The following is a 56,006-nucleotide window of genomic DNA, read 5'->3' on the forward strand; positions in this document are numbered from 1 at the left end:
GCGGCATTACGGTGAAATCCGCGTCGCCGATCTGGCCTCGGCCGCCAGCGTCTCGCCCTCCAACTTCTACACCTATTTCAAGACGGTCGAAGAACCTGTTCTGGCGTTGTGCGAAGTCGCCGCAGCGGATTTTCAGGGGCTGGCGGCGCATTTCCAGGCCGACTGGCCGGGCGATAAGGCCTTCGTCATCGCGCGCGCCTTCATTCTGGATGTGATGGCCATCTGGCGCAGCCACGGTCAGGTGCTGCGTGTCGAACATATGCTGGCCGACAATGGCGACGCCGCCTTCGTCGAAAGCCGGGTGCGCCGTTTGCGCCGGCTGCACCTGTCCATCGAACGTCGCGTGGCGCAAGCCCACGCCAGCGGCCTGCATCCCAAGGACTATAGTCCGCGGCTGGCCTCGTATCAGATCGCCTCGATCGCCGAATCGACGGCGGCCAGTTTCGATCTTCTGCGACGGGCCGATACGCCCGAAGCCATTCTGGATACGGCGGCCATTATTATCGTCAAGCTGACGACCGGACGTTAGAGGCCCAACGGCCCATACAGCCAGGTCATCCAGATCCCGATGGCCAGGAAGACGCCGAACGGCAGCTTCTCCGATCCGCTGACGGCCCGTTGAATCATCAAAATGAAGAAGACGAGGCTCAGGCTCACGGCGCATGCCCAGAGCAGCACGCTTGGCAGGCCCATCCAGCCGACCCAGGCCCCTGCCCCCGCTAACAGGAATGGGTCGCCGCCACCCAGGCCGTCGCGCTTGCGAACAATTCGATAGACACGCCCCAGCGCCCACAGCCCGCCAAAGCCGATCGCCGCCCCGATGAGATGCGAGAAGGCGACACTCGAATCCATGACCGCCGCCACGCCCAAGCCCGTGGCGATCAGGGGCCAGGTCAGGATGTCCGGCAGCCAGAGGTTCTCGCCGTCGACAACCGCAATCAGCAGCAACTGCCAGCCCAGGATCGCCGTCGCCGCCATCATCAGCCACGTTTGGCCACAGAGCCCCGCCCAAACACCCAACAGGCCTCCGCCGCGCACGATCAGAGGATCGCGCCAGCGTGGCGCCGCTCGAGAATCTTCGCCTCGAAGGCGAACGCTGACGACCGCGACGAGACGGCCGACGAGCAGGCCCAGCCCGCCCATGACGGCGGCGGCGAGTACAGGATTCATCAGGGCGTCCAGACGGCGGCGAACCGCTCAGGCTTAACCGCCTCCGAGCGCCACCGCCACATGATAGGTCACCAGCGACGCCAGATAGGCCAGACCGAACATGTAGCCGATCATGATCCAGGTCCACTTCAGTGAGTTGGTCTCGCGCCGCACGACGCCCAAGGTCGCCACGCACTGGGGCGCAAAGATGTACCAGGCCAGGAAGGACAAGGCCGTCGCCAACGACCAGTGCGACGCCAGGGTCGACGCCAGAAGGCCCGTCGCATTTTCGGCGTCAGCGATGGCGTAGGTCGTGCCCAGCGCCGCCACCGCGACCTCACGCGCCGCCATGCCGGGGATCAGGGCGATGACCATCTGCCAGTTGAAGCCGATAGGGGCGAATATCGGCTCAAGCGCCCGGCCGATCATGCCCGCGAACGAATAGTCGATGGCCGGCAGGGTTGCGTTCTCGGGCGGATAGGGGAAGGTCGCCAGCACCCACAGAATGATCACGAGCGGCAGGATGATGCGGCCCGCCCGGTTCAGGAAGATCTTGGCCCGGAGCCACAGATTGAAGCCCACGCTGCGCAGGTCCGGCGTCTTGTAGGCCGGAAGCTCCATCATGAAGGGCTCGACCGCGCCGCGCCAGAACACCTTGCGGATCAGCAGGGACACGATCAGGGCGCTGACGATGCCGGCGGCGTAGAGGCCGAACATCACAAGGCCCTGCAGGTTGGCGAAGCCCCAGACCGTCTCATTGGGAATAAAGGCGGCGATGATCAGCGTATAGACCGGGATGCGCGCCGAGCAGGTCATCAGCGGCGCGACCAGGATGGTGGTCAGGCGGTCGCGCCGGGAATCGATCACCCGCGCCGCCATCACGCCGGGAATGGCGCAGGCGAAACTGGACAGCAGCGGGATGAAGGCCCGGCCGTGCAGCCCTGCGCCGCCCATGATCTTGTCCATCAGGAAGGCCGCGCGGGCCATATAGCCGAAATCTTCCAGCGCGATGATGAACAGGAACAGGATCAAAATCTGCGGCAGGAACACCAGCACACTGCCGACGCCGGAAATGATCCCGTCAACGATCAGGCTTTGCAGCAGGCCGTCCGGCAGCACATTGGCAACCAGGCCGCCCAACCAGGCGATGCTGGCCTCGATGCCGTCCATCACGGGCGCGGCCCAGCTGAACACGGCCTGGAACATCACGAACAGCAGGGCGAACAGGAGCAGCAGCCCGCCGACCGGATGCAGGAGCACCGAATCGATCCTGCCGGTCAGGGTGTCGGGCCGCTCAGGCGGGCGGACGCAGGCCTTCATGATCCGCTCGGCCTCGCGGGCGGCGGTTCGTAACTCGGCGGCGTCCGGACTGCGCCATTGGCTTTCGGTCACGGCGGCGACGGCGGCTTGGTCCTCAATGGCGGCGACCAGATCGTCGATGCCGCGCTTGCGCGTGGCCACGGTGGTGATGATCGGCACGCCCAGTTCGGCGCGCAGTCGTTCCAGATCGATGCGCAGGCCCTGGCGCTGGGCGATGTCATACATGTTCAACGCCAGAACCATCGGCCGACCGACGGCCTTCAGCTCCAGAATAAGGCGCAGGACTAGACGCAGATTGGTCGCGTCCGCGACGCAGACCACCACGTCGGGCGTCGTCTCGCCGGCCAATCGCCCCAGAACGGCGTCGCGCGTGACCTCCTCATCAGGGCTGCGGGCGCGCAGGGAATAGGTGCCGGGCAGGTCCAGCACCGACATCGTGCGGCCCGAGGCGGCGCGGATCAGGCCTTCCTTGCGCTCCACCGTCACGCCGGCGTAGTTGGCGACCTTCTGGTGAGCGCCAGTCAGGGCGTTGAACAGGGCCGTCTTGCCGCTGTTGGGATTGCCGACCAGCGCGACACGAGCAGTCTTCAGCGCAATGTCCATCAGGCGGCGCCCAGCCGGATCGAGAGGCTTTCCGCCTCGTGGCGACGCAGGGCCACGCGCATGTCGTCCACCTTCATGGCGATCGGGTCGCGTCCGAACAGACCTTCGTGCAGCAGTTCGATCTGCGCGCCTTCGACAAAGCCCAGTTCAAGCAGACGGCGTTCCAGCTCGACCGCCTCGCCCTGATGGTGACAATGGGCGCCCACCTGAACGATGACGCCGCGATCGCCGCGTCGGGCTTGGCTCAACTTGATGGTGTCGGTCAATTCTACGCTCGCACGGGCGAGGCCGCTCCCCAACGGCTCCGCGTTTCTTTGACACTGATTATCAGGTGCGAGGGGGCTACGTCCAGCAGGACAGCTTGACCAATTGCCGCGCCGGCGCGTTGCGGTATCACAAGGCAAACAGGAAGCCGCCATGACACGCCATGCCCTCGTCGCCCCCCTTCTTCTGGCCCCGCTTTTGACCTTGGCCGCCTGTGGTCAGGGCGAGCCGTCCACAACTACGCCTGCCGCGCCGGTTCACGTGCTGACGGATGCAGAAAAGGCGACCCTGCTGGCCTCCCTGCCCGCCCCCTACAATGCGGGCGATCTCGAGAACGGGCGTCGGGCGTTTGCGCGCTGTCGCGCCTGCCACACCATAGGCGAAGGCGGCCCGGACATGGCGGGGCCAAACCTATACGGTGTGTTCGGCCGCAAGGCGGGAGATCGTCCGCGCTATAACTATTCCAACGCCATGCGCACGGCGAACTTCACCTGGGACGCCGAGAAGCTGGATCACTGGCTGGAAAATCCGCGCACCTTCCTGCCCGGCAACAAGATGACCTTCCCCGGTCTGCCCGACGCCACGGATCGCCGCGACGTCATCGCCTTCCTGAAGGTGGAGACGGGCTACAAGCCGGAGCCTGCGCCCGCCGCTTGATCCGTCAGGCCTCGGGCAGTTCCTTGGGGCCGCCTTCGCGCAGTTCCTTGGCTTCCCACTCCTCGATCTTGCGGGCGGTCCATTCCGGCGACTTGGTGAAGCGCGCCAGGACGCCATAGATCACCGGCACCACGAACAGGGTCAGGACGGTGGCGAAGATGGCGCCGGTGAAGATCACCACGCCGATCGTCTGACGGCTGCCGGCGCCTGCGCCTTGCCACAGCACCAGCGGCAGAGCGCCGAAGGCGGTTGCGATCGAGGTCATGATGATCGGACGCAGACGCAAGGACGACGACTCGATGATCGCCTCCCTGATGGAGCGTCCCTGGTCGCGCAGTTGGTTGGCGAACTCGACGATCAGAATGCCGTTTTTAGCCGCCACCCCGATCAGGATGATCAGGCCGATCTGGCTGTAGATGTTCAGGCTGGAGCCCGCCATCAGCAGGCCGAACAGACCGCCCGCCGCCGCCAGCGGCACCGTCAGCATGATGACCGCAGGCGTGATCCAGCTTTCGAACTGGGCCGCCAGAACCAGGAAGACGAGCAACAGCGCCAGACCGAACGCCGCGAACACCGCCCCGCCCGCCTCCTGCTGATCGCGCGCCGCCCCACCCCACTGGGTGACGACGGCGCCTTGCGGCTGCTTCGCCGCCTCGGCGTTCAGAAACTGTATCGCGTCGTCGATCGTGGTGCCGGGATTGAGGTCGGCCTGCAGGGAGATCGCGCGCTGCCGATCCAGACGGCGACGGTCCGGCGTGTCCCCGCTGGTCTTGGTCGTGACTACGGCCGACAGCGGCACGAGTTGGCCGCCTCCGGTTGCAACATACAGGGCTTCCAGGTCGGCGACCTCGCGACGATTGTCGCGCTCGGTCTGCAGGATGACGTCGTATTCCTGACCGCCCTTGATGTAGGTCGTGGCTCGGCGAGAGCCGAACATGGTCTCGAGCGTGCGGCCGATCGACTGGGACGAAACGCCCAGCGCGGCGGCCTTCTGCGGATCGACATCGACCAGCAGACGCGGCGAGTTCGGCTCATAGTTCAAGCGTGGACGCGAGAAGCCGGGATTGGCCTGGGCCGCAGCCAGCATGGGCTGCAGCCAGGCGTAGATCTGCTGATAGTCGCTTCCGGTCGCGATCAGCTCGATGGAATTGGAGTTGCCGCCGCCGCGCTGGAAGGCGCCGGGGGTCGAGGCGTTGACCTGGGCGCCCGTCTGGCCGCGCAGTTTGCCGTTCAATTCCTGAGCGATCTCAGCCGCTGAGCGGTCGCGCTTGGACCAGTCGGCGAGCGTAAGGACCGCATTGCCCGAGTTGAAGCTGCCGCCGCCGAAGCCAGGCGCGGACACCAGATAGCTGTCGGCCTCGCCGCTGGTCTTGTATTCGGCCAGCAGAGGCTCCAGCCCCAGCATGATCTTGCGGGTATAGTCGAAGCCCGCGCCCTCGGGACCGGCGACGCGCACCGTGACCCGGCCGCGATCCTCGTCCGGCACCAGTTCGTTGGGCAGGGTCAGGAAGATGCCGCCCGCCCCCGCTGCGACCAGCAGGATCAGGGCGCCGACGCCGATCACCGCGATGCGACGGCCCAACAGCATATCAAGCGACCGGCCATAGGACGACTTCAGCCGGTCCATGCCCCAGTCGACCTTGCGCGCCACCCAGCCGCCGCCATGGGCGGGTCGCAAAATCTTGGAGGCCAGCATCGGCGACAGGCTGAGCGCAAGGAAGGCGGAGAAGGCCACGGCCGCCGCGATCGCCGCCGCCAGCTCTACGAACAGACGCCCGACATATCCGGGCAAGAACAGCAGGGGCGCGAAGACCGATAGCAGCACGATGGTCGTGGCCACGACCGCGAAGAAGACCTGGCGCGCGCCGCGTTCGGCCGCGACCAGAGGCGGTTCGCCCAGGTCCAGGCGACGCTGAATATTCTCGACCACGACGATGGCGTCATCCACAACCAGGCCGATCGCCAGCACCAGAGCCAGCAGCGTCAGCAGATTCAGCGAAAAGCCCAGCGGCGCCAGGACGATGAAGGTCGCCAGCAGACAGATCGGCGCCACGATGGACGGGATCAGCGCCGCCCGCAGGCTGCCCAAGAAGATGAAGTTCACCAGGGCCACCAGGGCCATGGAGATGCCGATGGTGATCCAGACCTCGTCGATCGCGTGCGAGGTGAAGACCGAGTTGTCGGATCCGACCTCGATGGTCACGCCCGGCGGCAGGGTCGGCCGAATTTCCTCGATCATCTTGTGGACGCCGTCCGAGATGGCGAGGTCGTTCGACTGCGCCTGACGGGTCACGGCCAGGCCGATCTGATCCATCCCGTTGCCGCGGAACAGACGCCGGTCTTCCTCTGGCGCCTCCTCGACGCGGGCGATGTCGCCAAGGCGCGTCACATAGGTGGGCTGCCCCTGGATGATAGCCGACGATCCGCTGCCCGTCCCCGTGGCGACGGTCGCCGAGGTCGAGGCCGCGCCGCGCGTGCCGATGGGCAGTTGGCGGAAATCCTCCGGCAGGGCGTAGGTGCGCGCCACGCGGACGGTGTAGTCCTTGTCCGTCGATTCCAGCGAGCCGGCGGGCAGTTCGACGTTCTGGTTCGTCAGAGCCGTCTCGACATCATTGACCGTCAGGCCCCGAGCCGCCATGGCGGCGGAATCCAGCCATATCCGCATCGAATAGCGCTGCTCGCCATAGATGTTGACCTGGGCCACGCCGGGCACCGTCGCCATCCGGTCGATCAGATAGCGGTCCGCGTAATCGGTCAGCTGAAGCCGGTTCATGCTGGTCGAGCGCAGGAAGACGATGATGATCGGCTGGCTATCGGAATCGGCCTTGGCCACCTCGGGCGGATCGGCCTGATCGGGCAAGCGGCCGACCACGCGGCTGACGCGGTCGCGCACATCGTTGGCGGCGTCGTCGATATTGCGGTCCAGCGAGAATTCGATGTTCACGCTGGAGCGACCGTCGCGGCTGGTCGAGTTGATGCGTTCGACGCCCTGGATGCCGGCGATCTGCTGCTCAACCGGCTCGGTGATGCGGCTCTCGATCACCTCGGCCGAGGCGCCGGCATAGCTGGTGTTGACCGAGACGATGGGCGGATCGACGTCCGGCAGTTCGCGTACGGGCAGGAAGAAGAAGGCCGCCGCGCCGATGACGCACAGCACGATGGCCGCGACGGCCGCGAAGACGGGCCGCCGAACCGAGACATCGGACAGCATCATTTGGCGGCGCCCGACTTGCGACCCTGGCCGCCCACGCTGACCGGCGCGCCCGGCTGAATACGGTTCAGGCCCGACCCGACGATTCGGTCGCCGACCTCGATGCCGGACAGGATTTCAACAAAGCCGTTCTCGACGGCCCCGGCTTCGACCTCGACCCGCTGAGCGGTGGAGCCGTTCTGGCCGGGCGCGATGCGATAGACGAAGGCGCCGGCGCCTTCATACTGCACGGCCGACTCGGGCACGGCCGCGCTCTGACGCTGGCCCTGCTGGACCGCCACACGCATCAGCATGCCGGGACGGATGCGACCGCCGGGGTTGGGGAACTCCGCGCGCGCGGTTGCGGCGCGGGTCGTTTCGTTGACGCGTGTGTCGATCAGGGCGATCCGGCCCGTAAAGGGCTCGTCGCCATAGGCGTCTGCCGTCGCGGTCAGCTGGGCGCCGGGACGCAGCAGGTTCAGATAGCGCTCCGGCAGGGGGAAATCGACGCGGATCGTCGAGGTGTCGTCCAGCGTCGTGATCACCGCGCCCGGGTTGATCAGCGTGCCGGGCGTCACCGTGGTCAGACCGACACGACCGGAGAAGGGCGCCCGGATCACCCGGTCGCCGCGACGCGCCTGGGCCGCCTGCAGCGATGCCTGGGCGGCTTCGAGCGCGGTCTCGGCCTGTTCCAGCATGACCTGGGGCGCGACGCCCCGGTCGGCCAGGGCCTTGTAGCGATCATATTCGCGCTGAGCCTGATTTACGTTGGCGCGGGCCTCGATAATGGCCGCGTCTTCCTCGCGCGCCTGAAGCTCGACCAAAGGCGCACCGGCCGAGACATACTGGCCGTCCGCGAACAGGACGCGGGTGATCAGTTCGGTGGTCGAGGAGGTGACGTTCACCGAGCGCTCGCCGCGCGCCACGCCCAGAACGCGGATCTGGTCCGAGAAGGGTCGCTGCGCCACCACGGCCTCGGACACCTGCTGCGCTCCGCGTCCGCGACCGCCGCCCGGCCCTGCCGCCTTCTTTTCATCTCCCGCGGAGACTTTCACGATGGCGGCGACGACCATCAACGCAAGCAGGACAGCGGCGGCGACGAGGAAGAAGTGACGTTTGATCACGCGGGGGTCTCTCGGTCAGGGGGACGCCGCATGCATTACCGGGTAATGAAGTGCGCGCAATGTTACGTATCAGTAACGTGCCGGATCACATTTTCCGTCGCAGAAATCTTCCCTAAAATCGTCGCCAGATCGCAAGAACGGGCCCGCGACTGATGGGAATCTCCTGGCCTGCGACGGTTTGTCTCCACCCGGCCTGCACGCTCCACACACCGAAATCGCGCACGACCGAGGCTTCCAGGGACAGCCAGCGCGCGCCGCCGTCGGCCGCGCCGCCGAACGCCTGACCCAGCACCATCCAATCCTCGCCGATCCGGGCGCCCGCCGTGGCGTCGATGCGGGTTTCATCCGGCAGGCCGTCACGCAGACGGCGTGCGGCCTGAAACTCGACGAATGCGCCGCCCATTCCCCAGCGCTCGCCCATGTCGCCGAGGGACCGGCCGACCGAAACTCGCGCCTCCCAATCGTGATCGCCGACGCCTGGCGCGGCATAGCCGGCGTTGCGCCCCTCCCCGGCCTGGGTATAGCCGCCGTAAAGGCTGACGGCGTTGCGGTCGTCGCGCCAGACCTGCCAGGTCGCACCGATCTCGATGGGGCCGCGCCCACTGTAATCGACGAAGGCGTCCTCGCCGTCCTGCCAATCCGCCTTGACCTGAAGCGTCAGGCGATCCGCCACGCCGTATTCGGCGAACAGTCCCAAGGTCGCGTCGCGCCGCCGGCCAGGCAAATCACGCTCCTCGCCAGCAGCGTCGAAGCCTTCGTCGGCGCTCAGCCGCTCGTATTTGACGATGGCCTGGCCCTTGCCCTTCGGCTGGACCCAGGCGCCGGCGAGAGCTTGGGTCGGCGTCAGCGCCGCGAGGACCAGCGCCCCCGCGACAACGGGACCTACGCGTCGTAGCCCGGCGACTTGCGATCCAGCTGGCGCAGCGCGCCCGGCCAGGCCAGCGAAGAGATGAAGCTGATGCCGCGCCCCTGCTCCTTGGTCTCGGCCTGCGCCTCGTCCGGCGCCAACAAAATGTGCTCGCGTCCGCCGGACAGTGCCGCAACCTGCTGCGCGCAGGCCCGCTCCAGGAAGAAGATGCCGATCCATGCCTGAGCCGCCGTTTCCCCGACCGCCAGCGTGCCGTGGTTTCGCAGCAGCATCAGCGGTTTGTCCCCCAGGTCGGCAACCAGACGTTCGCGTTCGTCATGGTTCAGGGCCAACCCCTCGTACCCATGATACGCAACCTGATGCTGTAGTAAACACGCGTTCTGGCTGACAGGAAGCAAACCTTCGGCCTGGGCGGCGACGCCCACGCCGTTCACGGTGTGCAGATGGATGACGAACTTGGCGTCTTCGCGTGCGGCATGGACAGCCGAGTGGATGGTGAAGCCCGCCGGATTGATGAAATAAGGCGTGTCCTGGACGATGTTCCCCTCCAGATCGACCTTCACCAACGAAGAGGCCGTGATCTCGTCGAAGTAGAAGCCGTAGGGATTGATCAGGAAATGATGCTCCGGCCCCGGCACGCGCGCCGAGATATGGGTGAAAATCATGTCGTCCCAACCGTTCAAGGCGACCAGCCGATAGAGGGCCGCCAGCTCCACACGGACCTGCCATTCGGCTTCGGACACGCGCGACTTGATCGAGGGACTGGTTCCGTCCGCCATGATTTCCTCCTGCCTCTGGATGGGCTTTTACAAACCGTCACCCCGCGCGGTCGCGTCGTCAAGCCGACAAGGCCGCCGTTGACGTGACGTCACTCCCCGCAGCGGCCTTGCTTAACCCGGTCTTCATCACGCAAGCATATGGTTAAGCATCGTCGCCGGTTCGGGGAGCCGCCTTGTCTGTCGTTCAACTGGAGCCGCCCCGCGACGCCTGGGACGACCGGACTGTGTCTGAGCTTCTGGCGCTGGCCAGCAGCCGTTCGGCCGACGACCGTCAGCGCCTGCTGCTGAAGGTCACCTCGCTGTGTGAATCCAATCCGCCGCCGCCCAAGGTCGCGCCGCTGCTCAGCGACATTTTCCTCGCTCTGACAGCCCAGGCCGAGCGGGATATTCGACTGGCCCTGTCCGAACGGATCGCGGGCGTCGACTGGGCGCCGCCTGCGCTGGTCAATATGCTGGCGCTGGATGAGATCGAGATCGCCCGCCCGGTCATCACCTCCAGCCCGCTTCTTCAAAACGCCGACCTGATACGCCTGCTGATCGAGGCGACGCTGGAGCATCAAATCGCCGTCGCCCGGCGCCCGCAGCTGGCGCGGCCGGTCGTGGACACGATCGTCGATCGCGCCGAACCCGTCACCATGACGGCGCTGGCGTCCAACCGTACGGCCGACATTGGCGAAGACGCCATGCGCAAGCTGGTCGATCATTCGCGCCGCATCGCGGGCCTGCGGGCGCCGTTGACGCGTCACCCCAGGCTGAACGAACAACTGGCTCAGCAGCTTTATCAATGGGTCGGCCAGGCTCTGCGTCAGTCGATCGGCGAACGCTTCCGCATCGACGACGCCCAGTTGAATGCGGCGGTTCAAGACGCGGCGGCGAAGGCTGCCGGCAGCCCGGAATGGCGCGCCATGTCCGCCCGGATGACCGAGGATCGCGTACGCATCGACGCGGAACGACGACTGGTGGAAAAACTTCAAGCCGCCGGCCAGCTGCGCCCCGGTCTGCTGGTCCGCGCGCTGCGAGAACAGCGTTTCGAACTGTTCGAACAGACGCTGGCGGTCCTGGGCGGCTTCAGCGAGGCCCAGGTGCATCACGCCATCCGTGCGCCGACTGCCGAGCCGCTTTACCTGGCCTGCATCGCCGTGGGCGTGGACAAGGCCGTCTTCGCCTCCCTCTTGGTCGAGGTGCGAAAGCTTTCGGGCGGAATGCCTGCCGACGGCGGCTGGAAGGCGACGCCGATGAGCGCGCACGCCGCCTCTCGCGCCTTCCATCAGATGATGCACAAGCCCGCGACCGTTTGACTCTAGGCCCAAGCTCGGGCCACGTCGCCAAGTGACACAGTCAAGCCCCTCTCCCATGCCGTCATCGCCCCGATTGGCCTTCGTCGCCAGCGACCGGCCCGAAGCCCAGGCGGCGCGCAAGGCCCTGATCGCCCGCTATGGCGCCGTGCCTGAAGACGAGGCCGATGTGATCGTGGCCCTGGGCGGCGACGGGCAGATGCTGGAAACCCTGCACGGCAACCTGCGCCAGCGCACACCCGTGTATGGAATGAACCGGGGGTCCGTCGGCTTTCTGATGAACGACTACGACGAAAACGGTCTTCTGGAGCGGATCGCGACGGCCGAAAGGACGGTCATCCACCCTCTGCAGATGGACGCCTGGACCGAAAGCGGCGAAGTGCACACCGGCCTGGCCATCAACGAGGTGTCGCTGCTGCGCCAGACGCGCCAGTCAGCCAAGCTGCGGATCACCGTCGATGAGCGCGTTCGACTGGAAGAACTGTCCTGCGACGGCTGCCTCGTGGCGACGCCTGCGGGATCGACCGCCTATAACCTGTCGGCGCACGGCCCGATCATCCCATTGGACGCCCGCATCCTGGCCCTGACGCCGATCAGCGCCTTCCGACCTCGTCGCTGGCGCGGTGCCCTGTTGTCGCACGGCGCCAAGGTGCGGTTCGAGGTTCTGGAGGCCGACAAACGCCCAGTCTCGGCGACCGCCGACAACTTCGAGGTCCGACGCGTCGCCCGCGTCGAGGTGCGCGAGCGTCGTGACGTCACCCTGACCATGCTCTTCGATGCGGGCCGGTCGTTCGACGAGCGGGTGATGGCCGAACAGTTCGCCAACTGATCGGTCACGGCTTCTTAAGCCCGCTACCGTATCTTGGCGTGAACGTCCTATGGAGCCCGCCATGAGCAATCCGGCGCAGATCACCCCTCCGACCAACTCGCTGCGGCTCAAGGTCCGCGGCGGCTTCGGCATCAACGCCGACGCCATCGCTCGTGCAGAGGAGGCGCTGAAAGCGATGTCAGCCCAGTTCGGCCAGTGGCTGAACGACGAGATCGTCAAGCTGGACAAGGCCCAGGCCGACATCCGTGAGCAGGGCTACACGCCCGCCACCGCTGAGGCTCTATATTTCCGGGCCCACGATCTAAAGGGTCTGGGCACGACCTATGAATATCCGCTGGTCACCCGCATCGCCGGTTCGCTGTGCAAAATGCTGGACGATGCTGATCGCCGCATGACAGCGCCCATCGCCATCCTGGACGCCCACATCGACGCCATCCGCGCCGTCGTCCGCGACCAGATCAAGACCGAAGAACATCCGACCGGCCGCGCCCTGGCCGAGACCCTGGAAGCCCGCGTCGCCGATCACCTCGCAGGCTGATCGTCCCTCCAGCCATTTGCGGAAGGCCCGTCGTCTCCGGCGGGCCTTTTTCTTTAAGCCTGATCGGTTCAGACGAATCGCTTCGCGATCTCCTCGATGCCGAGGGTCAGGCTCTCAGGATCAGGCCGCGTTGGCGGCGGTCAGGCTAAGCGACGGCGACTGATCCAGTCGCTCCATCAGATAGGCTAGATCGTCGCGCAGCACGGCCGGACGCTGGGTCAGGAACCGCTCCAGCATCTGATCGCGGAAATAGGCGCTCGACGTATCGATCCCCTCCGCCGCCAGCGCACGCCAGGTGTCGACCCCCGCGCTGAAGGCCTGGAACAGGCGCGGCGGCAAACCCGCGCGATCATAGATGGCCTTCAGCCCCAGCGGACCGGCGTCATGCACCATCAGCCAGGCGCGGTGATGCGGCGTGTTGGCCAGTTCGGCCAGCCCGTATTCGAACATCGCCATCTGCCCCCGCGCCAGTCCGCGCAGCAGCAGCGAAGCGTTCAGGACGCGACGGGCGTTCAGCTGAGCCATGAAGGCCGCCAGATCGTTGCTGACGCTGGCCTGATCGACCAGATCGACCGTCATCCGCTCACGAGAGTATTGGGCCAGACGGATCGCGGTTTCCGGCGCCACAGCGTGATGGCTGATCAGATGTTCGCGCACCGCCTCGCTGGCCAGCTGGATCAACCGTTCGGTCACATGCAGCGGCAGGACCTGGCGATAGGCCACGGCGGTCAGGACTTCGGGCGCTTCGGCGAAACGGTCGACGACCGTCGCCAGCGCGCCTTCGGACAGGTCGGCGTTGTCGTTCGCCGCCAAGGTGCGAACCGACTGCTCGCATCCTTCGGCCGCCAGCACCGTCGCGACATCGCGCGACACCCGCGCTCGCCCCGCCACGGCGACTTGACGCACGACCGATCCGGCGCGCACGATCTCGACCAGGTCCTCGTCGCTGAACGCCGGCGACGAGGCGATGATCGGCAGGGCGATGCTGTCCAGATCGCCGGCCAGTTTGCGCGCCACGTCATTGGGAATCAGATCGGACGCCTTCAGCGTGATGGCCATGGCGCGACGCACCAGTTCGGCGGCGTCGTTGGCCAGCAGACGCAGGATTTTTTGAGCCGCCGCCCGGTCATCCTCATTCAGTTCCGCGCGCTCCATGTTGCGGCACAGCTTGTGCGCCGCCTCGGCCCGCTCATCGTCGTCCGTCGCCTTGATCAGGCGTCGAATGTCCACTTCGGTCAGGCGGGCGCGGAAGGCAGTCATGGACGGCTCACGATGGAATCGGACGTTGATCCCAGAATGAGACTGCCATGCTTAACGGGCGGTTTACCATCGGTTGCAATGCAACGACTCAGGTTGTTTCCTTGCCATTTGGCGAGAAAGCGCCGCCGAAGCCGCTGCTGGACGATCCGTCCTGACCGAGCAGTAGCGCAAGCAGGCCTTGATCCTGCTTCAACCGGTCCAGGCGCGCGGCCAGCATCTGGTCCTTGTCGCTCAGATTCGGCACGGCGTATTTCGTCTCGCCGGCTCCGGCAGCGGGTGCGCCCTCGCCGGCCGTGCGCTGCAGATTGGCGTGAACCTCGGCGACCGTGGCGGCGCGTCCATTGCGATAGAAGATGCTGCGATTGGCCCGCGCAGCATCGGGAAACAGAGCTGCGGCGCTGCCGCCCGGATTGCGATCCATCGCCTCCATCAAACCGGCGGCCCCAGCGGGTCCCAGGAAATGAGCCGCATACAGATCGCCCGCGCCCGGTTCCTTGCCCGTGCGGCCGCGCAGATAGGCGGCGTTGGACGCCGTCAACTCAGCCGCCATGGTCGAGGCCGCATGAGGATCGAACCGCAAATCCAGCACCACATTGCGCGCAGAACCCTCGACGCGCCAGCGTCCGTCTGAACCGCGATGGATCAGGTCGGCGTATTGACCATAGCCGTGCTGGGCGCCGTGCTGCTTGACCGTGCCCAGCCAGGTCTGTTCGATGAACTGAAACAGACCGGCGGCCGACGAGGTCGGGGCCTTGGCCGACGGGTTCATCGCGCTCTCGCGCCGCGCGGTCTTGACCAGGAAGTCATAGTCCACGCCAACGGCATTCGACGCGCGCCGGATGGCCGCCTCTACTCCGCCTGTCGATGGAATCGCTCCGATACCCATGTGCGAAGGGTCGGCGAACGTAGTTAACCAACTCTTAATTCTTAACGGCCGCGTTAACGCCTCGACCTTCGTCGAACGGGAAAACTTCGCCGTAAAGCCGCCACAACCTGCGCGCTCAACTTCCAGTTACGGGCGCTGCGGGGGCGGTGAACGAGGGAGTGACGTTATGATGATCCGTGCTGCCGGTGGTCCCGGCTTGATCAGCCCGATCGACTTCGGGGAACGCAAGAAACCCATCCCGCGCTGGATGCTGGGCGCCATCGGCGTCTCGGTCGTCCTGCACGTTGCGGCAGGGGTGGCGCTTTATAATCAAAGGTTCGAGTTGAGTGCGGCGCCCATCGACGACATCCTCGACCCGCCGGTCTCGGTGATGATGGCGCCGCCCAAACCCAAGCCCTTGCCCACGCCTGAAAAGGCGGCGCCGCCAACGCCCATTCACAAGTCGGCGATCCCCGTGCCCTCGACAGTGCAGACCATCCCGCTGACGCCGCCCGAGCCCGGCGTCGTGACCGCTCAACCCGGTCTGCCGACCATCAGCGTCGCTCCCACCGGCGTCGAGGGCGGCACGGCAACCGTCGAGACGCCACCGCGCCCGCCGTCGGTGATCAACAATCCAACTTGGGCCAGCCGGCCTTCGGCGGCGCAGATGGCGCGGGCTTATCCGACCCGCGCCGCAGAGAACGGCACGCCGGGTTCGGCGACGCTCAGTTGCGTGGTCAATGCGGACGGCGGCCTGAACGGCTGCCGGGTCGTGGGCGAGACACCGAGCGGCCAGGGCTTCGGCCGCGCCGCACAGAGCCTGACACGGTCGTTCCGCATGAACCCGCGCACCGTGGACGGCCGGCCGGTCGACGGCGCGACCGTCAACTTCACCGTCCGGTTCGCGATGGAGGGCTAGAACCGACCAGGGTCGAGGGCGCGGGCGTGCGGCGACGCCGTCCGCCCCTCGATCGCATCGGCGACCACGGCGCCGACCAAGGGCCCCAGCAGCCAGCCGTTTCGACGCGGCGCCAAGGCCAGAAACAGACCCTCTTCACCAGGCGCCGCGCCCGCGAGCGGCAGACCATCCGCCGTCGCGCCGCGGATGCCGACGCGCCATTCGATAGACAGCGGCTCAGGCGACCGACCCAGCGCCGCCCACGCCGCCTGGGTCAGGCGTTCGGACGCCTCGGCATCCGGCGCCGTATCCCGCCGCCCAGGCTCCATCGTCGCTCCGATGACCGCGCCAGACGCCATTGGCGCGACATAGGCGCCCGGCCCGCGCACGACATGATCGACAAGATGTTCGGCTGCGACGCCGATCTGTCCGCGGATCGGCTGGATTTCCTCGATCAATCGGCGCGCGACATCGGGCAGACCCGCAATGGCGTCACAGGCGCCGGTGGCCAGCACGACCGCCTCCGCATCCAGCCACTGATCGCCGATTTCGAGTCGCCAGCCGCCATCGGCGCGGGCGATCGTCGTCACCGTCCCCGCTACGACAGCCTCGCCCAGCGCCTGCCTTAGCGCGGCCAAAGCCTGTGTTGGCTCGACCTGATAATCGTCATCGGTCGTGACGCTGGCGCCATCGCGCCGCGCGTCGAAGCCCAGCGCGCGCAACCGCGCCTCCATCGCCCCCACGTCGCCGCCTCTCCATTCGGCGGGTCGACGCGCCAGAGCTATGCCGGCGGCGCTCGCGAACTCGGACCACAGGTCGCGTCCCGCCCGAAACAGTTGGGCGCGATCCAGCGACACGTCATCGATGGCTGATTCCATCGCCGGGGCGATCATCCCCGCAGCCACCAAGGAGGCGTTCACCTCGCCGGGATCGACCACCAACACCGCCCGGCCGCGCCGATGAAGTTCAAACGCCGTGCAAAGCCCCAGCACGCCGGAGCCGACAATCACGATGGGAGAGGAAGACGTCACGGGCCGTCTGATCGACCCGCAACGTCCCTATTGCAAGATGGCTTTCGCCTATTCCGCCGCCATCGAGGCTGCGCCGGCGTCGTCCAGACGCACGACCAGAGCCGCGTGCTGGTCCCACAGGGCGGTCGGCAGTCGATCGCCGAACTGGCGATAGAAGTCGGGGATCAGCGCCGCCTCTTCGGCCCAGACGCCTGCATCCACGTCCAGCAGGGTCGACAATTGCGCCGGCGTCAGGTCCAGGCCTGACAAATCCAAGGCCGTGACCGAAGGCACACGCCCGACCGCCGTATCGACCGCCTCGGCCTCGCCGTCGATCCGCTCGCTGATCCACTTCAACACGCGCGCATTGTCGCCGAAACCGGGCCAGACGAAGCGGCCGTCCTGATCTTTTCTGAACCAGTTGACGAAGAAGATGCGCGGCAGTTTCGAGGCGTCTCGCCCCTGGCCCATCTTCAGCCAGTGGGCGAAATAGTCGCCCATGTTGTAGCCGCAGAACGGCAGCATGGCGAAGGGATCACGGCGCAGTTCGCCGACCTTGTTCTCGGCCGCCGCCGTGCCTTCGGACGCCACGGTCGAGCCCATGAAGACGCCGTGCTCCCAATCGAAGGCTTCGGTCACCAACGGCACGGCGCTGGCGCGACGACCGCCGAACAGGATGGCGTCGATCGGCACGCCCCTGGGATCTTTCCACTCCGGCGCTATGGCCGGGCATTGGCTGGCGGGCGCCGCGAAACGGGCGTTGGGGTGCGCGGCGGGTTCGCCGGACGCGGGATCGTGCGGACGGCCCTTCCAGTCGGTCAGACCTTCGGGCGTCTCCTTGGTCAGACCCTCCCACCAGACATCGCCATCGTTGGTCAGGGCGGTGTTGGTGAAGATGGTGTTGGAGGCCAGGGTCTCCAGCGCATTGTGATTGGTGTTGCGGCTGGTGCCCGGCGCGACGCCGAAGAAGCCCGCCTCGGGATTGACCGCATAGAGCCGCCCGTCGTCGCCGAACCGCATCCAGGCGATGTCGTCGCCGATGGTCTCGGCCTTCCAGCCCGGCAGGCTGGGCTGCAGCATGGCCAGGTTGGTCTTGCCGCAGGCGCTGGGGAAGGCGGCGGCGACGTATTTCGCCCGGCCCTTCGGATCCGTCAGCTTCAGGATCAGCATATGCTCGGCCAGCCATCCCTCATCGCGAGCCATGATCGAGGCGATGCGCAGGGCGTAGCATTTCTTGCCCAACAGGGCGTTGCCGCCGTAGCCCGAGCCATAGGACCAGATCTCGCGCGTTTTCGGGAAGTGCACGATCCATTTGTCGTCGTTGCAAGGCCAGGCCACGTCCGCCTGACCGTCGGCCAGCGGCGCGCCCAGCGTATGGACGGCCGGCACGAAGACGCCCGTCTCGCCCAGCTGATCCAGCGCCGGCTTGCCCATGCGGGTCATCACCCCCATCGACAGGGCGACATAGCCGCTGTCGGTGATCTCGACGCCCAGGGCGCTGATCTCCGACCCCAGCGGGCCCATGCAGAAGGGCACGACATACATCGTCCGCCCCGCCATGCAGCCGTCGAACAGACCATCCAGACGCTCACGCATCTCGATCGGATCGGCCCAGTTGTTGGTCGGGCCGGCGTCGGCCTGCTCATCCGAGCAGATGAAGGTGCGGCTCTCGACGCGCGCCACATCGCGGGGATCGGAGGCGGCGTAGTAGCAGCCCGGCCGCTTGGTCTGATCCAGCGCCTTCAGCGTGCCCTTGGCCAGCAGGTCGGCGGTCATGACCTCTTTCTCGGCCTCCGAGCCGTCGCACCAATGGACCTTGGCGGGCTTGGTCAGGGCGGCGATCTGCTCGACCCAGGCGATCAGCCCAGCATGGGCGGTGGGCGCCGGACGCAATCCGGGCGTAGTGAGAATGGACAAGGGCGTCTCCTGAGCGAAAAGGTCCGACGATCTGACGCCGTCGTGGCCTTCAGAGCGTGACGATCACGCACTGTTACAAGCGAATTGCGCCGGGCCTCGGTGATCGTCAAATTGCGCAAAAAATGCACAAACAACCGGCCTTTCGCGGTGAGAAATCGCAGATGTGTTCGTCGCGTTTCGGCGATACTTAGGACGAATGAACAGCCTGGACTCCATTACTGTCTTGCCGGACGGCGCACTGACATCGCCCGCTGCGCGGCGCAATGCCGAGGCGATTCTTCGCGTGCTCCGCGCCCATCTGTCGGCGCGTGGATCGGTGCTCGAGATCGCGTCCGGATCGGGCGAACACGCCGCCGCCTTCGCCGCCGCCCTGCCGGATCTGGACTGGACGCCCAGCGACCCCAGCGATCAAGCCCGCGAAAGCATCGCCGCCTGGAGCCGCCAGCTCGATCTGTCGAACCTGAAACCGCCGTTGGCGCTCGACGCCGGCGACCCCACGACATGGCCAGCCGACACGTTTGACACTCTGTATTGTGCGAACATGACGCACATCAGCCCCTGGTCGGTGACCGAGGGGCTGATGGATCTGGCCGGTCGGGTCTTGCGACGGCCCGGCGGCCTGCTGGCGCTTTACGGCCCCTACCGCGAGGCCGAGGTTCCGCTGGCGGAGTCGAACGCGGCCTTCGAGGCCAGTCTGAAGGCGCGAAACGTGCAATGGGGTCTGCGTGATCGCGAAGCGGTCGAGGCCCTAGCCCGCTCGCATGGCCTTGCGGCCACGCTGCGGGTTCAGATGCCGGCGAACAACCTCATCCTGCTTTTCCGCGCCGTCTGATCAGACGATCGCGCCGACCAGCTTGGACAGTTCGGCCCGCTCGTTCAGGAGGGTCACCCCACCGTCCTTAAACACCGCGCCCTCGGCCTGTGCTGATAAGCCGAAGCTATCGGCCGCCAGCGTGACGCCGTCAGCGAAGGCGATGACCGTCAGGCCGCTTGTACGCGCCAAGTCGATCAGCGACCGCACGGCCGCCAACGACGCCTCGTCCGTCGAACCACCTGGAACGACCAAACCCTTCAGACGGCCTTCGGCGATGTCCTTGGCCGTTGCGGTGGCCAACACGGTCACGCCGCCGGCGATCAAACTGGCGTCGCCCGTCGAAATCGGGGCCAAGCCCACGCCTTCGGCCCGCAACGCGCCCTCCACGTCGCCCAACTCGCCGAACGCCATGTCACGCCGCATCACCAGCCCCATGCGCAGACGGGTGGGGACAGGACGGTTGTAACCGGTGCGACGGGGGCCTGCGGAAGATTTGTTTTGAGCGAACAAGACGTCTCCTTGAGATGTTTCAATACTGATCTAGATCCGACGAGCGACGCTGTCGAACCACCCACGCCGATGACCAGAAAAATGAAAATCGACGGGTCCGACGCGTGTCGTCCCACACTCTGGCTCATTTGTGGAATGCCGTCAGATATAGTGATGATCCCGTCCGGATCAACCTGCCAGTTCGAACAGACTGGCCTTGCTGATCCTGAAAACGGCGCCCCGCTTGCTCGCGATCCCGCCCGGCTCTAGACAGCCGCATCGATTGGACGACGGAATTGCATGGCCTTCACCCGCACCTATGACGGCGACGAACCCGTTCGCGTGAACAAGTGGCTGGGCCAGACCGGCGTCTGTTCGCGGCGCGAGGCCGATACCCTGATCGCCAATGGTCTGGTCTCCATCGATGGCGAGACCATCAGCGACGCCGGCCGAAAGATTCAACCGGGCGAAACCCTGACCCTGAACGACACCGCCCAGGCGGCCTTGGCGACGGGCATGACCCTGGTGCTGCACAAGCCGGTCGGTTACGTCTCGGGCCAGCCCGATCCCGGCAAGATCCCGGCCGTGCGACTGCTGAAGACGCCCAATCGTGTCGGCGAAGGCGAGACGCCTGCGCGGGATGCCTCCTTGCCTCCCATCGGTCGGCTGGATGAGGATTCGCGCGGCCTGTTGCTGCTGTCGTCGGACGGCGTCGTCGCCAAGGCGGTGATCGGCCCGGCGTCCGAGCTGGACAAGGAATATCTGGTCGTCGTCGAAGGCCAGATCACCGAAGGCAAGCTCAGCAAGCTGCGCCACGGCCTGTCTCTGAACGACAAGCCGCTAAAGCCCGCCCGCGTCACCCAGATCGAGCCGCAACGCCTTCGCTTCGTCCTGACCGAGGGCAAGTATCGCCAGATCCGACGCATGTGCGAACTGGTCGGGCTGGAGGTCGTAGATCTCTATCGCACCCGCATCGGGCCGCTGGTATTGGGCGACCTGCCCGAGGGTCGCTGGCGCCACCTGACCGATCAGGAACGCGCGATGCTGATCTCGGCCTCTACGACGCCGCCCGCGCTCTAATCGAGCGCCCTAATCGAGCGCTCTGAACCACAGATCCAGCAGTTGGGCCTCCTCCCGGCGCGCCTCGGTGCGTTCGGCGGCCTCTGCGTCCACGCCCCACTGCTCTTCTTGGAACAGCTCGTCGATCCGCGACAGGTCGAACGCCGCCCCGCCACCCAACGCGCCCTGCTCAACCGCCAGGGCCAGCACCGCCGATCCCAGCAGCGGCACAGCCGTCGCCAGCCCCGTCAGGCGGAAGTCGTTCAGCGACAGGGCGTGCGCCTTGACCCGCGCGATGGCGTCCGGCGACTGCGGCCGATGCACGATGCCGGCGACCGGCTCCAGCGCCACGTCCATCTCGCGCGCAGCCCAATCGCGCCACGGCCCCCATTCCCGCGCCTGGCGCTCGACCAGCGGCGTCGGATGTTCGGCCAGATAGCAGACCACGTCCGATCCGGCATAGGCGGCAATCTCGTCCGCGACAGGCTCGCGCGCCTGCCAGATCCGGTCGATCGCGGTCGAGGCCAAGCGCGTCGCCGGCATGGTCGACGGATCCAGAAAGTGCCCCTGGGCCGCCCATTCGTCGGCGACCAACTGCGCCGCAGCCTGCGTCGGCAAAACCAGCGGCGCCTTGTCCGGTGTTTTCGGCGTGCGCCCATCCAACAGCACGGCCCAGCCCCCGTCCGCATGCGGCCCGACGCCCGCCTCGGTCCAGAAGCGGGAGATACGATCCGGCGACTGCTCGACGAAACGTGGGCGATGCGGGGTGGGTTGGTCGGTCATCAGAAGGTCCGTTGGAATCAGGCCGGCACGACGTCGAACGCCAGCGTCAGACGCGACGCCTCGCCGCCGAACGGCTGGGTGCCATGCCACATATAGGAAGGAAACAGCACCAACGTGCCGGGTCGGGGCTGCACACAGTGTTCTGCCGCCAAACTCGGCAGGCCGGGCGGCGCGCCGAACCGCAACCAGCCGTCGCGGCGCTCGCCCTGCACCGCCGGCGGCAGTTCGATATGGCATGCCGAGGACAGCCAGCCGTTCGAATGAATATGGTCGGCGTGAAATCCGTTCGGCTTCAACCGCACCGACCAACTGCCCTGGATGCGATAGTCGCCCGTATTGCGCGCCCTCAGCGGATCGTCGCCGTGGCCAACCGCCGCCATATAGTCGCGGATCGGCTTGTCGATGGCCTTGAAGAAGGCGCGAATGGCCGGATCTTCGCTCTGAGCCAAGGACGCGCTGGTCTGCGATCCCCCGCGCAGCGACTGGCCCACCGGATGGGTCTTTAGCGTATGCAGATCGTGCAGCGCCTTCGCCAGATCGACCAGATAGGCCTCCAATGACGCCCACCCGTCAGGCGCCTGCAGCCGATACGGCCGCACGAAGGCGTCGTAGTCGTAAAGCCGGCCGTACCGCACATCGTCGAGCATCCGCCAGGCCGTCGCCTGAAAGGCCAGCACATGCTGGTTCAGCGGCTCGCGCGTCCGCAACGTCTCGATCGTGACCAGCGCCGCCTCGGCCTGACCCAGCGCCAACAGGCATTCGGCCTGGGTCACCATGATCGCCGGAACCTCGCCGCCCGCCAGCGCCGCCGCCCGGTTCGCATGGTCCAGCGCCCCGAGGGGATCCCACGTCAGACACGCCTGCGCCGCCGCCAGTTCCCCGGGCCCATCCAGCGGTCCGGCGACCAGGGTGCGATAGGCCCGCTCGCCCTCCCCTGCATATTCCAGCAGCTTCGCCTTGATCTGGCGCAGCAAAGGCGTCGCTGGCGATACGGCGATGGCGGCATCCAGCGGCGCGCAGGCGGTCTCCAGATCGGCATCCCGCATCCAGATCAGCTGGCTCAAATCACGCAACGCGTCGCCATAGCCGGGACGCCGCAGCAGCGCATTACGATAGGCGTCCTCGGCCTCGTCGAACCGGCTCTGCGCCTGCAACGCCCGCGCTAGCACCAGCCAGGTTTCGGGCGCATCGCCGCCGATAGACATGGCGGCGCGACATGCGGCTTCCGCCTCGGCCGATCGTCCAAGATCGCCGAGGGTGGACGCCAGATTATGCCACGCTGGCACGCTGTGGGGCCGAACTGCGACGAGTCGCTGCGACAGCGCCGTACTCTCGTCCAGACGCCCCGCCCGCTTCATCAGATCGGCCTGGACCGACAGCGCCTGCCACGGCGCATCGGCCTGCTGCGCTATCGGCGCCAGCATATCCAAGGCCGCGTTCATCCGCCCGGCGGCGGCCAGAGCCTTGGCCCCTTCGACCCTCGCCTGGACCTCAGCAGTCACCGGATTCGCTTCACGCCCAGGAAGGGATCGTCTTCGGCCTCGTCCTCGGAGAAACCGAAGTGGGCGAAGCCGGCTTTCATCTCGGGGCTCAAGGGAGCGGTGACTTTGAGAACGCCGCCGCGCGGGTGGTCCAGTTCGATGCTGCGGGCGTGCAGTTGCAGCTTCAGCGGGCCCGACAGTTCACGCGATCTCTCGTCGCCGTATTTCGGATCGCCCAGAATGGGATGGCCGATCCCCGCCATATGGGCGCGTAGCTGGTGCGTCCGTCCGGTGAAGGGGCGCAGGGCCATCCAGGCCGCCCGGTGCGAGGCGCGGCTGATGGTCGAGAAGGCCGTTTCGGCCGGTTCGGCGCGCGGGTCCTTGCGCTCGGCCGGTCGCATCATCTCGAAGTCGTTGATGCCCGTCTTCTTCAGCGGCATGTCGATCTGGCCCGTATAGGGTTTCGGATTGCCGATGACGATGGCCCAATAGGTCTTCTTGGCTTGTCTACGCGCAAAGGCGCCCGCCAGACGCTTGGCCGCCTCCGGCCCCTTGCCCAACAGCAGGACGCCCGAGGTGTCTCGGTCCAGCCGGTGGACCAGGCGCGGTCGCTCCAATCCCTCGCCCCAGGCCGACAGCAGACGATCGACGTGACGGCTCGTCTTGGTCCCGCCCTGCACCGCCAGGCCATGCGGCTTGTTCAAGGCGATGACCATGTCGTCTTCGTACAGAACCAGCGACTTGGCGAAAGCGACGTCCTTTTCCGACAGGGTGTGGGCGTCGCCCGCCTGTCGTGACGTGTCGTCGGGGATCGGCGGCACGCGCACGGCGGCGCCGGCGGTCAGTCGGCCTTCGGGCTTGATGCGGGCGCCGTCCACGCGGATTTGACCGCTGCGGGCCATCTTCTGCACTTGGATGTTGGACAGGTGCGGCCAGCGACGGCGGAACCAGCGGTCCAGCCGGATGCCGTCCTCATCCTCGGCGACATAGATCGTCAGGACTTCGCGCTTGGGCGCATCGGCTGCGGGCGGCTGATCGGTCAAGCGGGAACTCCAAAGGCGCGGCGGGCGACCATCAGGCCGACGAACAGGGCCGCGATGGCGAGAACAACCGAGCCGATCACATAGGCGGCGGCCAGGCCGATCTGGCGGCGCTCGATCATCTGTACCGCTTCCAGCGAATAGGACGAAAAGGTCGTGAACCCGCCAAGCACGCCCACGGCGGCGAACAGGCGCACCATCTCCTGCTGCGCCCCGCCCCGGAACGCCAGCCAGCCGACGAGCAGACCCATCATCAGACCGCCGGCGACGTTGGCGGCGAAGGTGCCCATGGGCCAACCGGCATTGGGCGCGAGCCGCCCGGCGGCGAGGCCAAGGCCATAGCGCGCCATGGAGCCGATGGCCCCACCTGCCGCAACGAGAAGAAAACGTGTCATCGTGCGGCGATATATACGCCGCCCGCGCCGAAAGCGATGGTCAGCGCGGGATGGAGCCCTGCACCGAGCGCGCATCATAGGCGTTCGGACGATCTGGCTTCTGGCCGCGTCCCAGAACCACTTCCAGCGTCGTCGAGGTCGGCTGTGGTCCGCTGAAGTTCAGACCAACGCCCACGCCGACGCCCGAAGCCGAATAGCCGCCATATCGGCTGCTGCCGCCGCCGATGGAGACGCTTGGGCTGACCCCGCCCGCGCCACCCGGCCGACCATCGGTCCAGCTCTGCGTCACCTCGAACCAGTCGTAGCCTTGTTCGGTAGTCAGGTCGGCGGCGCGCACCAGCGCCCAATCGGCGACACGGCCCGCAGCGCCGACGCCGTTGTAGGTGACACGGTAGCGGTTGGATTCGATCCGCTGCTCGGAATACCCCTGCCCGTTCGGGCCCATCTGTGCGCCATAGGGCGCCAAGCTGGCGCAGGCGGTCAGGGCCAGGGCGGAAAGACCGGTCAGGGCGAGTGCGAGACGCTTCATCGGAGGTATCCTTTCAACGACATAGCGCCAAAGCGCGCACGCCGTTCCCTGAAGCGACATTGACCTAAAGACCCAGCGCCGTCCTCAGCGTCGCGAAATCCTCGGGCGGCGGCGCTTCGACCGTGGTCGTCCCACCCTCGGGATGCGGAAAAGTCAGTTTGGCGGCATGCAGCATCAGCCGCGGCGCCGGCCCGACCGCCGTGGTCAGGGCGCCCCCGTAGCGCACGTCCCCGATCAACGGCCGACCGATATGGGCCATGTGGACACGCAGCTGGTGCATCCGCCCGGTCAGCGGCTCCAGCTCGACCACGGCCCCTTCAGGTCCTGCGGCCAAGGTCCGATAGCGGCTCTGCGACCCTTGCGCGCCCGGCGCGTCAAAGGCGACGACCCGCATATAGCTTTCGCGCCCGATCTCCTCGCGGCGCAACGGCGCGTCGATGGTCGCTGCCTTGGGATCAGGCGCGGCCGACAGCAGGGCCAGATACTGTTTCCTGAAACGCCGCATCTGCAACGCCTTGCCCAGAAAACTGGCAGCCGGCTTGGTCTTGGCCGCCAGGATCACGCCCGAGGTGTCGCGATCCAGCCGATGCACCAACTCCGGCCGCTTGCCGTTTGACCGCGCGAACGCCCAAAGCAGGTCGTCCAGCGTATGCGCCTTGATCCGCCCGCCCTGGCTGGACAGCCCCGGCGGCTTTGAGAAGGCGATGACGTGCGCATCCTCGTGGATCACCCACGACCGGACGGCGGCGATATCATCGGATGAAAGATCGGCAGGAACGCGGGTCACGGCGCGTCCATACGCGACGGCGCGCCCTGCGTCAGCCCATCAGCGCAGCACGCCGCGTTTGCGCATATTGAACGCATAACCAAACAGTAGAACCGCAATCAGCAGGATGACGATTGGCATCCAGCTCATGGCCGCCAGTTCGGGCGGCGCCGGCGGCGGAGGATCGATCAACTTGCCATAGATCAGGCTGATCAACGCGCCCAGCAGCGACAGACCGAAGGCCGGAACCGCCCAACGCCGGCGCAAAAGCAGCATCACCGAGCCGATCACCGCTCCCCAGACCCCCAGCGTCCACGGCACATACATCCAGCCGGGCATGGCCTCGTAATAGGCGACCATGGCGTCGTCGAAACCCGCCGCCCGCATATAGGCCTCGCCCCGCGTCGTGGTCTGAATGAAGTCGAATGCACCGAACCCGCTCCACAACAAAGACAACACGCCCACCAGCCACAGATGCCAGGGCGTTTTCACCGTCTCGATCATCGTCCCCTCCCAAGGATGTCAGGCCGGAACGCTAACCGCCTTATCGACTGGCGACAATGAACAGCGTTCAGTCAGTCGCCGGACGCGCCCGCGGCCAGCCGTGCTCGCATCTCGGCCCAGCGCTCCAAACGCGCCTTGACCTTCTCCTCGTGCCCCTCGCCCTTGGGCTTGTAGAAGGTGCGACGGTCCATCTCGTCGGGGAAGAAGTTCGCGCCCGAGAAGCCCTCGGGCGTGTCGGGGTCATATTGATAGCCCTTGCCGTACCCCAGCGACTTCATCAGCTTGGTCGGGGCGTTGCGGATATGGGCGGGCGGCATCAGGGAGCCCGTCTCATAGGCCGCCTTCTTGGCCGCCTTGAACGCTTCGTACACCCCGACCGACTTGGGCGCGGTCGCCAGATGCACCACCGCCTGGGCCAGGGCCAGTTCACCCTCGGGACTGCCCAGGAAATCATAGGTGTCCTTGGCCGCATTGGCGACCAGGATCGACAGCGGGTCCGCCTCGCCGATGTCCTCGACCGCCATCCGCACGATCCGCCGCGCCAGATAGAGCGGATCCTCGCCTCCGTTCAGCATCCGCGCCAGCCAATAGAGCGCGGCGTCAGGGTCGGAGCCCCGAACCGATTTATGTAGGGCGGATATGAGGTTATAGTGTTCTTCTCTCGACTTGTCGTAGGCGGGCGCACGGCGTTGCAGCACGCCCGCCAGTCCCTGCACGTCCAGCTTTTCGCCCTCAGGCAGGTCGAACAGCACCTCCGACATGGTCAGCAGATAGCGCCCGTCGCCGTCGGCCAGGGCCAGCATCGCCTGCCGGGCCTCCGGCGTTAGCGGCAGGGTCCGGTCCATATGCGTCTCGGCCCGGCTCAGCAGCTGATCCAATGCGGCATCGTCCAGCCGCTTCAGCACATAGACCTGACTGCGCGACAGCAAGGCGCCGTTGAGCTCGAAGCTGGGGTTTTCCGTCGTGGCCCCGACCAGGGTCACCACGCCTGCCTCGACGAACGGCAAAAAGCCGTCCTGCTGGGCGCGGTTGAAGCGGTGGATCTCATCGACGAACAGCAGCGTGCTCTGTCCCGCCGCACGCCGCATCCGCGCCGCCTCGAACGCCTTCTTCAAGTCGGCGACGCCCGAAAACACCGCGCTGATCGCCTGATATTCATAGCCGGCCGCCTGCGCCAGCAGGCGCGCGATCGTGGTTTTGCCCGTCCCCGGCGGTCCCCACAGGATCATAGAGCCCAGCCGCCCCGCCTCGATCATGCGCCGGATCGGCCCGCCTGGCCCCAGCAGATGATCCTGCCCGACCACCTCGTCCAGCGTGCGCGGACGCAGGCGGTCGGCCAGAGGGGCGTCGGGGGGCAGAATGCCGGAAGCTTCGAACAGGTCGCTCATGGGTGCGACCTATGTAGGCGTTCGCCAACGGCTTTTCACGCGCTAGTATCGCATCCCGACACGGAGACCGCCCTCATGACCGACGCCAAGCCCAACCAGGGTCCGACTTCCGGCGTGACGCCCCATCTGACAATCCCGTCGCGCGGGGCGTCTGCGGCGATCGACTTCTACATCATCGCCTTCGGCGCCGAGGTTCTGGACCGCCGTCTCGCCGACGACGGCGAGCGACTGATGCACGCCCACCTGAGGATCAACGGCGCCAGCGTCATGTTGAATGACGAGTTTCCGGAATACGGCGGCTCACAGGACGTGCGGCCCACCGGCGTGACCCTGCACCTTCAGGTCGCCGACCCCGACGCCTGGTGGACGCGCGCCATGACCGTCGGCGGCGCGGAACCCGTGCTGGACATGGCCGATCAGTTCTGGGGCGACCGCTACGGCGTCCTGCGCGACCCCTTCGGCCACACCTGGTCGATCGGCGGGCCGACGAAGGCCTGACGACCTATCTCAGCACGCCGCGGATCTGACGGCCGCCCCGGTTGACCACGACCTCCCACGGGCCTCGACCAGAACTGGCGGCCTCGACATCGCGGGCCGAGCCGATGGCGCGGCCATTGATGCTGACGATCAGGTCGTTCTGGCGGAAGCCCGCCCGCGCCGCATAGCCACGGCCGGACACGCCGGTCACGATGACGCCCGTTGCGAACGGATCGCCCCCCAAACGGTCCGCTAGAGCCGGGCTAAGCGCCACGACCTCGGCGCCGGCGAAGGGGCCGGACTGGATCGTCGTCCCCTGTTTGGGATCGGCGTCGCCCGGCAGGGTCTGAACCCGCGCGGTGAGCGTCTGCGCCCGACCGTCGCGCAGGATGGACACCTGCACCAGATCGTTCGGATTGCGCGAGCCGACGCGATAGTTCAGCCCGTTCTGGTCGTTGATCTCCTGACCATCGACGGCGGTGATGACATCGCCCTGACGAATACCGGCGCGCGCGGCCGGGCCGTTGGCGTAGACGTCAGTGACGACCAGCCCCTGCGGCCGGCTCAGACCCAGGCTGCCAGCGATATCGCCAGTCACAGTGTCGCCCTTCACGCCCAGCCAGGGCCGAACCACAGCCGTCGCGCCGCCCAGCGCGCTGTCGACGACCCGCTTGACCATGGCCGCCGGCACGGCGAAGCCAACCCCGGCCGAGGAGCCCGAGCGCGAGAAGATGGCGGTGTTGATGCCGATCAGGTCGCCGTCCATGTCCACCAGCGCCCCGCCCGAGTTGCCGGGGTTGATGGCCGCGTCGGTCTGGATGAAGGAGCCGCTGTCGGAAATGCCGGTCTCGGTCCGGTTCAGGGCCGAGATGATGCCGTTCGTCACCGTCTGGCCCACGCCGAACGGATTGCCGATGGCCAGGACCAAATCGCCGACCTGTTGCTCTTCCTGATCGTCGATGGCCAGCACCGGCAGGCGGTCGCTGACGTTTTCCAGCCTCAGCACGGCGATATCGCTGCGCTCGTCGGCCAGGATGACGGTAGCCGGAAACTCGCGCCGGTCATTCAGCACAACCTTGATCTGCTGGGCGCCGTCGATGACGTGGTTGTTAGTCACCACGATCCCGTCCGAGCGGACGATGACGCCGGAGCCCACAGACTCGGCCACCCGCGCCTGGGGAATGCCGCCGCCGAAGAACTGGAAGAAGGGATCGGCCTGCACCCGCTGCACGCTGCGCGCCGAGATATTGACCACGGCCGGCGCAGCCGATCGCACCACCGGCGCGAAGCTGGACTTCATCCCCGCCGCATCGGCCGGGGCGGTGCGCGTCGGCTGGGCGAACTCGCCCTCCTGCGCCTTGGAGTTCGAGGGATTGCCGCACGCCGATAGGGCGAAGGCGGCGGCGAGCACGATCGATCGGGTCTTCATGGGCATCCGAGACTGGGGCATCCGAGACTGGCAAGCGTAGAATGACGCCATTCCGCACCCGGTTTCGGGCCGGATCAAGGCGTTGGACTGCCATCAACGGACAAGCTTTTCAGCCGTTCCGTTCGGCCGCCTGCCCGCCATATTTGCCCTTCGCGCGCAGGATCGCTACATCCGGCGCAACTCCCCATTCAGACGAACCCGAAGGGCGCACCGCACCTCATGGCGCAGCAATATATTTTCCAGATGCAGGGTCTGACCAAGACCTTCCCCGGCGGCCGCAAGATCTTCGAGAACATCTGGCTCAGCTTCTACAACGACGCCAAGATCGGCGTCGTCGGCGTCAACGGCTCGGGTAAGTCCACCCTGCTGAAAATCATGGCCGGCCTGGACAACGAGTTCAACGGCGAGGCCCGCGCCGCCGACGGCATCAAGCGCGGCTATCTGGAACAGGAGCCCCAACTCGATCCGGCCCTGAACGTGCGCCAGAACGTCGAGGCATGGTGCGAAGAGAAGCAGTGGGTCAACCGCTTCAACGAAGTCGCCGCCGAACTGGGCGAAAACTACACCGACGAACTGATGGAGGAGATGACCTCCCTTCAGGAAAAGATCGACGCCGGCGACGTCTGGGATATCGACAGCCGCATCGACCAGGCCATGGGCGCCCTGCGCTGCCCGCCTGACGACTGGGAAGTCACCAACCTGTCCGGCGGTGAAAAGCGCCGCGTGGCCTTGGCCCGTCTGCTGCTGTCCAAGCCCGACATGCTGCTGCTCGACGAACCGACCAACCACCTGGACGCCGAATCCGTCGCCTGGCTGCAGCACCACCTGGAAAACTTCCCCGGCTGCGTCATCCTGGTGACCCACGACCGCTACTTCCTGGACCTCGTCACCAAGTGGACGCTGGAGCTGGACCGCGGCAAGGGCCACCCGCACGAGGGCAACTATTCCTCGTGGCTGGAAGCCAAGACCAAGCGCGTCGTGCAGGAGCAGTCGGAATCCGAAGCCCGCCAGCGCGCCCTCACCCGCGAACTGGAATGGGTCCGTTCGGGCGCCAAGGCCCGTCAGGCCAAGTCCAAGGCCCGTCTGGCCGCCTACGAGCGTATGGTCGAGGAACAGGAATCGATGCGCGGCGCCCAGACGCACGCCCACATCCAGATCCCGCCCGGGCCGCGCCTCGGCAACGTCGTTCTGGAAGTCGAGGGGCTGCAAAAGACCTATGGCGACAAGACGCTGTTCGACAACCTGACCTTCAAACTGCCGCCCAACGGCATCGTCGGCGTCATCGGCCCGAACGGCGCCGGCAAGTCGACCATGTTCAAGCTGATCACCGGCCAGGAACAGCCCGACGGCGGCACGATCAAGGTCGGTGAGACCGTCAAACTGGCTTATGTCGATCAGTCGCGTGACGACCTGAAGCCGGACGAAACCATCTGGCAGGCCATTTCGGGCGGCACCGACGTGATGATGGTCGGCAAGCGCGAGATCAACACCCGCGCCTATGTCGGCAGCTTCAACTTCAAGGGCGGCGACCAGCAGAAGAAGGTCGGCCAGCTGTCCGGCGGTGAGCGCAACCGCGTCCACCTGGCCAAGACCCTGGCCTCGGGCGGCAATCTGATCCTGCTCGACGAACCGACCAACGACCTGGACATCGAAACCCTTCAGAACCTCGAAGAGGCTCTGGAAGAGTTCGCCGGCTGCGCGGTGGTTATCTCCCACGACCGCTGGTTCCTTGACCGTCTGGCCACCCACATCCTCGCCTTCGAGGGCGACGGCCATGTGGAATGGTTCGAGGGCAACTTCGAAGCCTACGAACAGGACAAGATGCGCCGCCTGGGCGCCGACAGCATCATTCCCAAGCGCATCCAGCACCAGAAGTTCGGCCGCTGATCGCCTGACCTGACAAGAGGAGCCGCTGCATGACCCAACGCCCCGCCGTTCTCATCATGCAGCGGCATCTTGCGCCGCTCTCGGGATTTCTGGAGAGCGCCTACGACGTCTATCGCTTCTGGGAAGGTCCGCCGATCGAGGCCGCCCACGACATCCGCGTCATGGTCGTCGCCGGCGAGGCGCCGCTGGACAAGGCACTGATCGAACGCCTGCCCAATCTCGACCTGATCGCCTGTTTCACTTCCGGCTATGACGGGATCGACATCGACTGGTGCCGCCAGCGCGGTCTGCCCGTCACCCACGCCCCCGGCGTCAATCACGAGGACGTCGCTGATCATACCCTCGGCCTGATCCTGGCCGCGCGCCGTCAGATCGCCTCGGGCGACCGTCAGGTCCGCGCCGGCGGCTGGACCTTCGAGACGCGCACCATCACGACGTCGCTTGCCGGCCAGAAGCTGGGCATCGTCGGCTTGGGCCACATCGGCAAGGCCGTCGCCGACCGCGCCGAGGCCTTCCGAATGGCGGTCAGTTGGTGGGGGCCGCGGCCGCACGACGCCGAATGGCCACGCGCCGACAGCCTGCTGGCGCTCGCCAAGGCCAGCGACATCCTCGTCGTCGCCTGCAAGGCGGACGAGACCAATCGCGGCCTGATCTCGCAAGACATCCTCGAGGCGCTTGGCCCCGACGGCCTTCTGATCAACGTCTCGCGCGGTCAGGTCGTGGACGAGGACGCCCTGATCGCCGCCTTGAAGTCAGGGACATTGGGTCAGGCGGCCCTGGATGTCTTCATCGAAGAGCCGACAGACCCAGCCCGCTGGGCCGACGTGCCTAATGTCATTCTTACACCCCACACCGCAGGGGCCACGACCGCCGGGGTGCAGGGCATGCTGATGCTGCTGATCGAAAATCTGCAGGCGCATTTCGCGGGCGAGCCGCTGAAGACGCCCGTCGTCTGACTTCAGCGGGGACGCTGCGGCCGCTCGTCCGCCGTCACCACGCCGTCGCCGTTCTTGTCCATCGCCTTGAAGGCGGCGGCGAGGCCCACGTCGAACTCTTCGCGAGTAATGCGCCCGTCCGCATCGGCGTCGAAGCGCGCCAGCATCCGACCGCCGCGTGCATTGGCTAGTTCGCTGGCGTCGACCACGCCGTCTTCATTGGCGTCTAGGCGGTTGAACATCTGGGTCATGCGCGCCTGCATCTGGGCCAGGTTTTCGCGCTCCGGCGGCCGCATCTGTCCGCCCATAGGCCGCCCTGACATTTCAGGTCCAGACATTTGAGGCATGGGCGTCTCGGGAAAGTCGCTCTGGGCCAACGCCGGACTGGCGGCGGCGACAGCAAGAGCGGCGATGAACAGGCTACGCATGAGATCACTCCAAGACGGGTCTATGGGCTTTAACGCGCGCACAAACCATTCCCGTCGACGCGTTTCCAAGAAACCGATTTCACTTGCCAAATCATATAAGGATATCTTTATATGAGCATATGAGTTTGTCCGCAGATCAGACTGTCGAAGCCCTCCGCGCCGCCGGCGAACCCACCCGTCTGCGCGTTCTGTCGCTGCTGGCGGGCGAAGAGCTGTCGGTCATGGAGATGTCGCGCATTCTGGACCAAAGCCAGCCGCGCGTATCACGCCATCTGAAGCTGATGACCGACGCCGGTCTGATCGAACGCTTTCCCGACGGCGCCCGCGTCTATTACCGCCTGTCGCATGACGCCCAGGCGCGCCGGTTGATCGACACGGTGCTGGACATCCTGGCCGAAGACGCCGGCGAGGCCGATCATCGCCGTCTGGACGAGGTCCGCAAGGACCGCGAGGAAGCCGCCGCCAGCTATTTCGAACAGGTTGCGCCCCAGTGGGACCGCCTGCGTTCGCTCTACGTCAGCGAAAGCGCTGTCGAGGCGGCGCTGGAAAAGGCGGTCGGTCCCGGCCCCTTCGAACGCGTCGTCGATCTGGGCACGGGTTCCGGCCGGATGCTGACCCTGTTCGGCAAGAAGGCCAAGATGTCGGTCGGGCTGGACCTCAGCCAGAACATGCTGAACATCGCCCGCACGAATGTCACCAAGGCGGGTGTAGAGCAGGTCGAACTGCGTCACGGCGATATCTTCGCCACCCGTTTGCCCGCCGCCAGCGCCGATCTGGTGATCGTGCATCAGGTGCTGCACTACCTGTCCGATCCGTCCGCCGCCGTCGCCGAGGCCGCCCGCCTGGTCAGTCCGGGCGGCCGCCTGGTCATCATCGACTTTGCTCCGCACGACTTCGAACATATGCGTGAGGCGCATCAGCATCGTCGCCTGGGCTTCGCCGACAGCGAGATCAACGGCTGGCTGCTCGACGGCGGCCTGAAGCCATCGGCCCCCATCGCCCTGCCCCACGACGCCGAGGGCCTGACCGTGACCATCTGGACGGCGGAACGCCGCGTCCAGGACAGAAAGACCGCCTGATGGCCTCCTCCGCCTCCCTCAATTTGGCCGACGCTCGCGCCCTGCTGCTGTCGCCGCTCGGCCCCGTAGCCCGCGCCGGATCGAACCGCGACGCCGTGCGCGTCTCGTTCGAATTCTTTCCACCCAAGACCGATGAGGCCGAGGCCAATTTGTGGACGGCGATCCGCCGTCTGGAGCCGCTGAACCCCGCCTTCGTCTCCGTGACCTACGGCGCCGGCGGTTCGACCCGCGAGCGGACCCACCGCACAGTCCAGCGCATCATCACGGAAACTTCGCTCCGCCCCGCCGCCCACCTGACCTGCGTCGAGGCCAGCCGTGACGAGGTCGACAAGGTCATCGAAGGCTACAAGGCGATCGGCGTCGATCACATTGTGGCTCTGCGCGGCGATCCGCCCGGCGGGGCTGGCATTGGTGGCGTCTATCAGCCGCGCGCCGACGGCTATGCCAACGCCACCGAGCTGACCGCCGCCATCAGCCGCATCGGCGGATTCGACGTCACGGTCGGCGCCTATCCCGAACGCCATCCCGAAAGCCCCTCCATCGATCACGACATCGAGGTACTGAAGGCCAAGGTCGATGCCGGAGCGACCCGCGCCGTCAGCCAATTCTTCTTCGACATCGACGCCTTCCTGCGGTTCCGCGACCGGGTGCGGGCGGCGGGCGTCACCATCCCCCTGATCCCCGGCGTCATGCCGGTGTCCAACTTCGCCGGTCTTCAGCGGATGTGCGGCGCGTGCGGCGCCAGCATTCCCGACTGGCTGAAGGCGCATTTCGACGGCCTGGACGACGATCCCGAAACCCGCAAACTGCTGGCCGCCTCGGTCGCCGCCGAGACTTGCGCGCGTCTGCAGGAAGAGGGTTTCTCCGACTTCCACTTCTACACCCTCAACCGCGCCGACCTCGTCTATGCGATCTGTCGGGTTCTGGGCGTGCGCGAGACGGCGGCAGCCCAATGACCCGCGCAGAACGCATCGCCGCCCTGCATCAGGCGGCCAAGGAACGCATCCTGGTCCTCGATGGCAGTTGGGGTGTCATGATCCAGCGTCGCGGGCTGGACGAAGCCGACTTCCGCGCCGACCGCTTCGTCGCCGCCAACGGCTATGACGAGAAACACCAGATGAAGGGGAACAACGACATCCTCTGCATCACGCGGCCCGATGTCATCGCCGACCTGCACGACCAGTATTTCGCGGCCGGCGCCGACATCAGCGAAACCAACACCTTCTCGGGCACAACCATCGCCCAGGAGGACTACGCCCTGGACGCCCAGGCGGTGTGGGACATCAATCTGGAGGGCGCGAAACTGGCCCGCGCCTCGGCCGACCGCTGGACGGAAAAGGAGCCGCACAAGCCGCGGTTCGCCGCCGGCTCCATCGGCCCGCTGAACAAGATGCTGTCGATGTCGTCCGACGTGAATGACCCCGGCGCCCGCAGCGTGACCTTCGACCAGGTCTATGAGGCCTATCGCCATCAGGTGAAGGCGCTGAACGAAGGCGGGGTCGATCTCTATTTGATTGAAACCATCACCGACACGCTGAACTGCAAGGCCGCGATCAAAGCGATCAAGGACTTGGAAGACGAAGGCATGGACGTCCTGCCGATCTGGATCAGCGGCACCATCACAGACCGCTCGGGCCGCACCCTGTCGGGCCAGACGGCCGAAGCCTTCTGGAACAGCGTACGCCACGCCAAACCCTTCGCCGTCGGCTTCAACTGCGCCCTGGGCGCCGATCTGATGCGGCCCTTCATCGCCGAGCTGAGCCGCGTCGCCGACACCCTGGTCGCCGCCTATCCCAACGCCGGCCTGCCCAACGCCATGGGCCAATACGACGAAGAACCGCACGAGACCGCCCACTTCATCGAGGAATGGGCCGCCTCCGGCCTGGTAAACATCGTCGGCGGTTGCTGCGGCACCACGCCGGATCACATTCGCCACGTCGCCGAAGAGGTCGCGCCGCTGAAGCCGCGCGCCATCCCGGAACGGCCGGTGGCCCTGCGTCTGTCCGGCCTCGAACCTTTTGAATTGGTAGCGTAAGTGCGCCCTGTGTTCATCAACGTCGGCGAACGGACCAACGTCACCGGCTCGGCCAAATTCCGCAAGCTGGTGGTCGAGGGCGACTATTCGGCGGCGCTGGACGTCGCTCGCCAGCAGGTCGAGGCAGGCGCCCAGATCATCGACGTCAACATGGATGAAGGGCTGCTGGACGGCGTCGTCGCCATGCGGACCTTCCTGAATCTGATCGCGGCCGAGCCCGACATCGCCCGCGTGCCGGTGATGATCGACAGCTCCAAATGGGAAGTGATCGAGGCGGGCCTGAAGTGCGTTCAGGGCAAGCCCATCGTCAACTCGATCAGCATGAAGGAGGGCGAGCACGCCTTCCGCGACCATGCGATCAAATGCCTGCGCTACGGCGCCGCCGTCGTGGTCATGGCCTTTGACGAAGTGGGTCAGGCCGACACCGCGGCCCGCAAGATCGAAATCTGCACCCGTGCCTATGACATTCTGGTCAACGAGGTCGACTTCCCGCCCGAGGATATCATCTTCGACCCCAACATCTTCGCCGTAGCGACAGGGATCGAGGAGCACGACAACTACGCCGTCGACTTCATCGAAGCGACGCGGGCGATCAAACGCACCCTCCCCTACGCCCGCGTCTCGGGCGGGGTGTCGAACGTCTCGTTCAGCTTCCGCGGTAACGAGCCGGTGCGCCGCGCAATCCACAGCGTCTTCCTGTACCACGCCATCAACGCCGGCATGGACATGGGCATCGTCAACGCCGGCGACCTGCCGGTCTATGACGACATCGACGCCGAATTGCGCGAGGCAGTCGAGGATGTGATCCTGAACCGGCCGCAGCGAACCAATGTCTCGAACACCGAGCGGCTGGTCGACATGGCGCCCCGCTACAAGGGCGAGAAGGGCCAGGCCCGCGTCGTCGATCTGAAATGGCGCGAACAGCCGGTCGGCAAACGGATCGAACACGCCTTGGTCAACGGCATCACGGAGTTCATTGAGGCCGACACCGAAGAGGCGCGCTTGGCTTCAGAGCGCCCGTTGCATGTGATCGAAGGCCCACTGATGGATGGGATGAACGTGGTCGGCGACCTGTTCGGCTCGGGCAAGATGTTCCTGCCGCAGGTGGTGAAGTCCGCCCGCGTTATGAAGCAGGCTGTCGCCTGGCTGGAGCCCTTCATGGAGGCCGAGAAGGCAGGCAAGCCGCGCGAGCAGGCGGGCCGCATCCTGATGGCGACGGTCAAGGGCGACGTCCACGACATCGGCAAGAACATCGTCGGCGTCGTGCTGCAATGTAACAACTACGAGGTTATCGACCTCGGCGTCATGGTCCCGGCCGACCGCATCCTGGACGAGGCCAAGGCCCACAACGTCGACATCATCGGTCTGTCGGGCCTGATCACGCCTTCGCTGGACGAAATGGTCTTTGTCGGCGCCGAGATGGAACGGCGCGGCTTCGACATCCCTCTGCTGATCGGGGGCGCAACCACTAGCCGCACCCATACGGCGGTCAAGATCGAGCCCGCCTACCGCCGGGGCTCGACCACCTATGTCGTCGATGCGTCGCGCGCCGTCAGCGTCGTTTCGGGGCTGCTGTCCAAGACCGAGCGCGCGAAGAATGAGGCCGCCACCCGCGACGAATACATCCGCATCCGCGAGCAGTACGCTCGCGGCCAAGAGGTGAAGGCGCGAGCCACCTTGGCTCAGGCGCGCGAGAACCGCTTTCGCATCGACCCCGCCCAGCCTATGCCTGGCAAGCCATCCTTCCTCGGCGTGAGGGCGTTCGACGCCTGGGATTTGCAGGATCTGGCCGACCACATCGACTGGACGCCCTTCTTCGCCAGCTGGGAGCTGATCGGCCGCTATCCGCTGATCCTAGACGACGAGATCGTCGGCGAGGCCGCGCGTGACCTGTTCGCCGACGCCCAAGTCATGCTGAAGCGGATCATCGACGAGAAGTGGTTCACGGCCAAAGGCGTTGTCGGCTTCTGGCCGGCGCGCGCCGACGGCGACGATGTCATCGTCTACGCCGACGAAGGCCGCGACACGGAGGTCGCCCGCTTCCACACCCTGCGCCAGCAGATCAAGAAGTCGAACGGTAAGCCGAACCTGGCTCTGTCCGACTTCATTGCCGATGAGGGGGACGACTATCTCGGCGCCTTCGCCGTCACGGCTGGGCACGGCGAGCTGGAAGTCGCGAAACGGTTCAAGGACGCCGGCGACGACTATTCCGCCATCCTCGCCACCGCCTTGGCTGACCGTCTGGCCGAAGCCTTCGCCGAACGGCTGCACAAGGAGGTCCGCACCACCCTGTGGGGCTATGCCGCCGACGAAACGGCCGACATCGATGCGCTGATCGCCGAACACTACCAAGGCATCCGCCCTGCCCCCGGTTATCCGGCCCAGCCCGATCACACGGAAAAAGCCACCCTGTTCCGTCTGCTTCAGGCCGAGGATAATGCCGGCATGGCCCTGACGGAAAGCTTCGCCATGACGCCGCCGGCCTCGGTTTCGGGCCTCTATTTCGGCCATCCGGGCAGCCACTATTTCGGCGTCGGCAAGATCGATCTGGACCAGGTCGAAGACTACGCCCGCCGCAAAGGCTGGGACGTCGCCACGGCTGAGCGCTGGCTGGCGCCCATCCTCAACTACGATCCCTACGCCGCCAAACGCGAAACGGCGGCTTGAGCCGAACTCGAGCCGCCGTCTGTCATCGGATCACCGCTGAACTGATCAGTTGATGCCGACGCTCTCCAGCGTAGCGGGCGGCGTGGTGATGTTGTCGCGCAGGCGGCGCGCGGCGTGCTCGCAGCGGCCCGGCAGACCGAAGAACAGGCCGAACGACTGGCTGCGCGCCTCCGCATCGGGATTGGCCATCAGCGGCGCCCACTGCGCCTTGACCGCGGCGACGGCCTGCTCAGCCTCGGCCTTCGAAGCCGCCGATTGGCGCGGCGCGGCCGCAGCCAGGGCGCTGCGGAAATCCTGGGCTTCGAGACGACCCAGACGCACCAGCTCGATATCCTCCGGCGCGCGCGAAGTCAGGGTCTCACCCAGATCGGCATGTCCGGTCACAAGCGCATCGCACCACGCCACCAGCGGATAGTCGGCGCTCGGCGCACCGCGCGGCAACGGCCGTGCATAGGCGATGGCTTCGCGCGTCTTCAACGCATCGGCGGTCTCGCCCGAGCGATTACCAGTCACGATCGGCCCATCCTGCGTTTGAGCGACAGCCGCGCTGGCAGCCAGCAGCGACAGGACCGACAGTCCGGGAACGACAAATTTCAACATGATCTTCCTTGGAGGAGCGCGCCGCAAACAGACGACGATCCGTAACGCTCGCCCGCCCGAATGGTTTTTCTACGGCGCCGCTTAAACGAAAAAGGCGGCGGAGCGTTGCTCCGCCGCCTCAGTCTGTCGTCGTTGACTGGCCTTAGAACTTGGCGGTCAGACCAACGTAGTAGCGGCGACCCAGCACGTCATAAGTCGACGGGTCGGTGTTGGCCTGAACGCCGGGAACGAAGACGTTCGGCTGTTCGTCGGTCAGGTTGTTCACGCCGCCGCGCAGCGACACCGTGTCGTTGATGGACCACGAACCATTCAGGTCGAAGTAGTCGATGGAAGGCAGAACCTCGGTGGTGTTGATCACCGTGATCTCGCCGACCCGGCGCCAGCGGGCGCCGACCGAGAACGGACCGCTCGCCCAGGTCACCGAGCTCAAAGCTTTCCATTCCGGGAAGGTATTGCCGAACGAGCTGTCGATCGTACCCGTACGGTCCGTGAAGGCGCCGCCTTCGACGACGTTGTCTTCATAGTTCTCCAGCCAGCTGATGACCGTGTTGAACTTCAGACGGCCCCAATCGCCACCACCGATGTCGGCGATGTTGAAGGCCCAGTCGGCTTGGAAGTCGACGCCGGACGTTCTGATCATGCCGAGGTTGGCTTGGTTTTCGATCGCGCCGGTGATGTTACCCGACAGCGGATCGCGGCTGAACAGCTGACAGTAGCTGTTCGCGTTGCTGAACGTCGGGTTTTCGCCCGTGACGTTGAAGCAACCGGCCAGCGAATCATCAGCCGAAATCGATCCGATCGCATCGGTGATTTCGATGTTGTAGTAATCGATCGAGGCCGAGAAGCCCGACAGCCAGGGCGACGCGAACTGCGATTGATACACCAGACCGGCCGACCAGCTGTCCGACGTCTCTTCAAAGAGGTTCGGGTTACCGCCGGTGCGGCTTTCGACCTGGTTGTTCGAGAAGGTGTACTGATCGATCGCTTGCGGCGAGATACCTTGCGCCAAGCAGAGCGCGCGCACGGCTGCAGCGTTCGGCCCGCGACGGAAGCTGCCGCGAATGTCGCAGGGATCCCCGCCCGTACCGGTCGCAGTCGGTGCGCCAATGCTCGGGAAGTTTGTGCTCGCCGTAGCGAACAGTTCGCCGATCGAAGGTGCACGGACCGAACGGCTGTAACCACCGCGAGCGCGCAAGCCGCCTGCGACGGTCCAATCCAGCTCCGCACGATAGGCTTGGGTGCCGCCAGCGGTGCTGTAGTCGGCGTAACGATAGCCGAGGTTCAGATCCAGCTGCTCAACGAACGGCAGATCCGACAGCAGCGGCACCAGCGCTTCGATGAACAGTTCTTTGGAGTTCGTACCGCCGCTCAGCGAAGGCGTCGGGTTGAAGCCAGCGATTTCCGAACCACCGACGTTGCCGCCGTCCGGCTGACCGTTTGCGCCAAGGTGAGGCGTAACAGCATTGCTTTGAGCCAGCGACGAGTCCGCGCCGAAGGCATAGTCATCTTGACGGTACTGAGCGCCCAAAGCGACGCGCACTTCACCGGCCGGCAGATCGAAGGCTTTGCCCTGAAGCGACGCTTCAATGACGCGTTGCTCCGTCACGGTCGAGTTGCGAGCCGAACGGCCGATGTAGTTGATGCATTCGGCCGACAGATTGGTCACGCCGTACCAGTCAAAGCCACCAGCGCAAAGGCTGCGGCCACCGTCAGCGGCATCCAGCAGACGCTGAACGGACGAACGAGAGACGTTGCCCGTTTGTGTCGTGGTGTTGGAAACGCGACCGTACGAACCGTAGACATCATAGGTCCAGGTGCTTTGCGGAACCTGACCGCGAACACCTGTCGTGATTTGGTAGATGTTGTACTCTTCCGTCGAGTGACGCCCACCCAGAGAGGTGAAGCGTTTGTTCAGCAGGAAGGAGCCATTCGGATTGGCGCGCGTGTTCAGAAGCGCGCGCAGATCAGCCGTGATGAACGGGTTGGTCGCAGGAACACGGAAGCCGGTGGCGTTCGCTGCCGGGCTGGCAGCCAACTCGGTGTCCGCGACGTACTGCGTGAACAAAGCGTTGGCGTAGACTTCAGCGTTATCATTGATCTTGTAACGGCCACCGCCATAGACGTTGTAGCGATCCAGAGGCAGTTGCAGATAGTTCAGCGGACCAGTGTTGAACGTATAGTCAGCGCCCGGAGCGGTGTATTCCGCGCCCGCGCCGGCCGGGTTCTTTACGTTCAGCTTCCCGGTATAAGAAAACAGCGAGTTATCGTCGTTGAAACCGAAAGCACCGGTGTTGGACAGCGTCGCATTGCCGAAATAGGCGCGAACCGCAGCCAGGCTTGGCAGATTGGTGCCATCGAAGATCGTCGAGCCCAGCGGCGAGGTGCCCGACGGCCCTGAGACCTTGGAGAAGTCACGCGCGGCGTTGAAAATCACATCGCGGGTCGAACGGCCGAGCGACAGCACCATGTTGCCGCGGTCATCGTCGAAGTTGCCGCCGACAGTGACCGAGTAGCTTTCGGTCTTGCCGTCGCTGCGATCGGTTTCGCCGTACTGGGCATCGACCTGAACGCCCGAGAAGTTCTCGTCGAGGATGAAGTTTGCGACACCAGCCAGGGCGTCCGAACCATAGGCCGCCGAGGCGCCGCCCGAGATGACTTCGATGTTCTTGATCAGGGCAGTCGGGATCAGGTTGACGTCAACCGAACCGTCCGAGTTCGACGGCACGACGCGACGGCCGTTCATCAGAACCAGCGTGCGATTCGAACCGAGGTTACGCAGGTTGATGTTGGCCTGGCCGCCATTGGACGGGTTGTTCGAGGTCGACGAGATCGACGGAGTGAACTGCGGCAGATCGTTGATCAAGGTGTCGATCGTGACCGAACCCGTCGCCTGGAAGTCTTGGGCGGTGACGGTGACGATCGGGCTGGTCGAACGATAGTCCTGACGGGCGATGCGCGAACCCGTGACGACGATCTCGCCGACGTCGGTCGCTTGGTCGTCAGCCGACTGCGCGAACGAGGGCGTAGCGGCCATCGCCAAAGCGGCGCCGCCGATGATCGTGGTTGCCAGAAGGCCGCGACGATATCTGTTGGTGTTCAAGGCTTGTTCTCCCAGAAGAGCCAAGTTCGTTAGAAACGAACTGCTCAATACATTAGCCATTTGCCGACCATGCGATCGGTTGGGCGCGAGAGCATACCAACGCAGGCGCCAAGTCCAGCGAGAAGGTGGCGCTTGAACACATTGGCGACACGCCTGTCGCAAAGACGACACACCGTAGTCGCTACAGCGACACCGGACACGACCCGAATTCTAATGATATACTGGCCACCAACTTAACAAGACGAAGAAGAATATGCCCCTTTTAGATGGCAAATTTGCCAAAAATATCGCCGTTCTATGGGTTACATCGGTTATTTTTGCATCAAACCACGCCTCAGCGCAGCAAGGTTTGTCTTCGTCTGGGAGCGACTTGGTCGGAGCCGTGACGCAATGCACGACGATCGCGGCCGATGCCGCCCGACTGGCGTGTTTCGACGCCGCCGCGGCCCGATTGTCGGCCGCCGGCGAGGTTGCGATCGTCAGCCGGCAGGATGTGCAACAGAATCAGCGTCGATTGTTCGGCTTCAACGTTACGGGCTTGAACCCCTTCAGCGGCTCAGGTGAATCCGAAGAATTGCAGTCCATCTCGGCGACGATGACATCGGCCCGAAACCTTGGCAGGGGCGAATGGTCCATCACGCTGGATGACGGCTCGGTATGGCGCAAGACCGATGGCGTGGATGTGCTCTTTTCGGCAAACCGGCAGTATCCGGTTACCGTGCGCAGGGCGGCGTTGGGAAGCTACATGATGAAGGTGGCGAACGATCCGCCTTTCCGGGTCCGCCGCGAATAGGTCTCTAGCGTTGGATCATCACCCGCGCCGCGTAGGGCGCGGGCTCTGGCGTGCAGGAGGCGGCGATCAGTTGCACCGCGGCGAGACACAGGATCGCCGCCGCGACGAACGGGAGCCGATTTGATACAGCGTTGGCGATCGAACGGGCCATTGTGGGCGCTCCAGGCATGATTACCGAGACGTTAACGCAATCTCTGCGCCAAACGCTGCCGTGACGATGATCCCGTTCGTAAGGGCGTTCGACTTCGCCTATGGGCGACGCGATCAGTTGTCGCCGTTGATCCAGCGGGTGATTGCAGACAATCCGGGGCCTTTCACCTTTACCGGGACGGGAACCTATATCGTCGGCCGACCGGACCGGGAGGCCGAGGTCGCGGTGATCGATCCGGGGCCGCCGGATCAGGCGCATCTGGCGGCGCTGATGGCGGCGGTCGAGGGGCGGCGGGTCAGCCATGTGCTGGTGACGCATACGCATCGGGATCATGCGCCGCTGGCCAGGCCGTTTGCCGAGGCGACCGGGGCGCGGATTTGGGCGGCCCGGCCTCCGGTGCAGGAAACCCATGCGTCGGGTGCGTTGGACGAGGATGACGATGCCGACTTCGCGCCCGATGTGGTGCTAACGGGCGGCGAGGTCATCGAGGGCGACGGCTGGACGATCGAGGCGATGTTCACGCCCGGTCATGCGTCCAATCACATAGCCTTCGCCTTGCGCGAGGAGAACGCGCTGTTTTGCGGCGACCATGTCATGGGCTGGTCGACGACGGTCGTGGCGCCGCCGGATGGGAAGATGCGTCAGTATATGGCCAGCCTGGACGCGGTGATCGCGCGCGACTTCGATGTGTTGTGGCCGACGCACGGAGCGCCGGTGACGGAGGTGCAACCGTTTCTGGAGGCCTATCGCGCGCATCGGCTGGAGCGGGAAGCGCAAATGCTCCAGCGGCTGGCGGCGGGGGATCGCATGATCGCGGAAATGGTTCCGGTTCTGTACGCCGCCGTCGATCAGCGGCTATGGCCGGCCGCTTCGCTGTCGGTGCTGGCGCATCTGATCAAGCTGGTCGAGGACGGCGCGGCGATCAGCGATGGCGTGCCCGGCCTGTCGGCGCAGTTCCGGCTGACTTAGCGTCCCGCTTCCAGGTTTCGGGTGATCTTGGCGGCGAGGCGGCAGGTGGCGCCGCCGTCGGGACGGCTGCTGCGAGCGGCGACGCGGATGTCGGTGCGGCCGGGGCGGATGCGAACGACGGCGTCGGTGGCGAAGCCGAACCAGGCGCCGGCGTGCACGGCTTCGACCTGGAAGGTTGTGGCGCGGGTGACGACGAAGCCGGCGTCGACCAGCGCCGAGGTCGCCTGCTGGGCCAGGACCTGGGTCGGGATGGCGTCCACACCCTCGCAGGTCTGCGGCGCGCCGCTGCGCGGGCCGGCGGCGCGCGGCAGGCCCGGCGGCTCGTCAAGATTGGTGCTGACGTCACGCGGATGAGGCGTCGCATCCTGGCCCTGACGCAGCACGAAGCCGGCGACGGTCGCACCCGAGAGAACCAGCGCGGCTAGCGCATAAAGACCCCTGCCCTTCAGGTCGCGCAGCGCCAGCACCGCCGCCACCAGAGCCGCCGCCAGACCAACCCAGGCCAGGAGGCGCGCCACGGTCCAGGTCAGCAGGTCATAGCCGATCGCAAGATCGAGCCCGCCGAACCGCGTCGCCGTAACGGCCGCCACGACCAGCACAAAGGGCGCCGCCGCAAGCGCCGTCAGCCAAGGCAGAATGGCGGGTACGGGCTTTCTTGTCGGCATTCAGGCTCCGGTTCGAACTTAGGCAGCGGTCGGTAGACGATAGTCCTTCATCCGGTCTCGCAGAAGCTTCTTGTCGATCTTGCCGGTCGCGCCCAGCGGGATGTCGTCCACGGCGACGACGTCGTCGGGCATCCACCATTTGGCGATCTTACCGGTCAGGAAGTCCAGATGCTCCTGCTTGTCCAGCGTCTCGTCGGGCTTCAGCTTCAGGATCAGCACGGGCCGTTCGTCCCATTTGGGGTGGGCCGCGCCGATGACGGCGGCGATCTCGACCTTGGGGTGGCCCACGGCGATGTTCTCGATCTCGATGGAGCTGATCCACTCGCCGCCAGACTTGATCACGTCCTTGGCGCGGTCGGTGATCTGCATGAAGCCCAGGTCGTCGACCGTGGCCACATCGCCGGTGTCAAAGAAGCCTTCGTCGTCCAGGATCGAGCCGTCTTCCTTGAAGTAGGCGCGACTGATCGTCGGCCCCTTGACCATCAGACGACCGAAGGTGGCGCCGTCGTGAGGCAGTTCGGCGCCCGCCTCGTCCTTCAGCTTCAGCTCGACGCCCAGCGGCGGCACGCCCTGCTTCAGGCGGTACTTCATCTGCTCGTCGTACGAGAGCTTCAGGATTTCGGGCGGCAGGTTGGCGATGGTGCCGATGGGCGAGGTCTCGGTCATGCCCCAGGCGTGGGTGACCTCGACGCCGAAATCGTCCTGGAAGCCGCGGATCAGGCTTTCGGGGCAAGCCGAACCGCCGATCAGCACGCGCTTCAGGGTCGAGAAGCCCAGGCCGTTCTGTTTCATGTGGGCGAACAGGCCCTGCCAGACGGTCGGCACGGCGGCCGAGAAGGTGACGCCCTCCTGTTCGATCAGCTCATAGATCGACTGACCGTCCATCTTGGCGCCCGGCATCACCAGCTTGGTGCCGGCGGCGGGACCGGCGAAAGCGATGCCCCAGGCGTTGGCGTGGAACATCGGCACGACCGGCAGGATCACCTCCTTGGGTGTAGCGCCCATCACCGTGGCCTGAAGGCCCATGAAGGTGTGCAGGAAGTTGGAGCGGTGCGAATACAGCACGCCCTTCGGATTGCCCGTGGTGCCAGAGGTGTAGCAGAGGCCGCAGGCCGTCTGTTCGTCGAAGTCGCCCCAAACCACGTCGGTCGATTGACCGGCGATCGCGTCCTCATAGGCGACGGCCTTGGGCAGCTTCGTCTGCGGCATGTGGGCGGCGTCGGTCATAATGACGACGCGCTCGACCTTGGGGATATGCGGCAGGATGGCTTCCAGCAGCGGCACGAAGGTCAGGTCGACGAAGATGATCCGGTCGTCGGCGTGATTGATGATGTAGACGAGCTGTTCGGGGAACAGACGCGGGTTAAGGGTATGGCACACCCCGCCGATGCCCATGATGCCGTACCAGGCCTCGATATGATTGGCGGTGTTCCAGGCCAGGGTGGCGACGCGGTCGCCCGGCTGGATCCCCCAGTCCTTCAGTGCGCTGGACACGCGTTTGGCCCGGTCGTGGATCTGGGCGTAGGTTGTGCGAACGATGGGCCCTTCGACCGAGCGCGTCACCACTTCGCGCTCGCCATGCCAGTTTTTGGCGTGGTCGATGATCTTGTCGACCGTCAGCGGCCAGTCCTGCATCAAGCCCAGCATGTCGTATCCTTGTCCCTTGGATGCGTCTGCTTTGATGCGACGCTTGAGCCGACGCTAACATCGGTGATCGGCGATAAGCAACGTGACGTAGCGTCAGCCACGGCGCGGCGGATCGTCCCCCGTGGCGCTGGCGTCGCGACCGCTCTAGAAGACGCCCCATGACCATATTGATCGCGATCACGGGGGGCTCCGGCTCTGGCAAAAGCACCCTGGCGGAGGCGCTGGTCTCGGCCCTGCCGGAAGGGTCGGCCGTGCTGGTGCGCGAGGACAGCTATTACAAGGACGCGGCCTCCCTGCCCGGCTTCGACGCCGCGACCTTCGACTTTGACGATGTGACGGCGCGCGATCACGACCTGATGATCGCAGACCTGAAGGCACTGAAGGCCGGGCGCGCGGTGACGGCGCCGGTCTATTCCTTCATCCATCACGGCCGCGAGCCGGGCGGCGAGCCGATCCCGGCGGCCGAGGTGGTGATCGTCGAGGGCACGCATGTTCTGTGCACCCCCGATCTGACCGCCCTGTTCGACATCCGGGTCTTCGTGGACACCCCCGCCGACATCCGCTTCATCCGCCGCCTGCTGCGCGACCAGGCCGAGCGGGGCCGATCGGCGGATTCGGTCGTGGCGCAATATCTGGCGACGGTGCGTCCGGGTCACGAGCGCCTGACCGAACCGTCGCGCACCCACGCCGACTTCATCGTCGCCGATGCGACGGCCGCCGTCCGCCTGGACGACCCGCAGACCGTGGTGCGTCTGGCGGCCCCGGTCCTGGCCCATCCGTTGCTGCAGGCGCTGCTGGACGACTAGCGAAGACATCACCGACCCGAAATTCGGCGGGGCGAAGCGCGACCGGCTCAGCGGGCGGATGACTATTCATCGCCCTGATGCGCGCCCGTTCGGCGGCTTCGGCCTGCTTCTCAACCAAGATGGCGTCCAGCCGGATGTATTCGAGTTCCAGCAGGGCGCGAAGGCGCTCGTCCTCCGCCTCTTCCTCGGGCGTCTGTCTGTAGGGCGGTGGGAGACCGCGACCGGGTTTGGGACGGCGAGGTTTGGGGCGGGCCATGCGGGTCTCCGGACACGGGTTATCGGCTTCGCGCGGTCGCAGCGAAGTCTGGAGGGCTGGGCGGAGCGCCGGGCCTTCGCCCGGAGTTGATTTGTAGTGTTACCGTTTCGACGAAGGATGGACGCTCCGCGCGGAAGGTTGGCCTGCAAGCTCGGGGCGCCGAGCGGTGGCGGTCTTATCGCCTAACCCCATAAGCCTGCGACGGGTCGGCGGTCCCTGCGAGGACCGTCCCGAGTGCGGCCGAGTATCCCCCTCGACCCTCCGACACCGCTCCATGAGTCGATGCCAGCGCGGACCGTTTCAGACCCGCTCCCGTTCCCTCCGCTCTCGCCGCTGCAAGGTCGCAGGCCAGGCGAGCCCTCCATGCGACGAGACGGATGTATTATGGGCCCGTTTGACCCCTTGGATGGGAGACGAGGGACATAAATCAGCAAGCGATTGAAATCGCTACGGAGGGACCAGCGACATTGCGATGGCTGAACATCGTCTCCTCCCCATCCATGGGGAGGTGGCTCGAAGCGCAGCGAAGAGACGGAGGGGCTCTTCACCGCATCGGCGGCTTCTGTGGGACTTTTAACAACCCCTCCACCGCTTCGCGGTCCCCCTCCCCACGCGTGGGGAGGAGACGGTTGGATCAGATCAGTCCCGCCAGCGGCGACGACGGGTCGGCATACATCCGCTTGGCCATCCGGCCGGCCTGATAGGCGTCGTGTCCGGCGATGACTGCGTGTTTCATGGCGCGGGCCATGCGGATGGGGTCCTTGGCGCCAGCGATGGCGGTGTTCATCAGGACCGCGTCGCAGCCCAACTCCATCGCGCGGGTCGCGTCCGAGGCCGTGCCGACGCCCGCGTCGACCAGGACCGGCACCTTGGCCTGTTCGACGATGAGGCGGACATTGACCTCGTTCTGGATACCCAGGCCCGAGCCGATCGGGGCGGCGGCAGGCATGATGGCGGCGGCGCCGGCGTCTTCCAGCCGCTTGGCCATCACGACGTCGTCGGTGCAATAGACCATGACGTCGAAGCCGTCCTTTATGAGCAAATCCAGCGCCCGCAGCGTCTCGATCATGTCGGGATACAGGTGGGCGGTGTTGGACAGCACCTCCAGCTTGACCAGGCTCCAGCCGCCGGCTTCGCGCGCCAGACGCAAGGTGCGCACCGCATCCTCGCCCGTGAAACAGCCGGCGGTGTTGGGCAGGAAGGTGAAACGATCCGGCTTCACGTAGTCGACCAGCATCGGCTGGGTCGGGTCGGACAGGTTCACCCGGCGCACGGCCACGGTGACGATCTCGGCCCCGGCCGCCTCGGCGGCGGCGGCGTTCTGGGCGTAATCGGCGTATTTGCCGGTGCCCACGATCAGGCGCGAGTTGAAGGTGCGGCCGGCGACGGACCAGGTTTCGTTGGCTGTATCGGTCATGGATGCTGACCTAGGCCTCTCCGGCGCGCGGGGGAACCCGTCGTAGCCGGATTTGATCGGATCACCCGCCGCCGACGAACTGGACCAGTTCGATGCGGTCGCCTGCGGCCACCGGCGTGGCGGCGTGCAGGGACTTGGGCACGATCTCGAGATTGCGTTCGACGGCGACCTTGCGCGGGTCCAGCGACAGTTCCTCGACCAGGGCCAGGATGGTGGCGGCCTGGACCTGGCGCGGCTCGCCATTGAGATGGATCTGGTGCACGCGCATTCTCCCTGACCTTCGCCTCGCCGACCGTCGCGCGTCAGATAGACGGTGACAGGCCGGTTCGCCAGACTGTGCGCTCAGCCCGCCTCGAACAGGAAGGCGCCGACCGCAACGGCCAGGGCCGCGAAGGTCGCCACCACGGTTCTCAGGATCAATTTGCCGTCCTGGCGCATCCTCGGCGCTCCCTCAGGCCGTCCCGACCAGGGACGATGGCAGCCGGCGCTGCGAAATCCACGCCATCGCACGTAACGTCGGGTAAGGTTCGACGCCGCGAGCGTTTGACCCACGCCCTGCGTCCGCTACAAGGCCCCTCTTGCGCCGCGCTGCGCCGGATCGATTCTGGAACCATGGCCGAAACGCCCGTCATTCATGTGCTGAACGGCCCCAATCTGAACCTGCTCGGGGTTCGGGAGCCGGACATCTATGGCCGCGACACCCTGGCGGACATCGAGCAGCGCTGCGTCCGGGCGGCCGGTGAAGCGCAGATCGTGTTTCGTCAGACCAACCATGAAGGCGTGCTGGTGGACTGGATCCAGGAGGCGCGGGAGGGCGCCCACGCCCTGATCCTCAATCCTGCGGCCTATGGGCATACGTCGGTGGCGCTGCACGATGCGCTGAAGACGCTGTCGATCCCGGTGATCGAGTTGCATCTGTCCAATCCGGCGGCGCGCGAGGCGTTTCGCCATCACTCCTATGTGTCCTCCGCGGCGACCGGCGTCATCGCCGGCTTCGGCGCGGCGGGCTATGAACTGGCCGTCCAGGCGGCCCTCACCCAGGTTCGGGAACGCGGCTGAGCCCCGTCCCGTTTATCAAAGACCACGAAAGACAAGGCGCAACTCCAATGGCCGATGACAAGAAACACGTCGAAATCGACGCCGCCCTGGTTCGCCAGTTGGCCGAGATCCTGAACGAGACCGATCTGACGGAAGTCGAGGTCGAGCGCGGCGAACTGCGCATCCGCGTGGCGCGCGAAGTGACCGTCAACGCCGCCCCGGTTCAGTACGCCGCCGCCCCCGCTCCGGTCGCCGCTGCGCCCGCCGCCGCTGCTGCGCCGGCCGCCATGCCGTCGGACCCCGCCACCATCGTCGCCCGCGCCGGCGAAGAGGTGAAGTCGCCGATGGTCGGCACAGCCTATCTGCAGGCCTCGCCGGAGGCCCCGGCCTTCGTCCAGCCCGGCGACAAGGTCAAGAAGGGCCAGACCCTGCTGATCGTCGAAGCCATGAAGACGATGAACCCGATCCAGGCCCCGCGCGACGGCGTGGTGGCCGAAATCCTGGTCGGCGACGCCCAGCCGGTCGAGTTCGGCGAACCCCTCGTCCTGCTGGAAGCCTAAGCCGTGTTCACCAAGGTCCTGATCGCCAACCGCGGCGAGATCGCGCTGCGCATCCACCGGGCGTGCAAGGAGATGGGCATCTCCACCGTCGCCGTGCACTCCGAAGCCGACCGCGGCGCCATGTGGGTGCGGCTGGCCGACGAGAGCGTCTGCATCGGCCCCGCCTCGGCCGCCAAATCGTATCTGAACATCCCCTCGATCATCGCGGCGGCCGAGATCACCGGCGCCCAGGCAATCCACCCCGGCTATGGCTTCCTGTCCGAGAACGCCCGCTTCGCTGAGATCGTCGAGGCCCATGGCATGACCTTCATCGGCCCCAAGCCCGAGCATATCCGGGTGATGGGCGACAAGATCAGCGCCAAACAGACGGTCAAGGACGCCGGCATCCCCGTCGTCCCCGGCTCGGATGGCGAAGTCGAGACGGTCGAGGCCGCGATTGAGGCGTCCAAGTCCATCGGCTTCCCCCTGATCGTCAAGGCGGCGGCGGGCGGCGGCGGACGCGGCATGAAGGTCGCCCTGACGCCTGATGATCTGGTCGAAGCGGTCCAGACTGCCCAGTCGGAGGCCAAGGCCGCCTTCGGAAACGGCGCCGTCTATATGGAGCGCTACCTCCAGAAGCCGCGCCACATCGAGATCCAGGTCATCGCCGACAGCCACGGCAATGTCGTCCACCTGGGCGAACGCGACTGCTCGCTGCAACGCCGCCACCAGAAGGTGCTGGAAGAGGCCCCCTCGCCCGCCCTGTCGGCCGAGGGTCGCAAGCAGATCGGCGAGACGGTCAACAAGGCCATCGCCGCCATCGGCTATCTGGGCGTCGGCACCATCGAGTTCCTGTGGGAGGACGGCGAGTTCTTCTTCATCGAGATGAACACCCGCCTGCAGGTCGAACACCCGGTCACCGAAATGATCACGGGCGTGGATCTGGTTCGCGAACAGGTGCGCATCGCCGCCGGTCTGCCGCTGTCGTTCACCCAGGACGATATCGAGTTCAAGGGCCACGCTATCGAGGTGCGGATCAACGCCGAGAACCCGGAGACCTTCACCCCGTCGCCGGGCAAGATCACCGACTTCCACGCACCGGGCGGCCTGGGCGTGCGTCTGGATAGCGCCATCTACGCCGGCTATTCGATCCCGCCCTATTACGACAGCCTGATCGGCAAGCTGATCGTCCACGGTCGCGACCGCGAGGAGGCCATCGCGCGCCTGAAGCGGTCGCTGAACGAGGTGGTCATCGGCGGCGTCGATACGACCATCCCCCTGTTCCAGAAGCTGCTGGCCGAGCCGGACATCCTGTCGGGCGACTACGACATCCACTGGCTGGAAAAATGGGCGGCCCGTCAGAAGGGCGACGCCTGACCGACCCCGATTTCAGCGCCAGCGGGCCTTTCGGCGGTTTCGGCCCCGAGGACCTGCTGGCCTGTTACGCCCGGGGCGTGTTTCCGATGGCCGAGGCGCGCGATGATCCGCGCGTCTTCATTATCGAGCCGGAACAGCGCGGCGTCATTCCGCTGGACGCCTTCCACATCCCCAGCCGCCTACGCCGCACCGTGCGGGGCGAGCCGTTCGAGGTGCGGGTCGATACCGCCTTCGAGGCGGTGCTGGATGGATGCGCGGCGGCGCAAGGACCGGATCGCGAAGACACCTGGATCAACGGCCCGATCCGGCGGCTGTACGCCGCCCTGTTCGCCATGGGCTTCGTCCATTCGATCGAGTGCTGGCGTGACGAGCGGCTGGTCGGCGGACTTTACGGCGTGTCGCTGGGCGGGGCCTTCTTCGGCGAGAGCATGTTCAGTCGCGAACGGGATGCGTCCAAGGTCGCTCTGGTGCATCTGGTCGCGCGCCTGCGAAAGGGCGGCTGGGACCTGCTGGACGCGCAGTTCTTGACCGACCATCTCAGCCAGTTCGGTGCGGTTGAAACGCCGCAAGCGACCTATCTGGAGCGGCTTCAGCCCGCGCTGTCGGTCAGGCCGGACCAAGGCGCGTTGCGCGCACCCCTGACCGGCGCAGAAGCGGTCGCCTTAGCCAGCGCCTAGTCTGTCCGGACACGATTTGGGGCCTGTCCCGACAGGTTCGCATTAGCGTCTTCGGCCGGCCTGACGATCAATGGCGGCATGACCCAGACCCCGCTCAAAGCCCCGCCCCGTCCGTCCCTTCTTCGCGAGGTGCGAGAGATCGCCCTGACGCTGCTCTTCGCCATCATCCTGGCGCTCGCGATCCGCATCGTCCTGTTCCAGCCCTTCACCATCCCCTCGTCGTCGATGGAGCCGGGGCTGGTGACCGGCGACTATATCGTCGTGTCGAAATATCCCTATGGCTGGAGCACGGCGTCTCTTCCGTTCAATCCGGCGATGTCGCCGGGACGGCTGTTCGGGGGCGAGCCGAGACGCGGCGACGTGGTCGTGTTCCGCCTGCCGCGCGACCCCAGCGAGGCCTGGATCAAGCGCGTCGTCGGCCTGCCGGGCGATACGGTTCAGGTGCGGGGCGGCGTTGTCTTCGTCAATGGCGATCCGGTGCGCCAGACCCGGCTGGATGTCGTCGCCGATCACGATGCGCCGCAGCGACGGGTCCAGCAGGTGCGCGAGACCTTAGCCGACGGACGATCCTACGTCACCTACGACGGCGGATCGGGCCTGCCGGGCGACGACACGCCTGCGCGCCGGGTGCCGGCGGGTTGCTATCTGATGATGGGCGACAATCGCGACAACTCGCTGGACAGCCGCTGGCCGCCCGAGATCGGCGTCGGCCTGCTGCCGGCCGAGAACATCATCGGCCGGGCCGAGATGGTGCTGGCCTCATGGAAGCCGGGCGCAGGCCTGTTCAAGCCCTGGACGTGGCTGGACCTTCAGTGGGACCGGTTCCTGGTCCGCATCCGCTAGCGCGCGCGGTATTCGTCGAAGCTGACGACGCCGTCGTGATTGCGGTCCAGCCGGTCGAAATCGGCGCGGGTGGGCGACGACTGGGCCAGGGAGGGCGCGGCGACGGCGCCCAGCGCCAGGCCCGCGACGGCGGCGGCCAGCAGGGGTCGCCAGCTCAGGCGGGGTTGAGGACGCCCGGACGACGTCGCGTTCAACTCGGCGTCTATGAAGCGGCGAATGGCGTCGCTGGCTGTCCGGCCCTCGTCACGGCATTGGGCCATGAAGGCGGTCTTGGTCGCGTGGGGCAGTCGGATTTCGACCGTTTCAGTCTTCTTGGGCGGCTTGTTGCGATCCATGGCGCGCCTCCTCGCGGCGTCAAAGCTCAGTTCTTACAGCCGACGACCCAGGCGTCGTAATAAGGGTTCTGGACCCCGCTGACGGCAGGCGACGAGGCGAACATCCAGCCGCGAAAGATCTGGCGGCCCTCCTGCCGGCCGCGCGGCTGAAGCGAGACGTCCATATAGGCGATGGCGTCTTCGGTCAGTTCGTCGGGCGTCGTCACCTCGCAGGCGCGGGCCGCGAAGATCAGATTCTGGTTGAAGCGCACGGGACGACCGCCGACCTCGACCTCGAACTTCATCGTCTCGGCGGTGACCTTGTCGATGGCCTGGATGATCGCGAATTTGCGACGCTGGCGGCGCGCGGGCGTGGCGGGCTGGTCGATGGCCTTGGTGGCGACGGGCTTCTCAGCCGCGACCTCCGCCTCGGCCTTTTCCTCGACGGCGGCGTCCTCGGCGATGACGACGTTGGGCGGCGGCGCCACTGCGACCGGAGAGCGCGGAGCCGGTGCGCCCGCGGGCGGCGTCTCTGTGGGGACCGAGGGCTGGGCCGGGGTGGTGCGCAGAATGTCGCCAATCGGATCCTGAACCGGACGCGCATCGCGCGGCGCGTCCTGAAGCACGCTGGCGGTCACTGCGCCGGCGCTCAGCACAGCCGCGACTGACGCCGCGCCCAACAGGATGCGGTGGATTTTCACTCGGGCGTCCAGGCCTGATAGTCGCCGGTCGCGGCCGGGCGCTTGGCGTCGCCCGCCAGCGAGCCGGGCGGACGCCAGGCCAAAGGCGTACCGGTCATATTGGGCAGATGTTCTTTCTCCCATGCGCGACGCGGCAGCGGCTGCTCGGTCGGCGGCAGGTCGAAGGTGTAGTGCAGCCAGCCGTGCCAGTCGGGCGTCACTTTGGACGCCTCGGCATAGCCGTCATAGATGACCCAGCGACGCTTGCGGCCGTCGTAGCTGACGTTGTCGCGGCTCTCGTAATAGCGATTGCCGTTCTCGTCCTGGCCGACGAAGCGACCGCGCTTGGCGATGGTGAACCGGGTGCCGATCGTGGCGCCCTCCCACCAGCCGAAAATCTTGCTCAACACGTCGTGGAATCCAACCGTAAGGGGTCGCCGGAAAGGGAGGCGGCGTCTGGTTCGGATCATAGAAACCCGCGCCCTCTTCGTCCAGCGCTCAAGCGTCTGGCGGTGAATCGATATCTTGTGGGCAATCCCGCCGAGCGACACCAGATGTATTGGCTAAGCCGCGTGCGCATCCTAGGCTCGCCCGAACCTTTCGGAGAGACGCCGCCATGCGCTTTCAATCCGGCTTCGCCGCTCGCGCCGAACGAGTCGCGATGGAGACCCGCGCCATCGAGCGCCCCGCTGGCGTGCAGCAGGTCCTGGCCCCCGCCGGCTGGTCCGACGTCCGGATCGAGGCCTGGCTGGATTGGGTCGAGACGGAAGGGTTCGCAACGCCGCTGTCCGGCGACTGGCTGAACGGCGGCGTCGACGCCTGGGCCGAGCGGCTGGCGGAGACAGGCGTGACCGAGGGCGTGTTCGACCTGGCCGAGGCCGCCGCGTTCGTCGCGGAGCTGTCGGGCGCCTTCAGGCTGGGCCTGGCGGCACCGGCGGCGTCTGGCCCTGCGGCTGTCGGCGTCGTCGATCCGAACGACCCCGGCGCGGCGGCGCGATTGAAGGCGCACGCCGGACGGCGCGCGGCTGCGCGTCTGGGGGCTCAGGCGGCCGACGCCCTGGCCGAGGCGCTGGCGGGCGTGGCCGATGCGGTCGATCGCTGCGAAGGCCCGCGCGGCGACTGCGGCGACCCTTCGCGCAATCCGGCCCTGGGCCGTGCGGCGGCCCTGGCGCGGCGGTGCGGCGCCAGCGACGCCGATATCCTGAGAGCCATCGACGGTGAACGACCCGCAATGGCCTTGGAGCCGATAGTCGAAGGCGCGCCTCTGGTCGCCCTGGCGGACCGGACGCAGATTGCGGCGGGCGCGCCCGAAGCCTTGCTGGCGGCCGAGGCGGCGCTGGACGGCGGTCTGATCGTCGCCTTCGACCCGCGCGACGCGGAGAC

The 56,006-nt window shown here is 66.2% G+C and carries 55 protein-coding genes and 1 pseudogene (2 of these 56 cut by a window edge); 24 read left to right on the plus strand and 32 right to left on the minus strand.

Going from position 1 to position 56,006, the window contains the following annotated elements; translation table 11 throughout:
* A protein-coding gene (locus ABIC32_RS13640) for a TetR/AcrR family transcriptional regulator (protein ID WP_307510905.1) crosses the window boundary here: on the plus strand, positions 1-529 show its 3' portion. It extends 98 nt beyond the left edge of the window; 529 of the gene's 627 nt are visible here — the last part of the coding sequence; the start codon falls outside the window, past its left edge; its stop codon occupies positions 527-529.
* Here the strand turns inward: ABIC32_RS13640 and ABIC32_RS13645 are convergent.
* Genes ABIC32_RS13645 through ABIC32_RS13655 form a run of 3 tightly spaced genes read right to left on the minus strand, consistent with a single transcriptional unit; the run spans position 526 to position 3,338 of the window.
* Positions 526-1,143, minus strand: a complete 618-nt coding sequence (locus tag ABIC32_RS13645; RefSeq protein ID WP_354074531.1) for a prepilin peptidase — start codon at positions 1,141-1,143, stop codon at positions 526-528. The genes ABIC32_RS13640 and ABIC32_RS13645 overlap by 4 nt on opposite strands.
* Before the next feature lie 60 nt (positions 1,144-1,203).
* Positions 1,204-3,072, minus strand: a complete 1,869-nt coding sequence (feoB, locus tag ABIC32_RS13650) for a ferrous iron transporter B (protein WP_354074533.1) — start codon at positions 3,070-3,072, stop codon at positions 1,204-1,206.
* Entirely contained in the window at positions 3,072-3,338 is a 267-nt protein-coding gene (locus ABIC32_RS13655; RefSeq protein WP_055754847.1) for a FeoA family protein, read from the minus strand. Before ABIC32_RS13655 ends, feoB begins: the two co-directional genes overlap by 1 nt.
* A gap of 151 nt (positions 3,339-3,489) precedes the next feature.
* Here ABIC32_RS13655 and ABIC32_RS13660 point away from each other — a divergent pair, with 151 nt between their 5' ends.
* Positions 3,490-3,993, plus strand: coding sequence for a c-type cytochrome (locus ABIC32_RS13660; RefSeq protein ID WP_055754846.1), 504 nt, complete (start codon positions 3,490-3,492; stop codon positions 3,991-3,993).
* 4 nt (positions 3,994-3,997) lie between these two features.
* Here ABIC32_RS13660 and ABIC32_RS13665 read toward each other — a convergent pair whose 3' ends face one another.
* The 4 genes from ABIC32_RS13665 to ABIC32_RS13680 all read right to left on the minus strand — a co-directional run bounded on the left by ABIC32_RS13665 (position 3,998) and on the right by ABIC32_RS13680 (position 9,954).
* Positions 3,998-7,204, minus strand: a complete 3,207-nt coding sequence (locus ABIC32_RS13665) for an efflux RND transporter permease subunit (RefSeq protein WP_354074590.1) — start codon at positions 7,202-7,204, stop codon at positions 3,998-4,000.
* Positions 7,204-8,307, minus strand: coding sequence for an efflux RND transporter periplasmic adaptor subunit (locus tag ABIC32_RS13670; protein WP_354074534.1), 1,104 nt, complete (start codon positions 8,305-8,307; stop codon positions 7,204-7,206). Before ABIC32_RS13670 ends, ABIC32_RS13665 begins: the two co-directional genes overlap by 1 nt.
* 112 nt (positions 8,308-8,419) lie before the next feature.
* Complete coding sequence (locus tag ABIC32_RS13675; RefSeq protein ID WP_354074535.1) at positions 8,420-9,004, minus strand: hypothetical protein; 585 nt, start codon at positions 9,002-9,004, stop codon at positions 8,420-8,422.
* A 185-nt stretch (positions 9,005-9,189) separates the two neighbouring features.
* Entirely contained in the window at positions 9,190-9,954 is a 765-nt protein-coding gene (locus tag ABIC32_RS13680; RefSeq protein WP_354074536.1) for a class II aldolase/adducin family protein, read from the minus strand.
* A gap of 173 nt (positions 9,955-10,127) precedes the next feature.
* On the opposite strand from ABIC32_RS13680, the gene ABIC32_RS13685 reads away from it, so the two are divergent.
* From ABIC32_RS13685 to ABIC32_RS13695, 3 genes are all read left to right on the plus strand, one after another.
* On the plus strand, positions 10,128-11,252 hold the full coding sequence (locus ABIC32_RS13685) for a DUF2336 domain-containing protein (RefSeq protein ID WP_233156661.1): 1,125 nt from the start codon (positions 10,128-10,130) through the stop codon (positions 11,250-11,252).
* A 55-nt stretch (positions 11,253-11,307) separates the two neighbouring features.
* Entirely contained in the window at positions 11,308-12,078 is a 771-nt protein-coding gene (locus ABIC32_RS13690) for an NAD kinase (protein ID WP_039247337.1), read from the plus strand.
* Positions 12,079-12,139: 61 nt separating this feature from the next.
* Positions 12,140-12,616 carry an Hpt domain-containing protein gene (locus ABIC32_RS13695; RefSeq protein ID WP_354074537.1) on the plus strand — a complete coding sequence of 159 codons (477 nt, stop codon included), beginning with the start codon at positions 12,140-12,142 and terminating at the stop codon, positions 12,614-12,616.
* 120 nt (positions 12,617-12,736) lie between these two features.
* Here ABIC32_RS13695 and spbR read toward each other — a convergent pair whose 3' ends face one another.
* Both spbR and ABIC32_RS13705 read right to left on the minus strand, forming a co-directional pair.
* Positions 12,737-13,876 carry a SpbR family protein gene (gene spbR, locus ABIC32_RS13700; RefSeq protein WP_354074538.1) on the minus strand — a complete coding sequence of 380 codons (1,140 nt, stop codon included), beginning with the start codon at positions 13,874-13,876 and terminating at the stop codon, positions 12,737-12,739.
* 88 nt (positions 13,877-13,964) lie between these two features.
* Entirely contained in the window at positions 13,965-14,762 is a 798-nt protein-coding gene (locus ABIC32_RS13705) for a transglycosylase SLT domain-containing protein (protein ID WP_026108427.1), read from the minus strand.
* A 166-nt stretch (positions 14,763-14,928) separates the two neighbouring features.
* On the opposite strand from ABIC32_RS13705, the gene ABIC32_RS13710 reads away from it, so the two are divergent.
* The gene (locus ABIC32_RS13710) at positions 14,929-15,660 is read left to right on the plus strand and encodes a TonB family protein (RefSeq protein WP_354074539.1); all 732 of its coding nucleotides are present in this window, start codon (positions 14,929-14,931) and stop codon (positions 15,658-15,660) included.
* Here the strand turns inward: ABIC32_RS13710 and ABIC32_RS13715 are convergent.
* Both ABIC32_RS13715 and ABIC32_RS13720 read right to left on the minus strand, forming a co-directional pair.
* Positions 15,657-16,670, minus strand: coding sequence for an NAD(P)/FAD-dependent oxidoreductase (locus ABIC32_RS13715; RefSeq protein WP_354074541.1), 1,014 nt, complete (start codon positions 16,668-16,670; stop codon positions 15,657-15,659). The two genes, ABIC32_RS13710 and ABIC32_RS13715, sit on opposite strands and share 4 nt — an antisense overlap.
* A 48-nt stretch (positions 16,671-16,718) precedes the next feature.
* The gene (locus ABIC32_RS13720; protein ID WP_354074542.1) at positions 16,719-18,566 is read right to left on the minus strand and encodes a phosphoenolpyruvate carboxykinase (GTP); all 1,848 of its coding nucleotides are present in this window, start codon (positions 18,564-18,566) and stop codon (positions 16,719-16,721) included.
* A gap of 196 nt (positions 18,567-18,762) precedes the next feature.
* Here ABIC32_RS13720 and ABIC32_RS13725 point away from each other — a divergent pair, with 196 nt between their 5' ends.
* Entirely contained in the window at positions 18,763-19,398 is a 636-nt protein-coding gene (locus ABIC32_RS13725; protein ID WP_354074543.1) for a DUF938 domain-containing protein, read from the plus strand.
* Here ABIC32_RS13725 and ABIC32_RS13730 read toward each other — a convergent pair whose 3' ends face one another.
* A complete protein-coding gene (locus ABIC32_RS13730) occupies positions 19,399-19,890 on the minus strand; it encodes a hypothetical protein (RefSeq protein WP_354074544.1) in 492 nt (163 codons plus the stop codon).
* 279 nt (positions 19,891-20,169) lie between these two features.
* Between ABIC32_RS13730 and ABIC32_RS13735 the strand changes: the two genes are divergently transcribed.
* Positions 20,170-20,949 (plus strand): pseudouridine synthase, encoded by a 780-nt coding sequence (locus ABIC32_RS13735; protein ID WP_354074545.1) that lies wholly within the window; start codon positions 20,170-20,172, stop codon positions 20,947-20,949.
* Between the two features lie 9 nt (positions 20,950-20,958).
* Here ABIC32_RS13735 and ABIC32_RS13740 read toward each other — a convergent pair whose 3' ends face one another.
* From ABIC32_RS13740 to ABIC32_RS13775, 8 genes are all read right to left on the minus strand, one after another.
* Positions 20,959-21,711, minus strand: coding sequence for an ATP12 family chaperone protein (locus tag ABIC32_RS13740; RefSeq protein ID WP_354074546.1), 753 nt, complete (start codon positions 21,709-21,711; stop codon positions 20,959-20,961).
* Positions 21,712-21,728: 17 nt separating this feature from the next.
* Complete coding sequence (locus ABIC32_RS13745) at positions 21,729-23,213, minus strand: putative 2OG-Fe(II) oxygenase (protein ID WP_354074547.1); 1,485 nt, start codon at positions 23,211-23,213, stop codon at positions 21,729-21,731.
* The gene (locus ABIC32_RS13750; protein WP_354074548.1) at positions 23,210-24,235 is read right to left on the minus strand and encodes an RluA family pseudouridine synthase; all 1,026 of its coding nucleotides are present in this window, start codon (positions 24,233-24,235) and stop codon (positions 23,210-23,212) included. Before ABIC32_RS13750 ends, ABIC32_RS13745 begins: the two co-directional genes overlap by 4 nt.
* Positions 24,232-24,627, minus strand: coding sequence for a fluoride efflux transporter CrcB (gene crcB, locus ABIC32_RS13755; RefSeq protein ID WP_354074549.1), 396 nt, complete (start codon positions 24,625-24,627; stop codon positions 24,232-24,234). Before crcB ends, ABIC32_RS13750 begins: the two co-directional genes overlap by 4 nt.
* 40 nt (positions 24,628-24,667) lie before the next feature.
* Positions 24,668-25,156 (minus strand): CC0125/CC1285 family lipoprotein, encoded by a 489-nt coding sequence (locus tag ABIC32_RS13760; RefSeq protein WP_271041407.1) that lies wholly within the window; start codon positions 25,154-25,156, stop codon positions 24,668-24,670.
* Positions 25,157-25,220: 64 nt separating this feature from the next.
* Positions 25,221-25,943 (minus strand): RluA family pseudouridine synthase, encoded by a 723-nt coding sequence (locus ABIC32_RS13765; protein ID WP_354074550.1) that lies wholly within the window; start codon positions 25,941-25,943, stop codon positions 25,221-25,223.
* Between the two features lie 39 nt (positions 25,944-25,982).
* Positions 25,983-26,426 carry a hypothetical protein gene (locus tag ABIC32_RS13770; protein ID WP_354074551.1) on the minus strand — a complete coding sequence of 148 codons (444 nt, stop codon included), beginning with the start codon at positions 26,424-26,426 and terminating at the stop codon, positions 25,983-25,985.
* Positions 26,427-26,497: 71 nt separating this feature from the next.
* Positions 26,498-27,814: a replication-associated recombination protein A gene (locus ABIC32_RS13775; RefSeq protein ID WP_354074552.1), complete on the minus strand. Its 1,317-nt coding sequence runs from the start codon at positions 27,812-27,814 to the stop codon at positions 26,498-26,500.
* Positions 27,815-27,889: 75 nt separating this feature from the next.
* Here ABIC32_RS13775 and ABIC32_RS13780 point away from each other — a divergent pair, with 75 nt between their 5' ends.
* Positions 27,890-28,312, plus strand: a complete 423-nt coding sequence (locus ABIC32_RS13780) for a VOC family protein (protein ID WP_354074553.1) — start codon at positions 27,890-27,892, stop codon at positions 28,310-28,312.
* A gap of 4 nt (positions 28,313-28,316) precedes the next feature.
* On the opposite strand, the gene ABIC32_RS13785 is transcribed toward ABIC32_RS13780, so the two are convergent.
* A complete protein-coding gene (locus ABIC32_RS13785; protein ID WP_354074554.1) occupies positions 28,317-29,720 on the minus strand; it encodes a Do family serine endopeptidase in 1,404 nt (467 codons plus the stop codon).
* Positions 29,721-29,939: 219 nt separating this feature from the next.
* Between ABIC32_RS13785 and ettA the strand changes: the two genes are divergently transcribed.
* Together ettA and ABIC32_RS13795 are read left to right on the plus strand one after the other, a co-directional pair.
* Positions 29,940-31,607 carry an energy-dependent translational throttle protein EttA gene (gene ettA, locus ABIC32_RS13790; protein ID WP_055755177.1) on the plus strand — a complete coding sequence of 556 codons (1,668 nt, stop codon included), beginning with the start codon at positions 29,940-29,942 and terminating at the stop codon, positions 31,605-31,607.
* Positions 31,608-31,636: 29 nt separating this feature from the next.
* Positions 31,637-32,563 carry a 2-hydroxyacid dehydrogenase gene (locus tag ABIC32_RS13795; RefSeq protein WP_354074555.1) on the plus strand — a complete coding sequence of 309 codons (927 nt, stop codon included), beginning with the start codon at positions 31,637-31,639 and terminating at the stop codon, positions 32,561-32,563.
* 2 nt (positions 32,564-32,565) lie between these two features.
* Here the strand turns inward: ABIC32_RS13795 and ABIC32_RS13800 are convergent, their stop codons facing one another.
* Positions 32,566-32,970, minus strand: coding sequence for an EF-hand domain-containing protein (locus tag ABIC32_RS13800; protein WP_066551861.1), 405 nt, complete (start codon positions 32,968-32,970; stop codon positions 32,566-32,568).
* Between the two features lie 119 nt (positions 32,971-33,089).
* Between ABIC32_RS13800 and ABIC32_RS13805 the strand changes: the two genes are divergently transcribed.
* From ABIC32_RS13805 to metH, 4 genes are read left to right on the plus strand one after another with little or no spacing between them, the layout of a single operon-like run.
* Complete coding sequence (locus ABIC32_RS13805; RefSeq protein WP_199059536.1) at positions 33,090-34,049, plus strand: ArsR/SmtB family transcription factor; 960 nt, start codon at positions 33,090-33,092, stop codon at positions 34,047-34,049.
* A complete protein-coding gene (gene metF, locus ABIC32_RS13810; protein ID WP_354074556.1) occupies positions 34,049-35,005 on the plus strand; it encodes a methylenetetrahydrofolate reductase [NAD(P)H] in 957 nt (318 codons plus the stop codon). Before ABIC32_RS13805 ends, metF begins: the two co-directional genes overlap by 1 nt.
* Positions 35,002-36,084 carry a homocysteine S-methyltransferase family protein gene (locus tag ABIC32_RS13815; RefSeq protein ID WP_165116201.1) on the plus strand — a complete coding sequence of 361 codons (1,083 nt, stop codon included), beginning with the start codon at positions 35,002-35,004 and terminating at the stop codon, positions 36,082-36,084. The genes metF and ABIC32_RS13815 overlap by 4 nt, the downstream gene beginning before the upstream one ends.
* The gene (metH, locus tag ABIC32_RS13820) at positions 36,085-38,751 is read left to right on the plus strand and encodes a methionine synthase (RefSeq protein ID WP_354074558.1); all 2,667 of its coding nucleotides are present in this window, start codon (positions 36,085-36,087) and stop codon (positions 38,749-38,751) included.
* A gap of 45 nt (positions 38,752-38,796) precedes the next feature.
* Here metH and ABIC32_RS13825 read toward each other — a convergent pair whose 3' ends face one another.
* Both ABIC32_RS13825 and ABIC32_RS13830 read right to left on the minus strand, forming a co-directional pair.
* Positions 38,797-39,351: a hypothetical protein gene (locus ABIC32_RS13825; RefSeq protein ID WP_199059532.1), complete on the minus strand. Its 555-nt coding sequence runs from the start codon at positions 39,349-39,351 to the stop codon at positions 38,797-38,799.
* A gap of 142 nt (positions 39,352-39,493) precedes the next feature.
* Positions 39,494-42,451: a TonB-dependent receptor domain-containing protein gene (locus ABIC32_RS13830; protein ID WP_354074559.1), complete on the minus strand. Its 2,958-nt coding sequence runs from the start codon at positions 42,449-42,451 to the stop codon at positions 39,494-39,496.
* Between the two features lie 253 nt (positions 42,452-42,704).
* Here ABIC32_RS13830 and ABIC32_RS13835 point away from each other — a divergent pair, with 253 nt between their 5' ends.
* Positions 42,705-43,244 (plus strand): hypothetical protein, encoded by a 540-nt coding sequence (locus ABIC32_RS13835; RefSeq protein WP_354074560.1) that lies wholly within the window; start codon positions 42,705-42,707, stop codon positions 43,242-43,244.
* Between the two features lie 4 nt (positions 43,245-43,248).
* Here the strand turns inward: ABIC32_RS13835 and ABIC32_RS13840 are convergent, their stop codons facing one another.
* On the minus strand, positions 43,249-43,395 hold the full coding sequence (locus ABIC32_RS13840; protein ID WP_165116191.1) for a hypothetical protein: 147 nt from the start codon (positions 43,393-43,395) through the stop codon (positions 43,249-43,251).
* A 66-nt stretch (positions 43,396-43,461) separates the two neighbouring features.
* Between ABIC32_RS13840 and ABIC32_RS13845 the strand changes: the two genes are divergently transcribed.
* Complete coding sequence (locus tag ABIC32_RS13845; RefSeq protein ID WP_354074591.1) at positions 43,462-44,364, plus strand: MBL fold metallo-hydrolase; 903 nt, start codon at positions 43,462-43,464, stop codon at positions 44,362-44,364.
* On the opposite strand, the gene ABIC32_RS13850 is transcribed toward ABIC32_RS13845, so the two are convergent.
* Positions 44,361-45,029, minus strand: a complete 669-nt coding sequence (locus ABIC32_RS13850) for a DUF1499 domain-containing protein (protein ID WP_354074561.1) — start codon at positions 45,027-45,029, stop codon at positions 44,361-44,363. The two genes, ABIC32_RS13845 and ABIC32_RS13850, sit on opposite strands and share 4 nt — an antisense overlap.
* 18 nt (positions 45,030-45,047) lie before the next feature.
* Positions 45,048-46,676, minus strand: a complete 1,629-nt coding sequence (locus ABIC32_RS13855) for a long-chain-fatty-acid--CoA ligase (RefSeq protein ID WP_354074562.1) — start codon at positions 46,674-46,676, stop codon at positions 45,048-45,050.
* Positions 46,677-46,828: 152 nt separating this feature from the next.
* Here ABIC32_RS13855 and udk point away from each other — a divergent pair.
* Positions 46,829-47,482, plus strand: a pseudogene (gene udk / locus ABIC32_RS13860) (uridine kinase); the annotation flags it as partial.
* Positions 47,483-48,372: 890 nt separating this feature from the next.
* Here udk and ABIC32_RS13865 read toward each other — a convergent pair.
* Together ABIC32_RS13865 and thiS are read right to left on the minus strand one after the other, a co-directional pair.
* Entirely contained in the window at positions 48,373-49,155 is a 783-nt protein-coding gene (locus tag ABIC32_RS13865; protein WP_354074564.1) for a HisA/HisF-related TIM barrel protein, read from the minus strand.
* A 61-nt stretch (positions 49,156-49,216) separates the two neighbouring features.
* Positions 49,217-49,423 carry a sulfur carrier protein ThiS gene (gene thiS / locus ABIC32_RS13870; protein ID WP_055755162.1) on the minus strand — a complete coding sequence of 69 codons (207 nt, stop codon included), beginning with the start codon at positions 49,421-49,423 and terminating at the stop codon, positions 49,217-49,219.
* 344 nt (positions 49,424-49,767) lie between these two features.
* On the opposite strand from thiS, the gene aroQ reads away from it, so the two are divergent.
* The 5 genes from aroQ (at position 49,768) to lepB (ending at position 53,629) form a co-directional block, all read left to right on the plus strand.
* Complete coding sequence (aroQ, locus tag ABIC32_RS13875) at positions 49,768-50,214, plus strand: type II 3-dehydroquinate dehydratase (protein ID WP_112861799.1); 447 nt, start codon at positions 49,768-49,770, stop codon at positions 50,212-50,214.
* A gap of 47 nt (positions 50,215-50,261) precedes the next feature.
* Positions 50,262-50,753: an acetyl-CoA carboxylase biotin carboxyl carrier protein gene (gene accB, locus ABIC32_RS13880; RefSeq protein WP_354074565.1), complete on the plus strand. Its 492-nt coding sequence runs from the start codon at positions 50,262-50,264 to the stop codon at positions 50,751-50,753.
* A gap of 3 nt (positions 50,754-50,756) precedes the next feature.
* Entirely contained in the window at positions 50,757-52,109 is a 1,353-nt protein-coding gene (gene accC / locus ABIC32_RS13885; protein ID WP_055808513.1) for an acetyl-CoA carboxylase biotin carboxylase subunit, read from the plus strand.
* Entirely contained in the window at positions 52,079-52,786 is a 708-nt protein-coding gene (gene aat, locus ABIC32_RS13890) for a leucyl/phenylalanyl-tRNA--protein transferase (protein WP_354074566.1), read from the plus strand. Before accC ends, aat begins: the two co-directional genes overlap by 31 nt.
* Positions 52,787-52,864: 78 nt before the next feature.
* Complete coding sequence (gene lepB / locus ABIC32_RS13895; RefSeq protein ID WP_354074567.1) at positions 52,865-53,629, plus strand: signal peptidase I; 765 nt, start codon at positions 52,865-52,867, stop codon at positions 53,627-53,629.
* Here lepB and ABIC32_RS13900 read toward each other — a convergent pair.
* Genes ABIC32_RS13900 through ABIC32_RS13910 form a run of 3 tightly spaced genes read right to left on the minus strand, consistent with a single transcriptional unit; the run spans position 53,626 to position 55,033 of the window.
* Positions 53,626-53,964 (minus strand): EF-hand domain-containing protein, encoded by a 339-nt coding sequence (locus ABIC32_RS13900; protein ID WP_354074568.1) that lies wholly within the window; start codon positions 53,962-53,964, stop codon positions 53,626-53,628. The genes lepB and ABIC32_RS13900 overlap by 4 nt on opposite strands.
* 26 nt (positions 53,965-53,990) lie before the next feature.
* Complete coding sequence (locus tag ABIC32_RS13905) at positions 53,991-54,644, minus strand: DUF2155 domain-containing protein (protein WP_354074569.1); 654 nt, start codon at positions 54,642-54,644, stop codon at positions 53,991-53,993.
* On the minus strand, positions 54,641-55,033 hold the full coding sequence (locus tag ABIC32_RS13910) for an NADH:ubiquinone oxidoreductase subunit NDUFA12 (protein WP_055755156.1): 393 nt from the start codon (positions 55,031-55,033) through the stop codon (positions 54,641-54,643). The genes ABIC32_RS13905 and ABIC32_RS13910 overlap by 4 nt, the downstream gene beginning before the upstream one ends.
* 206 nt (positions 55,034-55,239) lie before the next feature.
* Between ABIC32_RS13910 and ABIC32_RS13915 the strand changes: the two genes are divergently transcribed.
* Positions 55,240-56,006 carry the 5' portion of a TSCPD domain-containing protein gene (locus ABIC32_RS13915; protein WP_354074570.1) on the plus strand. It continues 1,762 nt past the right edge of the window, so only the first 767 of its 2,529 coding nucleotides appear in the window; the start codon lies at positions 55,240-55,242; its stop codon lies off the right edge, out of view.

The sequence above is a fragment of the Brevundimonas sp. 1080 genome, from assembly GCF_040545985.1.
Classification (GTDB): Bacteria; Pseudomonadota; Alphaproteobacteria; order Caulobacterales; family Caulobacteraceae; genus Brevundimonas.

What these genes read in the sequence shown, in the direction of transcription:
- ABIC32_RS13645 (WP_354074531.1), bottom strand. Translation starts at nt 1,143, where the DNA reads ATGGGCGGGCTGGGCCTGCTCGTCGGCCGTCTCGTCGCGGTCGTCAGC.
- feoB (WP_354074533.1), bottom strand. Translation starts at nt 3,072, where the DNA reads ATGGACATTGCGCTGAAGACTGCTCGTGTCGCGCTGGTCGGCAATCCC.
- ABIC32_RS13660 (WP_055754846.1), top strand. Translation starts at nt 3,490, where the DNA reads ATGACACGCCATGCCCTCGTCGCCCCCCTTCTTCTGGCCCCGCTTTTG.
- ABIC32_RS13665 (WP_354074590.1), bottom strand. Translation starts at nt 7,204, where the DNA reads ATGCTGTCCGATGTCTCGGTTCGGCGGCCCGTCTTCGCGGCCGTCGCG.
- ABIC32_RS13680 (WP_354074536.1), bottom strand. Translation starts at nt 9,954, where the DNA reads ATGGCGGACGGAACCAGTCCCTCGATCAAGTCGCGCGTGTCCGAAGCC.
- ABIC32_RS13690 (WP_039247337.1), top strand. Translation starts at nt 11,308, where the DNA reads ATGCCGTCATCGCCCCGATTGGCCTTCGTCGCCAGCGACCGGCCCGAA.
- ABIC32_RS13695 (WP_354074537.1), top strand. Translation starts at nt 12,140, where the DNA reads ATGAGCAATCCGGCGCAGATCACCCCTCCGACCAACTCGCTGCGGCTC.
- spbR (WP_354074538.1), bottom strand. Translation starts at nt 13,876, where the DNA reads ATGACTGCCTTCCGCGCCCGCCTGACCGAAGTGGACATTCGACGCCTG.
- ABIC32_RS13705 (WP_026108427.1), bottom strand. Translation starts at nt 14,762, where the DNA reads ATGGGTATCGGAGCGATTCCATCGACAGGCGGAGTAGAGGCGGCCATC.
- ABIC32_RS13710 (WP_354074539.1), top strand. Translation starts at nt 14,929, where the DNA reads ATGATGATCCGTGCTGCCGGTGGTCCCGGCTTGATCAGCCCGATCGAC.
- ABIC32_RS13725 (WP_354074543.1), top strand. Translation starts at nt 18,763, where the DNA reads ATGAACAGCCTGGACTCCATTACTGTCTTGCCGGACGGCGCACTGACA.
- ABIC32_RS13735 (WP_354074545.1), top strand. Translation starts at nt 20,170, where the DNA reads ATGGCCTTCACCCGCACCTATGACGGCGACGAACCCGTTCGCGTGAAC.
- ABIC32_RS13740 (WP_354074546.1), bottom strand. Translation starts at nt 21,711, where the DNA reads ATGACCGACCAACCCACCCCGCATCGCCCACGTTTCGTCGAGCAGTCG.
- crcB (WP_354074549.1), bottom strand. Translation starts at nt 24,627, where the DNA reads ATGACACGTTTTCTTCTCGTTGCGGCAGGTGGGGCCATCGGCTCCATG.
- ABIC32_RS13760 (WP_271041407.1), bottom strand. Translation starts at nt 25,156, where the DNA reads ATGAAGCGTCTCGCACTCGCCCTGACCGGTCTTTCCGCCCTGGCCCTG.
- ABIC32_RS13770 (WP_354074551.1), bottom strand. Translation starts at nt 26,426, where the DNA reads ATGATCGAGACGGTGAAAACGCCCTGGCATCTGTGGCTGGTGGGCGTG.
- ABIC32_RS13775 (WP_354074552.1), bottom strand. Translation starts at nt 27,814, where the DNA reads ATGAGCGACCTGTTCGAAGCTTCCGGCATTCTGCCCCCCGACGCCCCT.
- ABIC32_RS13780 (WP_354074553.1), top strand. Translation starts at nt 27,890, where the DNA reads ATGACCGACGCCAAGCCCAACCAGGGTCCGACTTCCGGCGTGACGCCC.
- ABIC32_RS13785 (WP_354074554.1), bottom strand. Translation starts at nt 29,720, where the DNA reads ATGAAGACCCGATCGATCGTGCTCGCCGCCGCCTTCGCCCTATCGGCG.
- ettA (WP_055755177.1), top strand. Translation starts at nt 29,940, where the DNA reads ATGGCGCAGCAATATATTTTCCAGATGCAGGGTCTGACCAAGACCTTC.
- ABIC32_RS13795 (WP_354074555.1), top strand. Translation starts at nt 31,637, where the DNA reads ATGACCCAACGCCCCGCCGTTCTCATCATGCAGCGGCATCTTGCGCCG.
- ABIC32_RS13800 (WP_066551861.1), bottom strand. Translation starts at nt 32,970, where the DNA reads ATGCGTAGCCTGTTCATCGCCGCTCTTGCTGTCGCCGCCGCCAGTCCG.
- ABIC32_RS13805 (WP_199059536.1), top strand. Translation starts at nt 33,090, where the DNA reads ATGAGTTTGTCCGCAGATCAGACTGTCGAAGCCCTCCGCGCCGCCGGC.
- metF (WP_354074556.1), top strand. Translation starts at nt 34,049, where the DNA reads ATGGCCTCCTCCGCCTCCCTCAATTTGGCCGACGCTCGCGCCCTGCTG.
- ABIC32_RS13815 (WP_165116201.1), top strand. Translation starts at nt 35,002, where the DNA reads ATGACCCGCGCAGAACGCATCGCCGCCCTGCATCAGGCGGCCAAGGAA.
- ABIC32_RS13825 (WP_199059532.1), bottom strand. Translation starts at nt 39,351, where the DNA reads ATGTTGAAATTTGTCGTTCCCGGACTGTCGGTCCTGTCGCTGCTGGCT.
- ABIC32_RS13835 (WP_354074560.1), top strand. Translation starts at nt 42,705, where the DNA reads ATGCCCCTTTTAGATGGCAAATTTGCCAAAAATATCGCCGTTCTATGG.
- ABIC32_RS13840 (WP_165116191.1), bottom strand. Translation starts at nt 43,395, where the DNA reads ATGGCCCGTTCGATCGCCAACGCTGTATCAAATCGGCTCCCGTTCGTC.
- ABIC32_RS13845 (WP_354074591.1), top strand. Translation starts at nt 43,462, where the DNA reads ATGATCCCGTTCGTAAGGGCGTTCGACTTCGCCTATGGGCGACGCGAT.
- ABIC32_RS13850 (WP_354074561.1), bottom strand. Translation starts at nt 45,029, where the DNA reads ATGCCGACAAGAAAGCCCGTACCCGCCATTCTGCCTTGGCTGACGGCG.
- ABIC32_RS13855 (WP_354074562.1), bottom strand. Translation starts at nt 46,676, where the DNA reads ATGCTGGGCTTGATGCAGGACTGGCCGCTGACGGTCGACAAGATCATC.
- ABIC32_RS13865 (WP_354074564.1), bottom strand. Translation starts at nt 49,155, where the DNA reads ATGACCGATACAGCCAACGAAACCTGGTCCGTCGCCGGCCGCACCTTC.
- thiS (WP_055755162.1), bottom strand. Translation starts at nt 49,423, where the DNA reads ATGCGCGTGCACCAGATCCATCTCAATGGCGAGCCGCGCCAGGTCCAG.
- aroQ (WP_112861799.1), top strand. Translation starts at nt 49,768, where the DNA reads ATGGCCGAAACGCCCGTCATTCATGTGCTGAACGGCCCCAATCTGAAC.
- accB (WP_354074565.1), top strand. Translation starts at nt 50,262, where the DNA reads ATGGCCGATGACAAGAAACACGTCGAAATCGACGCCGCCCTGGTTCGC.
- aat (WP_354074566.1), top strand. Translation starts at nt 52,079, where the DNA reads ATGGGCGGCCCGTCAGAAGGGCGACGCCTGACCGACCCCGATTTCAGC.
- lepB (WP_354074567.1), top strand. Translation starts at nt 52,865, where the DNA reads ATGACCCAGACCCCGCTCAAAGCCCCGCCCCGTCCGTCCCTTCTTCGC.
- ABIC32_RS13900 (WP_354074568.1), bottom strand. Translation starts at nt 53,964, where the DNA reads ATGGATCGCAACAAGCCGCCCAAGAAGACTGAAACGGTCGAAATCCGA.